Origin of the sequence: Streptomyces sp. NPDC088124, from assembly GCF_040685895.1 — a bacterium.
Classification (GTDB): Bacteria; Actinomycetota; Actinomycetes; order Streptomycetales; family Streptomycetaceae; genus Streptomyces.
Genome location: NZ_JBFBJB010000021.1, coordinates 1 through 54,900, shown reverse-complemented (window position 1 = coordinate 54,900; position 54,900 = coordinate 1). Strand labels below are relative to the sequence as shown.

The following is a 54,900-nucleotide window of genomic DNA, read 5'->3' as shown; positions in this document are numbered from 1 at the left end:
GCTCGACTACAGCAAGACCACGTGTGTCACCAACTACGTCAAGAACACCTTCGCGTACATCGGGGTGCGCGGTGACGGCGCCCCGCAGTGGAAGTCCGGCTCCGGCAACGTCTACGCGGACGAGGGCAACCACTGGGACGTCACGTACTACAACTGCGGCGGCTGCTGAGGCTCCGCAGGCTTCCGCTCACGGCGGTGCCCCGCTCCCTCCGCCCGTCACCGGGGGAGAGACGGGGCACCGCCGCGCCGGGGGAACGGCCGTGGTCAGGAGCCGACCGAGACCGTCCAGCGGCGCGGGTTGCCGTCGTGCGCCGCGCCCGAGACGTCCGGCTGGCCGTCGGCCTGGACATCGTCGTACGGGAACGCGTACCCGACCGGGTTGTTGTCGTGCACGATCCGGGCGAAGTGATTGGTCACCGGGTCCCGGTAGTAGTCCGCCGCCGTGAGGCCGTTCGGCGTCTGCGTGTGCGTGAGCAGGGTCGAGCGGTTGAAGGCGGCCGCGAGCCGGGCGAGCAGGCCCTTCTTGTCGTCCGAGTCCGCGGGGTTGTTCGCGAACGGGCCGCTGTTGCAGGTGAAGATGTCCATCGAGGTCGGCTTGGCGAAGGTGTGGCCGCCGTTGAAGGTGAGCGTCTCGCCGCTGACCCGGCCGGTGAAGACGCCCCGGCCGCCCTGGAGGTCGATCGTCAGGTCCGTGGAGCGGTACTTCTCCCAGACCTGGTCGGCGTAGCTCTCGAAGACACCGCCGAACCCCGCCTGGCCGGGCAGGTTCTGCGGCGAGATGACCCGCAGCACCTTCCCGTCGGGGTTGCGCAGGACCAGCTTGTCCCACGGATGCCCGTCCTTCGCCGCCTGCGCGGTGAGCCCGTCGGCGATCCGCTCCAGCGCGCCTTCGGGCAGCGGGGCGACCGTGTGGGTGGCGTCGCCCTCCAGGGAGATGCCGATGGGCAGTGCGGTCACCAGGTCGACATAGCTGATGTTGGAGAAGAGCTGGTCCTGGTTGAAGGTGAACTCGCAGAACGACCAGGTGCGGCCGTAGTTGGGGTCCGCCTCGGTCGCGAACGCCGGCTCCACCAGGGCGGGACCCGGGTTGAGGAAGAAGTCCAGCTTGTCGTCGCGGACGAAGTAGACGCGGGCGCCGAACATCTGGGGCAGCCGCAGCACGACGGGGGCGCCGCCCGCCGGGTTCAACGGGATCGCGCAGTCGACCGGGAGCGGGGTCCCCGGGGCGCCGGGCGACTCGGGACGGTAGACGCCGCCGTCGGCGCGCAGCAGCACCCAGCCGCCCGTGGCCTGGTCATGGCCGGTCACATAGGCGTTGACCGTGCCGGGCAGCGACTTGTTCTGGAGTGCGAGTTCGCAGGTCTCCGGGGCTGCCGAGGCCTGCGGGCTGAGAGCGCTTCCCCAGACGGGGTAGGTGAGCGCCGTCGCCGCGGCGGCCGTGCCGGTCAGGAACAGTCGGCGGGATATCACGGAAGTACTCCTGATACATGGGGGTGCACGAGGGCGCGGCGGGTGGGAGGAGGCGCCCAGCGTGGCCCCCCAGCCTCGCCGTGGGTGGGGAACGAGTCAAGAGCTGGGGCTGAGAGCGCTCTCACACGGCCGCGCCGAGCCGACCGTGTGTCACACGCGGTCACCCTGAAGGGAGTTGCCGCCCCCTTCGCGCCTTCGCTTCCGCCCCGCGGCCCCCGCTTCCGCCCCGCGGCCCCCGCTTCCGGCCCGCGCCGTCGCACCGTACGGCGCCCTCGCTCCCACTCCGCGGCCCCCGCTTCCGGCCCCGCGCCCTCGACCGTACGGCGCCACTCGCTCCCGCTTCCGGCCGCGTTCCCCGTTGAAAGCCCCCGCCGGCGGTGCTACACCAACGGGCAGCCGGTCCATACCACTTCCGCTCCGGAGGTCCCCCGTGCCGCAGCCGCCCGCCTGGACGCGCCGTACCGTGCTCACCGCCCTGGCCGCCACCGGCGCGGGCTCCCTCCCGCACGCCGCGGCCCACGCGGCCGGGCCCCCCGCCCCCGGCGCCGGTGCGTCCGCCGACCCGTTCGAGGAGCTGCGGCTGCGCTGGGTGGAGCTCTCCCTCGGCGCCGGCTACGACCCCGCCGCCGAACCGTATGCCTCCCGCCTCGCCGAGACCGGCGAGCTGGCCGCCGGGTTCCGGCGGACGATGGCCCCGGCCGCCGCCTCCCTCTGGCCCGACCGGCCGTACGACCCGCCCGCCGGCATCACCCAGAGCTACAGCAGGCTCTGGACCATGACCCGCGCGTACGCCCAGCCGGGCACCGGGCTCACCGGGGACCCCGGGCTCCTCGACGCCGTACGCCGGGGGCTCGACCACCTCGCCGCGACCGTGTACCACCCCGCGACCGACCCCTACGGCAACTGGTGGGAGTGGCGGATCGGCAGTCCCCGGCTGCTCATGGACATCACCGCCGTCCTGTACGACCGGCTCACCGACGCGCAGCGCGCCGTCGGCGCCGCCGCCGTCGACCACTTCATCCCCGACGCCCTGCTCGCCGACTACTCGGGTACCAGCACCGGCGCCAACCGCGTCGACCTCTGCCGCTCCGTCGCCCTGCGCGGCGTCCTCGGCCGGGCGCCCGACCGGATCGCGCTCGCCCGCGACGCGCTCTCGCCCGTCTTCCCGTACGTCACGGAGGGCGACGGGCTCTACGCCGACGGATCGTTCGTGCAGCACACCTGGGTCGCCTACTCCGGGACGTACGGCCAGGTCATGCTGGACGGTCTCGGCCGGCTCCTCACCCTCCTCGCCGGATCGCCCTGGGCCGTCACCGACCCGGCCCGGCAGATCGTCCTCGACAGCGTGGAGCGCGCGTACGCCCCGCTCATCTACGACGGGCTGATGATGGACAGCGTCAACGGGCGTGCCGTCAGCCGCGGTTACCTCAAGAGCGACGAGCGGCAGGTGATGCGGAGCGACCACTTCCATGGCCAGGGGGTGATCGCCGCGATCGCGCTCCTCGCGGGCGCGGCGGGCGCAGCCGAGCGCGAGCGCTGGACCGCGCTGCTCAAGGGGTGGATCGAACGGGACACCGTGTCGCCCGTCCTCACCGCCCGCCAGTTCGACGTGGCCGATCTCGCCCGGCTGCGCGCCGTCGCCGCGTCGGGCGTGCCCGCCGCTCCCGAACCGACCGGCCACACCCTCTTCGCCGCGATGGACCGGGCCGTGCACCGGCGCCCCGGGTGGGCCGCCAACATCGCCATGGCCTCCGACCGGATCGCCCATTACGAGTGCGGCAACGGCGAGAACCCGCGCGGCTGGCACACCGGCGCCGGGATGCTCCTGTGGTGGTGCGGGGACCAGGGCGACAACCGGTCCAGCGACGGGTCCAGCGACCGGTCCACCGACCAATACACAGACTGGTTCTGGCCCACGGCCGACCCGTACCGGCTGCCCGGTACGACCGTCTCCACCCGGCGGCTCCCGGACCGGGCGGGCGGCGAGTGGGGCGAGCCGAAACCCGCCGTACGGTGGGTCGGCGGCACGACCGACGGGACGTACGCCGCCGTCGGGCAGCACCTCAAGGGGCTCGGCTCCACGCTCGAAGCCCGCAAGTCCTGGTTCTGTCTCGCGGACACCGTGGTCTGCCTCGGCGCCGGTATCCGCGCCACGGACGGGGTGCCCGTCGAGACGATCGTGGACAACCGCAATCTGGGGGAGCGGGCCGGCGCCGCCTTCACGCTCGACCCCGGCGGGCCCCGGCCTCGTTGGGCCCATCTCGCCGGCCACGGCGGATGGGTCTTCCCCGGGGGCGCGCGGGTACGGACCCTCGCCGAGGCGCGCACCGGCGCGTGGAGCGACATCAACACCACCAGTTCACCTGAACGCCGTACCCGGCACTACCGGAGTCTCTGGCTCGACCACGGCACCGACCCGGTGGCCGCCTCGTACGCCTATCTGCTGCTGCCCGGCGCCTCCCGGCGCGCCGTCACCGCCCGCGCCGCCGACCGGCACTGGCTGGAGATCCTGGCCAACACCGACGCCGCCCAGGCCGTGGCGGTCCGCTCCCTGGGCTGCGTCGCCGCGAACTTCTGGCGTCCGGGAACGGCGGGACCGCTCACCGCGAGCGCCCCCGCGAGCGTCCTCGCCGTGGAGCGGGGCCGTACCGCCACCCTGCACATCGCCGAGCCGCCCCGTACGGGGGAACCGCTGGAGATCGTCTGGGACCGGTCGCACCGCCCCGTACGACGCGTCACGAGCCACGACCCGGCCGTCGAGGTCCTCGCCACGGGCCGTACGGTACGGCTGAGGGTCACCCCGGGAACGGCCTGCGCCACCCACGCCTGCACCATGGAGACGCACTGACCGGCGCACCGTCCGGGCGATCTCCGCCCAGAGGTTCTGTCTGGTGGATCCCTACAACCGGCGGGGGTGGCGCGCTGTCCGATGCCCCCGCAACGGGCCCGGTTTCTGTCCATGCCCACCAGGAATACCGCCGGGAGACTGTGTGGAGTCGACGGCGCGCATTCCTCGGAGGTGTTCGTAGGGTTGGGACATGACCGTAGTGGACGAGACGCCGAGCGAGCCCATCGACGCCCGGGGCCGTGTGGCGGAACTGCACGCGCTGCGCGAGGCGGCCCGCCGAGGCCCCAGCGACCGCGCGACCGAGGCCCAGCGCGCCAAGGGCAAGCTCACCGCCCGCGAGCGCATCGAGCTGCTGCTCGACGAGGGATCGTTCAAGGAGGTCGAGCAGCTCCGCAGGCACCGGGCGACCGGCTTCGGCCTGGAGGCGAAGAAGCCGTACACCGACGGTGTGATCACCGGCTGGGGCACGGTGGAGGGCCGTACGGTCTTCGTCTACGCCCACGACTTCCGGATCTTCGGCGGCGCCCTCGGTGAGGCCCACGCCACCAAGATCCACAAGATCATGGACATGGCCATCTCGGCCGGTGCCCCCCTGGTCTCGCTCAACGACGGCGCGGGCGCACGCATCCAGGAGGGCGTCTCCGCGCTCGCCGGGTACGGCGGCATCTTCCAGCGCAACACCCGCGCCTCCGGTGTCATCCCGCAGATCAGCGTGATGCTCGGCCCGTGCGCGGGCGGCGCGGCCTACAGCCCCGCGCTCACCGACTTCGTCTTCATGGTCCGCGAGACCTCGCAGATGTTCATCACGGGCCCCGACGTGGTCAAGGCCGTGACCGGCGAGGAGATCACCCAGAACGGCCTGGGCGGCGCGGACGTCCACGCCGAGACCTCGGGCGTCGCGCACTTCGCGTACGACGACGAGGAGACCTGCATCGCCGAGGTGCGCTACCTCCTGTCGATGCTCCCGCAGAACAACCGCGAGAACCCGCCCACGGTCGTCTCCGAGGACCCGGCGGACCGCCGCTCCGACATCCTGCTCGACCTCGTGCCCGCCGACGGCAACCGCCCGTACGACATGCACAAGGTCATCGAGGAACTCGTCGACGACGGCGACTACCTGGAGATCCACGAGCGGTGGGCCCGCAACATCGTCTGCGCGCTGGCCCGGCTCGACGGCCAGGTCATCGGCATCGTCGCCAACCAGCCGCAGTCCCTGGCCGGGGTCCTGGACATCGAGGCATCGGAGAAAGCTGCGCGCTTTGTCCAGATGTGCGATGCTTTTAACATCCCGATCGTTACGTTGCTGGACGTGCCCGGGTTCCTCCCGGGGGTCGACCAGGAACACGGCGGAATCATCCGGCACGGCGCCAAACTGCTCTACGCATACTGCAACGCGACCGTGCCGAGGATCTCCCTGATCCTGCGCAAGGCGTACGGAGGCGCGTACATCGTCATGGACTCCCAGTCCATCGGGGCGGACCTCACCTATGCCTGGCCCACCAACGAGATCGCGGTGATGGGCGCCGAAGGTGCCGCCAACGTCATCTTCCGCAGGCAGATCGCCGAGGCCGAGGACTCCGAGGCCATGCGCGCGCGCATGGTCAAGGAGTACAAGGCCGAGCTGATGCACCCCTACTACGCCGCGGAGCGCGGCCTCGTCGACGACGTCATCGACCCCGCGGAGACCCGTGAGGTCCTCGCGGGCGCGCTCGCGATGCTCCGTACCAAGCACGCGGACCTGCCGTCCCGCAAGCACGGCAACCCCCCGCAGTGACGCGGCGCCCCGCGCGCCCCGCCGTCCCTGCCGAGACCAACGGAGACACGACTCCATGAGCGATGCCACGAACGAGTCCCTGCTGCGCGTAGAGAAGGGCCACGCCGACCCCGAGGAGCTGGCCGCGATCACCGCGATCCTGCTGGCCCGCGCCGCCGCCACGCCCGAGACCCCGGTGCACCGCGGCCGTTCCACCGCCGGCTGGCGCCGTCTGGAGCGCACCCCCGGCTTCCGTGCCCCGCACAGCTGGCAGGGCTGACCCGCCCGCCGCTCGTGAGCGGACACGACGGAGCCCCCGCACTCGATATGAGAGTGCGGGGGCTCCGTCATGCGCCTCCACAGCGTCCGCAGGGGCACAGCGTCCGCAGCCGTCCGTACGGTCCACGGAAACGGCGGTGCCCGGCGCCGTGAGGGCGCCGGGCGTCCGTGGGTCCGTGCGTCCGTGACTAACGGAGTCGTGCCATGAGGGCGTGTTCGACGAGGGTGATGAGTCCGCTTTTGGCGTCGGCGCGGTGGCGGGCGTCGGTGGTGATGATGGGGGTGTCGGGGCCGATCTGGAGTGCTTCGCGTACTTCGTCGGGGGTGTAGGGCTGGTGTCCGTCGAAGCCGTTGAGGGCGATGACGAAGGGGAGTCCTGAGTTTTCGAAGTAGTCGACGGCGGGGAAGCAGTCGGCGAGGCGGCGGGTGTCGACGAGGACGACGGCGCCGATGGCGCCGCGGACGAGGTCGTCCCACATGAACCAGAAGCGGTCCTGTCCGGGGGTGCCGAAGAGGTAGAGGATGAGGTCTTGGTCGAGGGTGATGCGTCCGAAGTCCATGGCCACGGTGGTGGTGGTCTTGTCTCCGGTGTGGGTGAGGTCGTCGATGCCGGCGGAGGCGCTGGTCATGACGGCTTCGGTACGCAGCGGGTTGATCTCCGAGACGGCGCCCACGAACGTGGTCTTGCCCACGCCGAAGCCGCCCGCCACCACGATCTTCGCGCTGGTGGTCGATCGGGCCGCACCGCCGCTAGAGCTTGCGAAGTCCACTGAGCACCCTTTCGAGCAGTGTCACGTCTGGCTGGCCACCGGTGGCCTCGTCGCCACCGGGCTGATGGATGGCGACAAGGCCCGCCTCCGCCAGGTCGGCAACGAGGATCCGGGCCACGCCGAGGGGGATGGAGAGGAGCGCCGAGACTTCGGCGACCGATTTGATCTCGAAACACAGCTGGCAGATCCGCTGATGCTCGGGCAACTGCCCCTGCAACTGGGACGGATCAGCCGTCGTACTGACCAGCGCCTCGATGGCGAGCTGGTAACGCGGCCGGGTCCGGCCGCCGGTCATGGCGTACGGGCGCACCAACGGGTTGTGCGCGCCCATGGAAGGCTCGGCTTCCGGTGAACGCCTCGGCTGCACCGGCTGGATGCGCGGCTGCCGGGGCTCGTCGTACTCGTACGACTGCGGCGGGGGCGGGGGTTGGTACGACTGCCGCTGAGGTGCGCCGCGGCCGCCACCCTGCCCGCCGTGGCCCTGCCCGCCCTGGTCATGGCTCGGCTCGCCCTGACCGCCGCCCTGTCCGCTGGGCGTGGAGGGAAAGTTGAACCGGTTCTGGGCATGCTCACCCGGAGACCGGGGGCCACCGTCGTAGTGATGCCCACCTGGGGGTGTAGCCACGTTTCCTCCTCCGAGTGCCGGGGCGCCGGGCCCGATCCTGGCGGACCTGTGAGATCCGCGCCACCGCACCCTAATGGTGCGGCGGCGAACAGCGCACTGTCTGTCAGTTCAGCAGACTTCCCTGGAGCTCCGCACGCAGGTCCGGGGTCAGGACCGTACCCGCACGGTCGACCAGGAGGGCCATCTCGTACCCGACCAGGCCGATGTCGGCCTCGGGGTGGGCGAGTACGGCCAGCGAGGAGCCGTCGGAGATGGACATGAGGAAGAGGAAACCGCGCTCCATCTCGACGACGGTCTGGTTCACGGCCCCGCCCTCGAAGATCCGGGACGCCCCCGCGGTCAGCGAGGTCAGCCCGGAGGCCACGGCCGCGAGCTGATCGGCGCGGTCGCGCGGGAATCCTTCGGACATGGCGAGCAGGAGTCCGTCGGCGGAGACCACCACCGTGTGGGACACCCCGGGGGTGTTGTCCACAAAGTTGGTGATCAACCAGTTCAGATTCTGCGCCGCCTGGCTCATCGGGCTCACACTAACGCTCCTGGTTGTAGGTACTGCCCGGGCCACGGCCCGGTCCGTTCTTGTCCGCTCCGGCGTTGCGGCCCCGCTCGACGCCGCGTCGCAGGTTGCTCAGCCTGCCCCGGATGTCCTCCGGGGCGCGGGAGACCTGGGGGCCGTTGTGCGTGGTCTGCTCCGCCGCGCCCTCGACCAGGTTGGCCTTGGGCACGCGGCGCGGCAGACCGGACGAGGTGACACCGCCGGCCTTGGGCTCACGGAGCTTCTCCGCGCGCTGGAACCGCTCGTCGTTCCGCACGCGCCAGTCGTCGGAACCGGTCGGCCCCACCTGCCCGTTGGTCCGGTTGTCGCCAAGGCCGCTGCTCGGGGTGATCCCCTCGCCGCCTCCCTTGTCCTGCTCAAGGCTCTGCTGGCTCTGCTCGTCCTGGAAGTTGCCCGAGGTGGTGCTCCGGCCGTTCAGCGCCGTCGACGAGGTCTGTCCGGCCGGCTGTCCTTCGCCCTCACCGGCGGGCTGCCACGACGCCGACGGCTGCGGCTGCTGGGGCTGGCCGCTGCCACGGCGCGGCAGACCCGCGTCCGTCAGTGTGTGACTGGTGCTCGGGGAGGGACCCGGACGGTTCAAGCCTACGTTGTCCCGGGGGTTCTCGGGAGCGCCGAGGCCCGATTCCGGTTCGGCCGGCCGTTCGGCGTCGTACGTACCCGGATAGGCACTCTGATCGGCCCACTCGCCCTGGTGGGGCTGGGGGTTGAACAGATTCTCGTACGTGCCCTCGGCGCCCTGCGCGGCGGGGTACGGGGACTCCGTATACCCCTGCTGCCCCGGGGTCCCCTGCTGCGGGAGAAACGCGTCGGACTGCTGGTACGTGTCGGGCTGCTGGTACCCGTCGGACGGCTGGTACGTACCGGTCTGCTGGTACGTGTCGGACGCGCGGTACTCCTCGAACCCGCCCGTGGTGAACTCGGCCGTGGGGGCGGAGAAGTCCGCCCCGGGCGCGGGCTGCTGGGGCGCGTATCCCTGCTCGCGCCCCGGCTCGTACGGCGGATTCCCCTGCTCGTACCCGCCGGTGGACTCCTCGCGGAACTGACCGTCCACCTGGTCCTGGAAGAGCGGCTGGTCGCCCGCGGCGTTCTGCGGAGGCGCCCCGAGGGCCGCGCGCCGCTCGTCGCGCTTGAGCGAGCGGTTGACCGGGTCGAGCCGCGCCGACTGCTCCGCCGCCGCGGGCTGCTGCTCGTACCGCGAGTCGTCGAAGCCCAGCTCCGCCGCGGTCAGCATCGGAGCGGTCGGGAAGGCCTGCTCCTCCTCCTCGAGGTTCGGCTGGTCCGGCATGATCTGCGAGACGGTGAAGTCCTCGCCCTGGCCGGGGGCGCCGCCCCCGCCGCCGTGCGTGATCGCGTCCGGCAGCATGACCAGGGACGTCGTGCCCGCCTGCTCGCCCGAGGGGCGGAGCTGGACCCGTACGCCGTGCCGCTCGGCGAGCCGGCCGACCACGAACAGCCCCATGCGCTGGGAGACCGTGGCGTCCACCGTCGGCGGGTTGGCCAGCTTGTGGTTGATGTCGGCGAAGTCCTCGGCGGTGAGACCGATCCCCTTGTCGTGGATCTCGATCATCACCCGGCCGTCGGGCAGCCGGGTCGCCGTGACCCGGACCTTCGTCTGCGGCGAGGAGAACGTGGTGGCGTTCTCCAGCAGCTCGGCGAGCAGGTGCACGAGGTCGGTGACGGCCTGGCCGTGGATCTCCGTCTCGGGGACCCCGGTCAGCTCGATGCGCTCGTACGACTCCACCTCGGAGGAGGCGGCGCGCAGGACGTCCACCAGCGGCACCGGCTGGTTCCAGCGGCGGCCGGGCTCCTCGCCCGCGAGGACGAGCAGGTTCTCGCCGTTGCGGCGCATCCGCGTCGCCAGGTGGTCCAGCTTGAAGAGGTTCTCCAGCTGGTCCGGGTCCCCCTCGTTGTTCTCCAGGTCGGAGATGAGGGTCAACTGGCCCTCGATCAGCGACTGGTTACGGCGTGAGAGATTGGTGAAGATCGCGTTGACGTTGCCGCGGAGCATCGCCTGCTCGGCCGCGAGCCGCACCGCCTCGCGGTGGACCTGGTCGAAGGCGCGGGCGACCTCGCCTATCTCGTCGCGCGAGTCGATCGGGATGGGCTGCACCCGGGTGTCGACCCGGCCGGGCTCGGCCCGCGAGAGCTGGTCGACCAGCATCGGCAGCCGCTGCTCGGCGATCCCGAAGGCGGCCGTACGCAGCGACAGCATCGACCGGCTCATCTGCCGCGCCATCATCCCGGCCAGGATGAAGGCGGCCAGCAGGGCGATCAGCACGATCGCGCCGTTGATGATCGCGTTGTTCCTGGCGTTGTCGGCGATCGAGGACGCCTCCGCGACGGCCTTGTCGACCAGCTCCGTCTCGATCGTGTTGTACCCCTCGAACTTGGCGGTGGAGGCCGCCATCCAGGTCTCCGGGGTGACCCCGCGCTGGGCGAGCTGCTCGGGGGAGTCGCCGCTGGCGATCGCCGCCACCATGCCGTCGTAGACGGAGCCGTCCTTGGCGGGCGGCGCCGTGAACTCCTTGCCCGCGGCGGCGGCCTGCTGCTGTGCCGAGGCGATCTCCTTGGCCCCGGCGGCCGCCTGCGCGGTCATGACCTCCTGGAGCCTGACGGCGTCCGACTGCGTGCCGCCGGAGACGTACTCGCCGACGGCGACGTCCTCCAGATAGGCGTACGAGGAGAACGCGATCGTCTGGCCGGTCTTGACGTCGGCCTTCTGGCTCGGCCTGACCAGCAGGTGCGTCCCGATGGAGCGCTGGAGCGACTCGGCGCCCTTGGCCAGCCCGATGGCGTAGACGGTGCGGCCGTAACTGGTGATGTTCCCGGTGCCCAGGCCCAGTTCGTTGGAGAGCTGCATGAGCGTGTGCTCCAGCGGCACGTACGCCTCTTCGGTGGCCACGGGACCGCCGTTGCCGCCACTCTTGTCCGGGGTCTCCACCCCGGCGGTGTACGCGGTCTTCCGGATGTTCTCCAGCGTCGGCTCCGAGCTGCGGAAGAGGCCGATCCGGCGTTCGAGGCCCTCGTCCGCGGGCAGCTCCTGCACCGCGAGGTCGAACTTCTTCTTCGCCGCGTCCGTGGCCGCGTAGCTCTCGGTGACGACCTCGGCGTCCCGTTTGTTGGTGAGCAGGGACTGCGCGGTGAGATCGCGCTCGTTGAGCAGCGCGTGTCCGTACTCGGATGCGGCCCGCACGACAAGGGCCGTCTTCTGCGCGTCCTGCGCCTCCTGCCACGTGTCGATCGAGCCCTTGACCTGGAATCCCCCCATGACCAGGCCGACCATGACGGGGACCAGGAGGATCGCGTACAGCCGGGTGGTCACCCGCCAGTTGCGCGGGGAGAACGGGCTGGGGCTGCCGGCCGCGGCGGGCGGGCCGGTCGTGACGGCAGGCGCCGCTGCGCGCGGCGGCGGCGGGGTGAAGTTGCCCCGCGCCTTCTGCTCCGCGGAGCTCGTCGTGCTTCGCCTCACTCGACCAACAACCTCTCGGCGTCGGCACCTACGCTGTGCCGTGTTTCGTTCAGGGCCGTACTACTCGGGAGTTCTCGAATTCCAGCACGGGGGGCGCCCCCTTTCCAAACAGCGGGAATCAGCCATTCCTTGTGGTACATGCCTCACGTAAAACGGGCATAAAGAGCGAGCCCCGCCAAAAAGCGGGGCTGCCATGTGCGCAGGGGCACCGGGCGAGTGCGCCGGGTGGCCGGAGAGCGTGAAACCTCTGTCGAAATGTTATGAACACAGAGGCGGGCCGTGTCAAAGGACATGGCCCACCTCCGGGTATGTCTACGGCAAGTGCCGTAGCGCACCGTCTACTTCAGTCGTGCCATGAGGGCGTGTTCGACGAGGGTGATGAGTCCGCTTTTGGCGTCGGCGCGGTGGCGGGCGTCGGTGGTGATGATGGGGGTGTCGGGGCCGATCTGGAGTGCTTCGCGTACTTCGTCGGGGGTGTAGGGCTGGTGTCCGTCGAAGCCGTTGAGGGCGATGACGAAGGGGAGTCCTGAGTTTTCGAAGTAGTCGACGGCGGGGAAGCAGTCGGCGAGGCGGCGGGTGTCGACGAGGTCGACGGCGCCGATGGCGCCGCGGACGAGGTCGTCCCACATGAACCAGAAGCGGTCCTGTCCGGGGGTGCCGAAGAGGTAGAGGATGAGGTCTTGGTCGAGGGTGATGCGTCCGAAGTCCATGGCCACGGTGGTGGTGGTCTTGTCTCCGGTGTGGGTGAGGTCGTCGATGCCGGCGGAGGCGCTGGTCATGACGGCTTCGGTACGCAGCGGGTTGATCTCCGAGACGGCGCCCACGAACGTGGTCTTGCCCACGCCGAAGCCGCCCGCCACCACGATCTTCGCGCTGGTGGTCGATCGGGCCGCACCGCCGCTAGAGCTTGCGAAGTCCACTGAGCACCCTTTCGAGCAGTGTCACATCCGGCGTGCCGCCGGCCTCTCCGTTGCCCGGCTGGTGGATGGCCACCATGCCGGCCTCCGCCAGGTCGGCCACCAGGATGCGGGCGACACCGAGCGGCATCGTCAGCAGCGCCGACACCTCGGCCACCGACTTGACCTCGCGGCACAGGTGGCAGATCCGCTGGTGCTCGGGGAGCAGGGTGGCGAGATGCGCGGGGTCCGCGGTCGTACTGACCAGCGCCTCGATGGCGAGCTGGTACCGCGGCCGGGTCCGGCCGCCGGTCATGGCGTACGGACGTACCAGCGGCTGATCGCCCTCAGGACCGTACGAGGCGTCGACAGAGACGCCGTACGGATCGTGAGAGGCGGGTGGCGGGGTCATGAATCCTCCGGGCGTGACAGCAAGATGTCTACGTGCCGTCTGACTTGGCCGGTGGGGGGCCGGTTGGGCGGCCTGACGGTAAGTGGCTGGGGAGTTCCTGGAAAGGTCAGTGCAGCAGACTTCCCTGGAGCTCGGCGCGCAGGTCCGGTGTGAGGACCGTACCGGCGCGGTCGACCAGGAGGGCCATTTCATAACCCACCAGACCGATGTCGCACTCGGGGTGGGCGAGGACCGCCAGGGAGGAACCGTCGGAGACGGACATCAGGAAGAGGAAGCCGCGCTCCATCTCCACCACGGTCTGGTTGACCGGGCCGCCTTCGAAGATCCGGGACGCCCCCGCGGTGAGCGAGGTCAGCCCGGATGCCACGGCCGCGAGCTGATCGGCGCGGTCGCGGGGGAAGCCCTCGGACATGGCCAGCAGAAGTCCGTCTGCGGAGACCACCACGGTGTGGGACACCCCAGGGGTGTTGTCCACGAAATTGGTGATCAACCAGTTCAGATTCTGCGCAGCCTGACTCATCGGACTCAACTAACGCTCCTGCTGGTGAGAGGTGCCGAGGTTGAATCCGTTGCTCGCCGGGCCGGTGTTGCCCGCCTGACGACCTTGCTGGATGCCCCGACGGAGATTGGTCAGCCGGCCGCGCACGTCAGCGGGCGCACGGGAGACCTGCGGACCGGCCTGGGTGTTCTGTTCCTGCGCGGTACCGGGCACCAGGTTGGCACGCGGCACCCTGCGGGGCAGACCGGAGGTGGTGATGCCGCCGGACTGGGGCTTTTTGGCCCGCTCTGCCTGGCGTACCAGCTCGTCGTTGGGAGAGGTGCGCCAGGAGGAGGTGGCGCCCACGCCGCCCGCGGCTGAACCCCGCGAGTCCGAACTGCCGCTGGAGAAGTTGAAGCCGGCGCCGTTCGTCCCGGAGCCGTGTCCCGCTCCCAGTCCGCCGAGCCCGGGCCGCTGGTTCAGGCCCTGGCCCTGGCCCTGGTTCCGGGAGTCGGAGCCGCCGGTGCCCGGCCGGCCGGCGCCGAAGGCGTCGCTGCCGGACCCGCCGACGTCGTAACCGTTGGTGGTGTAGCCGCCGGTGCCGGTGGTGTACCCGCCGGAGCCGGAGCCGTTGGTGCCGTTCGTGCCCGCGCCGCCGGTGTCCGTCGTGCCGTTCAGGCCCGAGCCGCCCGCGGACTCGCGCCGCGGTACCGGCGGGGTCGGTGACTGCTGGGACGGCCCGCTCTCCTGGCGCTCCGGGTCCGTGGTGCGGGGCGACCTGCCGTCGTCCGCTCCGCCGCCCTGCTGTCCGCCGCCCTGGGTGGCGTGGAACCAGTTGGTCTCCAGGGTGTCGTACAGCGGCGTACGGCCGTCACCGGGGCCGGAGGCCGGGGGCAGCGCCTCCGGCTGCGGCTGCGGCGGAAGACTCGGCTGGCGGTAGCCGCCCTCGGAGCCGGGCGCCGGGGCCGGCGCGGGCGGACGCGGCGCGTTGAAGTCCTGCCGCTCGGAGCCGAAGTCCGACGACGGGCGGAAGCCGGAGCCGTCGGTCTGGCCGCCACGCTGCCCGCCGTACTCCGGGGAGTAGCCGGCCGGGGCGTTGAAGTCGGGACGGGGGAACTGGGTTGTGGACGCGGGGTCCTGGCCGGCGCCGAGCGGGCCGTTCTGGTCGGGCCGGGGCCCGTCGAAGTCCGGGCGCGGGAACTCGGAGGTGGCGCCGGGGTTCTGCCGCTCACCCGTCGGACGGGCGAACTGGCCGGTGGACTCGTGCTCCTCGTGGCCGCGCGGCGCGTCCAGCGGGGCACGCCCCGACTGCTGGTCGCTGCCCCAGCTGGTGACCGGAGGGCGCTGCGGGCGCTGCGGCTGCGGGTTGCCGCCGGGCAGCTCGGCGCGCGGTCCGCCGGGGGGCGGGAGCTGCCTGCTGCGGTCGGGTGCCCCGCCCTGCTGGAAGGCGTTCTGGGCACGCCCGCTGAAGCCGTTCTGGCCCTGGTTGCCCTGGTTGCCCTGGTTGCCGGGACCGCTCTGGCCGGCCTGGTTGCCCTGACCGCCCGGTCCGCTCTGGCCGAAGGCGCTGTGCGGACCGTCCTGGCGCTGCTGGCCCTGGCCGGGGCCGCCCTGCCCGCCGCCCTGCGAGGGACCCTGCGACGAGGGGCCGAAGGCGTTCTGCGCGAAGATGTTCGGCTGGCCCGAGCCCTGCCGCTGCGGATCCTGCGAGCCGCCCTGCGATCCGGCACCCGACCCGTCGCGGGAGGGCAGCGCGGCACGGGGCCCCGCACCGGAGCCGACCTGGCCGCGCGGTGCGCCCGAGCCGGGCAGACCACCGGGCGCGGGCGCGCCGCCGGGGCCCGAACCGAGCCCGGGACGGCCGCCGCCGGGAGCGCCGGGGAGCTGGCCGCCGCCCGCGGGCGCCTGGCCGAGCGGACCGCCCTGGCCGGGGGCACCGGGCCGGCCGGCCGGGTTCTTCTTGCCGCCGTGGGCGACATCGACGGGCAGCATGACCAGCGCGGTCGTACCGCCGGAGTCGGAGGGGCGGAGCTGGATCCTGATGCCGTGGCGCAGCGACAGCCGGCCGACCACGAACAGACCCATGCGGCGCGAGACCGAGACGTCCACGGTGGGCGGCGAGGCCAGCCGCTCGTTGATCGCCGCGAGATCCTCGGGGGAGAGGCCGATGCCGGTGTCGTGGATCTCCACCAGCACCCGGCCGTCGGGCAGCGCGTGACCCGTGACGCGGACCTTCGTCTGCGGCGAGGAGAACGACGTCGCGTTCTCCAGCAGCTCGGCGAGCAGGTGCACGAGGTCGTTGACGACGCGCCCGGCGACCTCGGTCGTCGGTACGGAGGCCAGCTCGATGCGCTCGTACTGCTCCACCTCGGAGGCGGCGGCACGGAGCACGTCGACCAGCGGTACGGGGCGGGTCCAGCGGCGGCCCGGCTCCTCGCCCGCGAGGACGAGGAGGTTCTCGCCGTTACGGCGCATACGGGTCGCGAGGTGGTCCAGCTTGAACAGCGAGGAGAGCTGGTCCGGGTCGGCCTCGCGGGACTCCAGTTCGGAGATGAGCGAGAGCTGACGCTGGATGAGGCCCTGGCTGCGGCGCGAGAGGTTGGTGAACATCGCGTTGACGTTGCCCCGGAGCAGGGCCTGCTCGGCGGCGAGCCGGACCGCCTCGCGGTGCACGTCGTCGAAGGCCGCGGCGACCTTTCCGATCTCGTCCCTGGAGTGCACACCCACCGACTCGACGGAGGTGTCGACGTCCTGCGGGTCGGAGTCGGAGAGCTGCTTGACCAGCTCGGGCAGCCGGTCCTGGGCGACCCGGGTGGCCGTGTCCTGGAGGCGGCGCAGCGAGCGGATCATGGACCGGGCGACCACGAAGGCGCCGACGAGCGAGACACCGAGGACGACGAGGATCAGCGCGGCGTTGAGGATCGCGTCACGCTGCGACGAGTCGCGCAGCTCGCGGGCCTTGCTCTCCATCTCACCGAGCAGCGTCGCCTCGATGGTCTTCATCGCGTTGATCCGGGTGGACGCCTGGTCGGTCCAGTCCAGGTACGAGCGGTTGGGCTGGCTCCCGAGGCCGTCGGTCGAGCCGAGCACGCGGTCCGCGTACTTCTCGGACGACTGGATCTCGGGGTTGCCCTGCCCGTTGAGCGGGGCCATCAGCTCTTCGGCGTCGCCGCCCATCGACTCGTACAGGAAGCTGAAGGAGGTGAGGGCGTTCTTCTCCTTCGTCGCCGCGGCCAGACCGTACAGCCGGTCGTTCTCGCCCAGCTTGCCCTTGGTCGACGGGTCGGCGGGCAGCGCGGCGGCGATGATCGCCCGCTGGATCGACGCGTACTCCTTGGCGGACGAGAACGCGGCGAGCGCGCGGGTCCGCTTGATCATTTCCGGGTTGTTGGTCGCCTGCGCCATGTCCTGCGAGAGGCTCAGCAGCGAGGTGATCAGTCCGTCGTACGCGTCGACGGTCAGGGAGTCCGAACCCGAGCCGACGTAGGCGTCCTTGCGGATGGTGTTGATCCGGTTGACCTGGGTGGCGATCTGGTTGACGTTCGAGCGGATGCTCTCCAGCGCCTGGTCGCCGTCGGTGTTGCCGATGTCGACCGTGGCGTCGAGGAACGCCTTCTTGGCCCGGTCGGTCTTGGCCCGGCGGTCCTGGACCTTGAAGTCCTTGGGGTTCGCGCCGTTGGTCAGCGGGCCGGCCGACTCGTCACGCTCCGCCTGGAGCGCCTGCGAGAGCGCGGTCGCCTCTTTGGTCATCTTGGTGAGCAGCTGCATGTGTTCGAGCTGCTGCATGTCGTTCAGCGACTCGTTGATACGCAGCCCGCCCAGCGTGGTGGCCGCGACCACCGGCAGGGTCAGCAGCGCCACGAGGCGGGTGCTGATGCGCCAGTTGCGCAGGGCTATTCGGTTCCCCGGGTCGTTCGGTGACTTGGCGTTCGGCACCGTCTGCGGAGGCGGCGGCGTAGGAGGCGCGCCGAGGCCGCTCTGTCCCGGACCGGGGCGACCGCCCCGGCCGCCGCTGTGGTCGCCCGACGGAGCCGGGCCCGGGTTCTGGGTGTGCTGGGGCGAGGAGCCGCGGTCGGAACCGCCGCGGTGCTCCTGCTCCGCCGCAGCGCTGCCATCCCTCTTGTAACGTCCCTGCACTAGCGTCGCAACCTCTGGACCAGGCGTTCCCCCGCTGAACGGCGGAACGGTGTCGGCGTCGTGGGGCGCGGAAACGCACCCCGATGATGGTCGTGAGTGACCGGCGCTGCTCCCCTTCCCCACCGCCACTCGGCGCTGCGTTGCGCCCCTGCGCGCCGGCACATCCAAACCCGCGGCGGTGGGGGGAATTCCAGCACAGAGCGGGATCTCCAACAAGGGCGGAGGGCAGGGCTGTGACGTGAATGACAGGGCGTGAGCACCGGGTCACCAGCCGTAGAAAGTGTTCACGGAGGAATCGGACTTTCACCCACGAGGCGCCTACGGGTGGGGGGTGTCCCAGTACGGATGATCAGCAGCGGAATGCAACGTTCAGTAGCGCAATGTCCGTTTCCTTGGTCGCCAACTGCCGCCCGGAATGGGGGAAATGCCTGGCAGGTCGTGAGCAAACTCACACCGTGATCGACGATCGATCGCCGCTTCCGTGGGGAATTGGATGTTTAGCCTGACGCTTTACAGGGATGGCACATCCGACAACCCGGCGCCCCCGGCGCCCGTAGCCCGACAAGGTCTGACGCCACATATGAATCCGCAGAAGACAACGCTGATGTTCCGCAACACCGCCAACCCCCGGCGTACCACGCTGGCGCATCTCAAGGATGCGGAGGAGCTGGCCCCCGCCGCGCAGCCGGAGCACCCCGTCGCCCTGCCGAACCGTACGGCCAACCCGCGGCGCACGATCCTGATGACCGCTCCGGCCGTCCCGGCCGACGGCGCCGTCGCCGCGGCGCCCGCCGTCCCGTAGCCCCTGCCGGCCCGTTCCGCCCCGCACGATCAGCCCCCTCGCCCGCCCGTGTGCCACGCCGCGCTCCGTCGGTTGCTCCGCCTCGCGCACGGTAATACGTGGCGCGGACGCCCGGCGTTCACGCGCGGTACCGCACGCGCCGTGCGCACGCCCGGTCACGGGAAACAGGGGGCTCCCCTCCTCTCGCGTTAGCCTGGGGCGTCAGTCTCCAGACCAGCCAGCAAGTGAAGGGCGACAGCTTCCGTGCGCATCGCCAGATTCTCCATCGACGGCAATGTCGCCTTCGGCGCGGTCGAGGGCGACGGCAGCGGCGACGCCGCCGGCCTCGTCCTCGACATCATCAAGGGCATTCCGTACACCGACTTCGAGCTCTCCGGCACCAAGGTCCCGCTGAGCAAGGTCCGGCTGCTCCCGCCCGTCCTGCCCAACAAGGTCGTGGCCTTCGGCCGCAACTACGCGGAGCACGCGGCGGAGCTCGGCAACGCCGTCCCCGACGTGCCGTTCGCCTTCTTCAAGCCCACCACCTCCGTGATCGGCTCGGGCGACGCCATCGAGTACCCGTCCTTCTCGAACGAGGTGCACCACGAGGCCGAACTGGCCGTCGTCATCGGGCGGATGTGCCGCGAGGTGCCGCGCGAACGCGTCAAGGACGTCATCTTCGGCTACACCTGCGCCAACGACGTCAGCGCGCGCGACACCCAGAAGAGCGAGAAGCAGTGGGCGCGCGCGAAGGGCTTCGACACCTCGTGCCCGCTCGGCCCCTGGGTGGAGACCGAGCTGGACCCCTCCGACCTCACGATCCAGTGCACCGTCAACGGGGAACAGCGCCAGCTCGGCCGTACGAGCGACATGATCAACTCCGTCGAGGACCTGATCGTCAACATCACCGAGGCCATGACGCTCCTCCCCGGTGACGTCGTCCTCACGGGCACCCCCGCGGGGGTCGGCCCCCTCAGCGTCGGCGACGAGGTCGCCGTCACCATCGAAGGCATCGGCACTCTCACCAACAAGGTGATCAAGCGTGGCTAGCGCACCCGTCCGTGTACGTTTCTGTCCCTCCCCGACCGGCAACCCCCACGTGGGCCTGGTCCGTACCGCCCTCTTCAACTGGGCGTTCGCCCGCCACACCGGCGGCACCCTGGTCCTGCGCATAGAGGACACCGACGCGGCGCGCGACTCCGAGGAGTCGTACGTCCAGCTCCTCGACTCGCTGCGCTGGCTCGGGCTCGACTGGGACGAGGGCCCCGAGAAGGGCGGCCCGCACGCCCCCTACCGCCAGTCGCAGCGGATGGACATCTACCGCGACACGGCGGCCAGGCTGCTGGAGGCGGGCCACGCCTACCACTGCTACTGCACCACGGAGGAGCTGGACGCCCGCCGGGAGGCGGCGCGTGCGGCGGGCCGGCCGTCGGGGTACGACGGCCACTGCCGCGACCTGACCGCCGAGCAGAAGGCGGCGTACGAGGCGGAGGGCCGCACCGCCATCGTCCGCTTCCGGATGCCCGACGGGCCGATCACCTTCACGGACCTGGTCCGCGGCGAGCTGACCTTCACCCCGGAGAACGTCCCGGACTACGGCATCGTCCGCGCCAACGGCGCGCCGCTCTACACGCTCGTCAACCCGGTCGACGACGCGCTGATGGAGATCACCCACGTCCTGCGCGGCGAGGACCTGCTCTCCTCCACGCCGCGCCAGATCGCGCTCTACAAGGCGCTGATGGAGCTGGGCATCGCCCAGGGGATCCCCAGCTTCGGCCACCTTCCGTACGTCATGGGGGAGGGCAACAAGAAGCTCTCCAAGCGCGACCCCCAGGCGTCCCTCAACCTGTACCGCGAGCGTGGCTTCCTCCCGGAGGGGCTGCTCAACTACCTCTCGCTGCTCGGCTGGTCGCTCTCGGCGGACCGCGACCTCTTCTCCATGGACGAGATGGTCGCCGCCTTCGACATCGCGGACGTCAACGCCAACCCGGCCCGCTTCGACCTGAAGAAGGCCGAGGCGATCAACGCGGACCACATCCGGCAGCTCGACGTGAAGGCGTTCGCGGACGCCTGCGCCCCGTGGCTGAAGGCCCCGTACGCCCCGTGGGCACCGGAGTCCTTCGACGCGTCGGCCTTCGCGGCGCTGGCCCCGCTGGCCCAGACCCGGGTCACGGTCCTCTCGGACATCACCGCCAACGTCGACTTCCTCTTCCTGGACGAGCCGGTCGAGGACGAGGCGTCGTGGGCGAAGGCCATGAAGCCGGGCGCGGACGCCCTGCTGACCACGGCCCGTGCGAAGCTCGCCGAGGCGGAGTGGGACGCGGAGTCCCTGAAGAACGCGGTCCTCGCCGCCGGCGAGGAGCACGGCCTGAAGCTCGGCAAGGCCCAGGCCCCGGTCCGCGTGGCGACCACGGGCCGCACGGTCGGCCTCCCGCTCTTCGAGTCCCTGGAACTCCTGGGCCGGGAGCGCACGCTGTCCCGGATCGACGCGGCGCTGGCGAAGCTGGCGGCGTAGCGGTTACGTGCACGAGGGCCCGGCGGCCCGCCCCTCGGAATCCGGGGCGGCGCGCGCCGGGCCCTTTGCGTGGCTGACCGGTGAACCGGCTCAGGCGTCGCTGTCGTCGATGAGGTAGTGGTTCTCGTCGAAGATCTCCAGGACGACGATGACCATGATGGCCCCGGCCACCATGTACTCCAGCACGACGCCAGGAGCGACGTATGCCTTGCGCAGGTGTTCATCCGGGCCGAGCTGCGCGGTCGCGGTCTTGTGGAACGGGTCGCGAGACAGCACGCGCAGTGCCTTGTCGAGCTGGGACCGGCGCTCGCCGGGAAGCGCGTCGTACGTCGTGCGAGCCTCGACGGTGAACTGGACTCGGTAATCGGTCATTGCGGCAACCAGATCTTTCGCTCGTCGGTCCTGGCTACGCTACGCCACGCGCCCTCAGCAGACCGCCTCGCCGCCAGTTGCCATTCCCGGCCAGACGAGACTCCCGAAGCTCCCCGGACGGCGCGAGATCCATGCGGCGGCACGCTCGGGCGAGGTCAGGGTCAGCCAGGCCCCACCGTCAACGCTGGTGACGTGCGTACCCCCGCCGTCCGCGTAGGCGAGCCCCCACGCGGCGACCCGGGCGTCCAGCTCCCCGTTCTCGCAGGCGAACTCCTCGACGACGGCGAAGAGGCGGGGAGCGGTGGCGTTGACGAGCGCGCGGATCTCCTGGTCGAACCCTGCTGGGCGATCGGGGTGGGGGAGGGGCGGGGATACGGTGTTCACGGGCAAATCTCCTGTCCGCTGAGGGAGTTGCTTGTGCTAGAACGATAGGTCAAAGGGTGTAGTTCTATACCTGAGGATGGTGGAGTTCTTCGGATTTCACCTGTGTGGGTGATGAAGGAAAGGTGTACTCATGCCGGTGACAGGGGCGCCTACGCTGCGCCAGCGACGCCTCGGCGCCGAGTTGCGCAAGCTGCGCGAACGCGCCGGTCTCAGTTCGACGGCGGGTGCCGCGATCATCGGCATCCAGCAGGCGCGGATGAGCATGATCGAGGCTGGCCGCCATGGCGTCAGCGTCGATCGTGTGCACGCGATGGCGCGCGGCTACTCCTGTGATGACGCGGACTTCATCGACGCGCTGGCGGCCATGACAGGGCGGCGGGAACGGAACTGGTGGGACGAGTACCGGGAGTTGCTTTCAGCGGCAGCCGTCGAGTTCGCGGAGTTCGAGCACGCTGCCGTTTCGATGCGTGTCGCGGTGGTGACGAGCATGCCCGGCCTGCTCCAGACCCCGGACTATGCCCGATCCACCTTCAAGAAGAGTTCTCCAACACTGCGTGCTCACGAGGTGGAGCACCGGGTGTCCTTCCGGATGAAGCGCCAGGCGGTTCTGTTCCGGGATCCACCGATGCCGTACACGGCGATCGTCCACGAGGCGGCGCTGAGGATGGGGTACGCGGGCCCCGAAGCCTCGCGCGAGCAACTGCACCAGTTGATCGAGATGAGCGAACTCGACAACGTGACGGTGCTCGCCATCCCCTTTGGCCAGGATGACTTCCCGAGAGCCGGGCAGCCCATCACCTATGCGGTAGGCCCGGTACCGCAACTGGATACGGTCGCACTGGACACCGACCACGGCAGCGAATACCTCTTCGCGGAGGCGCAACTCGCCCGGTACAGGGCTGTCCTGGACCGACTGGAAGACTGTGCGCTCCCATCCGGAAAGTCCCGAGACTTCATCCGCCGTATCGCGAAGAACATCTAGGTGAGGCCAGCCATGCCAACGTATCTGTGGCAGAAGTCGTCCTACAGCCCGGAAGGCGGCAACTGCGTCAACGTCGCCACCGCCCCCGACGGCACCCTCCGCATCCGCGAGAGCGATGACCCCGAGGTACTCCTGTCCCTCAGGCCAGGCCAACTGAGCGCGCTCCTGATAGCCGTCAAGAGTGGTCGTCTGCGGGTTCGGCCCGAGGGGTAACGGGGGTTGCCCGGTGGTGTATTGGGCCCCGTCCCCCTCCGCCCGGGCTTCGGGTCATGGAAGACTCCCCGGGTGCCTACCTGGATAACGCCGCGCCGCCTGGGCGCCACCGCCGCGCTGTACGCCGTGTTCGTCGGTGGCTGGTACTTCGGCCAGCCTCTGCCCAACGTCGGGTGCCGTGAGACGGCGGTGTTCTCGGGGGAGCCGGTGACGATCAGTGAGCCCGGTGACATCGCCGGCGCTCTTTCCCGGACGGCCAGGACCGTGGGGCAGGTGGCCACCGTCGAGGTCATCGACACCGCCGCGGTCGTGCCGTGCGACGGGACGCCCCGCCCCCGCCTGGTGGCCTGGGCGACCGGCGACTGGCGCTGAGGATCGTCGAGGAGGAGCGGCGGTTCAGCCGGTGAGGCGGCCCGGGACCACCAGGCCGGTCTCGTACGCGGCGATCACGGCCTGGACGCGGTCGCGGAGTCCGAGCTTGGTGAGGACGTTGCTGACATGCGTCTTCACGGTGTGCTCGCTCACCACCAGCGCCGCGGCGATCTCCGCGTTGGAGAGGCCGCCGCCGAGCAGCCGCATCGTCTCGCGCTCGCGGGCGGTAAGGACGTCCAGGCGTTCGGTCCGTGGCGGCGGTACGGCCGCGCCCGAGGTGAACGCGGCGATGAGGGTGCGGGTGACGGACGGGGCGAGCAGCGAGTCGCCCGCCGCGACCACGCGGACCGCGTGGACGAGGTCGTCCCTCCGTACGTCCTTGAGCAGGAAGCCGCTCGCGCCGGCGCACAGCGCGTCGAACAGATAGTCGTCCTGCCCCCAGGTGGTCAGCATGATCACCCGGCAATCCGTTTCGGCGCAGACGATCCGCGCCGCCTCGATGCCGTCCATCCCCGGCATCCGGATGTCGAGCAGGACCACATCGGGGCGGTGGGCGCGGGCGGCGCCGACGGCCTCGAAGCCGTCCCCGCTCTCCGCGACGACCTCGATGCCGGGCTGTGCCGCCAGGATCATGGCGAATCCGGCGCGTACCAGCTCCTGGTCGTCGGCCACCACCACGCGGATCGTCATGCCCGCACCCCCACTTCCGGCGCGGCCAGAGGCAGCCGCGCCCGCACTTCGAATCCCGGGAGGCGGTCCTCCCGGGGCCCGGCCGTCGCGGTTCCGCCGCAGGCGGCGGCCCGCTCGCGGAGGCCGGCCAGGCCGTTCCCGCCCGACGGAAGGTTCTTTCCCGCGCCGCGGCCGTCATCGACGACGCGTATCTCCAGCACGTCGTCACACCAGCGCAGCCGTACCTCGGCGCGGTCGGCGCCGGCGTGCTTGACGACGTTGGTCAGCGCCTCCTGCACGATGCGGTACGCCGCCGCGCCGCAGTCGGCGGGCACCGGACGCGGTTCGCCCTTGTCGGTGCGGGTCACCGTCAGGCCGGCGCCCGCGACCTGGCGGGTGAGCGCGGGCAGATCGTGGATCGTCGGCTGCGGGGCGCGGGGCTCGTCCTCGTCCTTGAGAACGGCCAGCATCCGGCGCAACTGGTCCAGCGCGTCACGGCCGGTGCCGGCGATCGCGCCGAACGCGGCCGAGGCGCGCGCGGGGTCCGTGTCCAGCGCGACCGGCCCGGCCTCGGCCTGGACGACCATCAGACTGATCGAATGGGCCAGCACATCGTGCATGTCCCTTGCTATCCGGGCGCGTTCGCGTTCGGCGGCGCGCTCCTCGTCCATCCGGCGTTCGCGTTCGAGACGGGCGGCACGTTCGGCCAGGGCGGCCGCCTCGGCACGGGCGCCGGCGGATGCCCGGCCCAGCGCGTACGCGGCGATGTACAGGACGATGCCGCGCGTCGCGGTGTTGGGCGAGCCGACCGTGGCGAGGCCGACCGCGCAGATCGCCAGGACCACCGGCATCCGCACCCGGAGCGGGGAGACGGACGCCACCCCGTACAGCGCGATGAGGGTTCCGTACCAGAGTGGCTGCGGGGCGAGCGGGGCGGCGAGATCGTAGAGGCCGGAGAAGGTGGCGCAGACCAACAGGACCGCCACGGGCGCGCGTCGCCGCAGCGCCAGGGGCAGCGATGCCCCGACTGTCACCGCGTATCCCCACCAGTGCCAGGGGCGTCCGCTGCCGCTCTGCAGGAACAGCAGGGGAGCCATCTGGGCCACCGTGGTGACGACGGCGAGCGTGACCTCCGACCACCGTGAACCCGCCAGGAGGTGGAGCGCGGAGGGTATGGGCAGCGCGCTCATGGGCTGGATTCTCGCACGGGGATGTCCGGGGTCCCTCAACTGTGCGCGACGGCGGGCGAGATGCCGCGGCGCGGGTGCGCGAGTCCGGCGTACAGCAACAAGCCCACGGCCGGCAGCGCGTCCAGCCCCAGGAGAGAGACCAGCACGGCGAGCACCACCGCGACCGCCCGCCACACGGGAACGGCCCGGAGCACCGCCAAGTGGCAGTGCAGGACGAGCAGGCCGAGGTAGAGCAGCACGGGTCCCGCGATGTAGACGATGACGTTCACCCCGGGGACGCTCTGGACATCGGCGAACATGCCCCGCATCGCCTCGTGGTCCGCGGCGAGCGCACCGACGACGAGGTCGACGGAGATCTGGGCCATGGAGCAGACGGCGCCGACGACGCCGGCGACGGCCGTGACCGTGGCGAACGGCCCGCGGCCCGCCAGGCGGCGCAGTTCCAGGAGTACCGGTACGAAGAGGATCAGCGCGGCGAGGAACGCGAGATGACCCGTGGTCCAGGCCGGACCGGGACCGCGCTCGCCGTCCAGACCGTCCAGGACGCGGGCGCCCGCGTAGACGATGACGAGGAGAGGGGCGGCCGTGAAGGCGACGGATTTGTCCATGCCGTGGATCCTCGCCGCGGCGGCGCCCCCGGACATCGCCGACGCGACCCATCTCCGCCCTCCCTCGGAGGAGGGAGAAGGCGGGCGTTCTCGTCGGCCGCTCCCCTTGACCACGCGGCCGGGGCTGTCCTGACCGTCGCCCCGTGCCCGCGCGCGGTACCGTCGCCGTATGCCGATCCGTGCCGTCCTCTGGGACATCGACGACACCCTCTTCGACCATGCCGGCGCCGACGGCGCCGGCATGCTGCGGCATCTCGCCGCCGAGGGGATGACCGACCCCGCTGAGACCGTCGACCAGGCTCTCGGGAGGTGGCGGGAGATCACCGACGCCCACTGGCTGCGGTTCGCCGCCGGGGAGACGGATTTCCCGGGGCAGCGGCGCGACCGGGTGCGCGCCTTCGTCGGTGCCGCGCTGGGTGATGCCGAGGCCGACGCGTGGTTCGACCGGTACATCACGCACTACGAGGCCGCCTGGAGCCTGTTCCCCGACAGTCTCGCCGTCCTCGACCTGCTCGCCGCCGACTACCGGCAGGCCGTGCTCTCGAACTCGTCGATCATCATTCAGGACCGGAAGCTTCGCGTCCTCGGCGTACGCGATCACTTCGAGGCCGTACTCTGCGCCGCCGAGCTGGGGGTCTCCAAGCCCGACGCCACCGCCTTCCACGCCGCCTGCGACGCCCTCGCGCTGGAGCCCGGCGAGGTGGCGTACGTCGGGAACGAGCCGGACATCGACGCCGGCGGGGCGACCGCCGCCGGGCTCGCCGGGGTCTGGCTGGACCGGGGCGGGATCGGCGGGCGTCCCGAGCTCGTACGGATCACCGATCTCGGCCAGCTACCCGCCGTACTGCGCGGGGATACTCGTTTTGGAGCGGTGTCCGCGATCGGGTAATGTTCTTCCTGCGCCGCCCGGGAAACCACAAGGTCCGACCGGGAAGCGCACGCCAGACAAGATCCCCCGCACGGGGGTTCAGCTTTGGTGGGCTATGGTGTAATTGGCAGCACGACGGTTTCTGGTTCCGTTAGTCTAGGTTCGAGTCCTGGTAGCCCAGCGCAGACTGTATCTGCAACGCCCCCGTTGTGTAGCGGCCTAGCACGCTGCCCTCTCACGGCAGTAGCGCCGGTTCGAATCCGGTCGGGGGTACTGATCCTTCTCGCCGACGTCTTCGGGTCGCACCCGGATGCGTTGATGCAGGATCGCTAGGGCCCCCGTTGTGTAGCGGCCTAGCACGCTGCCCTCTCACGGCAGTAGCGCCGGTTCGAATCCGGTCGGGGGTACTGATTCTCAAGAATCACCATGGGCTATGGTGTAATTGGCAACACGACGGTTTCTGGTTCCGTTGTTCTAGGTTCGAGTCCTGGTAGCCCAGCTTGGCTCAGGGCCATGCCCCCGTTGTGTAGCGGCCTAGCACGCTGCCCTCTCACGGCAGTAGCGCCGGTTCGAATCCGGTCGGGGGTACCAAAGCAGGACTGAGCCCGATGAAGACCCTCCCCTCGGGGAGGGTCTTTTCGTTATCCCCGGCCGTCAACCGCCGTCCCCGAAGCGCCGGTTGGACTCCTCCGCCTGCGCGAGCCGCCGCAGACTCAGCAACACCGGTTCGTACAGCACCGTCCCGGCCACCGCCGCCTCGACCTGCCGGGTCCCCGGCTCGTAGCGCTCGATCATGTCGAGGTCCACGGCGCCGAGTTGGCCGGCGGAACGCCCGTACGTGAGCAGGTCCTCCATGACGCACGGATACCCGCTCCGCTCCAGGGCCGCGAGGGCGCCGACCAGCATCCGGTACGCGGGGGAGTCGTCCCGCGCCGCGCAGCCGAAGGCCCAGCCGAGCCGCTCCAGCAGTTCGAGCGCCTGTCGTTCGGCCGCCTCGTCCGCCGCGTCCCGGGGTGCCTCCGCCGCGTCGCCGGAGGGCCCGGCGGGCGAGCCGTCCGGGAGGGACCAGACCGCGGCGCCGATCCGGCTGTGCCGGTCGCGCGACTCGTCCTCCACCGCCACCAGGACCTCCCGCGCCGTCGCCACCGGCATCCGGCCCACCTGGATCAACGCCCTGACCAGCCGCAGCCTGCGCAGGTGCTCCTCGTCGTAGGCGGCCTGCGTGGCGTTGATCCGGCGGCCGGGCCGGAGCAGCCCCTCGCGCAAGTAGTACTTGATCGTGGCGGTGGGGACCCCGCTCCGCTCGCTCAGCTCCGCCATGCGCATCCCGGTTGCACCTTCCATTGGACAGTGACACTATCCAATCATGGATAGTGCAGCTATCCAATCCGGCGGGAAGTCATTCAGCGGCGAGCGAGGAGATCGGCATGGGTGCGAAAGTGATCGAGGGACGGATGACCGCCGACGCGGGACAGGGGATGGTCGTGTTCCTGATCGGGATGCGGGTCAACAACTTCCGCTCGCCGCGCGACTGGTGGCCGGTGGCCCGGGCCATGCCGAGGATGCGGAAAGAGCTGCTGCGGGACCCCTCCAGCGGGCTCATCGCCTCCCGGTTCCTGGTGGGCGGCCCGCGTCTCGTGTACGCCGTCCAGTACTGGGAGTCCAAGGAGAAGCTGCTGGCGTACGCGGCGGCGCCGGACAAGGAGCACCGTCCGGCCTGGGCGGAGTTCAACCGCCGGGTGCGCGAGGGGCGGGGCGGTGTGGGGTTCTGGCACGAGACCTATGTGGTCCCCGCCGGCTCGTACGAGAGCATCTACGTCAACATGCCGGCGTTCGGCCTGGGCGTGGTGGCCGGGGTGGTCCCGGTGGGCAGACGCGGTGACCGCGCGGCCGACCGGCTCGCCTCGTAGCCCTGCGCCTCGTGGCCCTGCGATCCGTCCCTCGCCGGGACCGGATCGGGTCCTGGTCGGAAGTGTGGACCGGGCCGGAAAGGTGCTCGGACGGGCCGCTGCGGCGCTGGAGCGGCCCTGGGGAGTGGAGTGGCGAACGGGACGGTCGCCGTCCCGGTGGTGGGGGTGTCAGCTCGCGCGGCGCAGGGCCTCGCTCAGCCGCCCCGCCGCGTCTATCACGGCCTGGGCGTGCATCCGGCCCGGGTGACGCGTCAGGCGCTCGATCGGTCCGGATACCGAGACGGCCGCGACCACCCGGTTCGACGGGCCCCGTACCGGCGCCGAGACCGAGGCCACGCCCGGCTCCCGCTCGCCGATCGACTGGGCCCAGCCCCTGCGCCGTACGCCCGAGAGCGCCGTCGCCGTGAAGCGCGCCCCCTGGAGACCGCGGTGCAGCCGCTCCGGTTCCTCCCAGGCCATCAGGATCTGGGCCGACGAGCCCGCCTTCATGGTCAGGGTGGAGCCGACCGGGACGGTGTCCCGCAGCCCCGAGAGCCGCTCCGCCGCCGCCACACATATCCGCATGTCGCCCTGGCGGCGGTAGAGCTGCGCGCTCTCCCCGGTCAGGTCCCGCAGATGCGTGAGGACCGGTCCCGCCGTCGCCAGCAGGCGGTCCTCACCGGCCGCCGCGGCCAGCTCGGCCAGCCGGGGGCCGAGGATGAACCGGCCCTGCATGTCCCTCGCCACCAGCCGGTGGTGTTCCAGAGCCACGGCCAGCCGGTGTGCCGTGGGTCGTGCGAGCCCGGTCGCCGCGACCAGCCCGGCGAGGGTGGCCGGACCGGACTCCAGGGCGCTCAATACCAGAGCCGCCTTGTCGAGTACGCCGACGCCGCTAGAGTTGTCCATGAAACGATACTCGCGTCTCACTCTGTGAAACGCAAGTTCAATTTTCCGGGGAAGTTGCCAACCTGTACGTACGGGCCCGCGGAACCGGGCCCGCGGGGTACGGACCCGGACCAAGGGTTCCCCGCCGACGTCCGGTGCGTGGGGTACGGACGTGGGCCCACATATCTCTAGGAGTGCCGGCCACACGACGCCGGCCGGAGGGAAAGCGATGGGTAGGACACTCGCGGAGAAGGTCTGGGACGATCATGTCGTCCGGCGCGCGGAGGGCGAGCCCGACCTTCTCTTCATCGATCTGCACCTGCTGCACGAGGTGACCAGCCCCCAGGCGTTCGACGGCCTCCGCCAGAACGGCCGGCGGGTCCGGCGGCTCGACCTCACCATCGCGACCGAGGACCACAACACCCCGACCCTCGACATCGACAAGCCCATCGCGGACCCCGTCTCCCGCGTCCAGTTGGAGACCCTGCGCAAGAACTGCGCCGAGTTCGGCGTACGGCTGCACCCGCTGGGCGACGTCGAGCAGGGTGTCGTCCACGTCGTGGGCCCGCAGCTCGGCCTGACCCAGCCCGGCACCACCGTGGTCTGCGGCGACAGCCACACCTCCACCCACGGCGCCTTCGGCGCGCTCGCGTTCGGCATCGGCACCAGCCAGGTCGAGCACGTCCTCGCGACCCAGACGCTGCCGCTGGCCCGCCCCAAGACCATGGCCATCACGGTCGAGGGCGAACTGCCCGCCGACGTCACCGCCAAGGACCTGATCCTCGCGATCATCGCGAAGATCGGCACCGGCGGCGGCCAGGGCTACATCCTCGAATACCGCGGCTCCGCCATCGAGAAACTCTCGATGGAGTCCCGGATGACCATCTGCAACATGTCCATCGAGGCCGGCGCCAGGGCGGGCATGATCGCCCCGGACGCGACCACCTTCGACTACCTCAAGGGCCGTGACCACGCCCCCCAGGGCGCCGACTGGGACGCGGCCGTCGCGTACTGGGAGACGCTGCGCACCGACGACGACGCGGTCTTCGACGCCGAGGTCTTCATCAAGGCCGAGGAGCTGGCCCCGTTCGTCACCTGGGGCACCAACCCGGGCCAGGGCCTGCCGCTCTCCGCGCACGTCCCCGACCCGGCTTCGTACGAGGACGCCTCGGAGCGCCTCGCCGCCGAAAAGGCCCTGGAGTACATGGGGTTGACCGCCGGGCAGGCGCTGCGCGACATCAAGGTCGACACCGTCTTCGTAGGCTCCTGCACCAACGGTCGTATCGAGGACCTGCGCTCGGCCGCCACCCTCCTGGAGGGCCGCAAAGTCGCCGACGGCGTACGGATGCTGGTCGTCCCCGGCTCCGTACGGGTCGCCCTCCAGGCCGTCGCGGAGGGCCTGGACAAGGTGTTCACCGCCGCGGGTGCCGAATGGCGGCACGCGGGCTGCTCGATGTGTCTGGGCATGAACCCCGACCAACTCGCGCCCGGCGAGCGCTCCGCGTCCACGTCCAACCGTAACTTCGAGGGCAGGCAGGGCAAGGGCGGCCGTACGCATCTCGTCTCCCCCCAGGTCGCCGCCGCCACCGCCGTGCTGGGCCACCTGGCCTCGCCCGCCGATCTGTCCGACGCCGGTGCCGGCGACCGTACGCCCGCTGGAGCGCGATAACCATGGAAGCCTTCACCACCCACACCGGTCCCGCCGTCCCGCTGCGCCGCAGCAACGTCGACACCGACCAGATCATCCCCGCCCACTGGCTCAAGAAGGTCACCAGGGACGGGTTCGAGGACGGGCTGTTCGAGGCGTGGCGCAAGGACCCGTCCTTCGTCCTCAACCGCCCCGAGTACGCCGGGGCCTCGGTCCTGGTCGCCGGACCCGACTTCGGTACGGGGTCGTCACGGGAGCACGCCGTCTGGGCCCTGCAGAACTACGGCTTCAAAGCCGTCGTCTCCTCGCGGTTCGCGGACATCTTCCGGGGTAACTCGCTCAAGAACGGCCTGCTGACCGTCGTACTGGAGCAGTCCGTCGTGGACGCTCTCTGGGAGATCACCGAGAGCGACCCCACGGCGGAGGTCACGGTCGACCTGGAGCAGCGCCAGGTCCGCGCGACCGCCTCCGACGGGGCAGAGCTTGTGGCCGATTTCGAGCTTGACGAGAACGCCCGCTGGCGGTTGCTGAACGGGCTCGACGACATCAGCCTCACCCTTCAGAACGAGTCCGACATCGCCGCGTACGAGGCCGCCAGGCCGTCCTTCAAACCCCGCACAATCGCCGCCTGATCAGCGCGTTTCCCCTACTGCACCCCCTGCCTCCAGGTAGGGGGTGCAGTTGCTTGTTGAGCCCCTGTCGGGCGACAACTCGCCCTAGATGGCACAATCGGCGCATGGAACGCGACAACCAACTCAAGCTCTACGGGTTAGTCGCCGAACAACTCAAAGATGCGCACGCGAAGGTGCGTGCACTGCAGGTCCCGGAGGGTGTGCGGCTTGCTCTCTCCCGGAAGCTGCTGGTCATCACGGCCGCGGCGAAACACGATCTCCCGGACGCGGCACGGCGTCTGGACCGCTTGATGAAGGACCTGGACGAGGGTCGTTTTCCGGAAGGTCCCTGACCCTCCGCGGATCTCCGCCGGGCCGACTTCGTTGCGGCACTAGGGTGATTAGCCCGTTTCGTGTTTGATTTGCGGTATATATCTGCCTAACGTGCGAAAAAGCTTGAACACATTCGTTCTGGCAATGTCTCCGAAGGGGAAGACGTGAACAAGGCGCAGCTCGTAGAAGCGATTGCGGACAAGGTCGGCGGCCGTCAGCAGGCCGCGGACGCGGTCGACGCGGTACTCGACGCGATCGTCCGCGCGGTGGTCGCCGGTGACCGGGTCTCGGTCACCGGCTTCGGTTCGTTCGAGAAGGTCGACCGCCCGGCGCGTTACGCCCGTAACCCGCAGACGGGCGAGCGCGTACGGGTCAAGAAGACCTCGGTGCCGCGGTTCCGCGCGGGCCAGGGATTCAAGGACCTCGTCAGCGGCTCGAAGAAGCTCCCGAAGAACGACGTGGCCGTCAAGAAGGCCCCCAAGGGCAGCCTCTCGGGCGGGGTTTCCGCTCGTACGACGGTCAAGGCCGCGGCCAAGAAGGCCACCGCCAAGAAGGCGGTCACGGCGGCGAAGAAGACCGCGGTCAAGAGGGCCACGGCCGCCAAGACCACGGCGAAGAAGACCACCGCCGCGGCGAAGAAGACCACGGCGAAGAAGACCACCGCCACGGCGAAGAAGACCGCCAAGAAGGCCACTGGCACCGCCAAGAAGGCCACCGCGAAGAAGACCGCGCCGGCCAAGAAGGCGACCGCCAAGAAGGCCCCGGCGCGCAAGGCCACCGCGCGCACCACCACGGCGAAGAAGGCCGTCGCCAGGAAGAAGTAGGCAGGAAGCGGTTCAGGGCCGTACGCGCCGGGCCGGGCTCCCCTCGGGGAGCCCGGCCCGCGGCGTTTGCGCGGCGTACGGGGCGCTATGGAGCGTGAGGTGGTGCCAAGAGGCGCTACGGGGCGGGATTCCGCGCGACGCCTCCGTGTGACACCGCGGACGCGGGCGGCGCCGTGTGACGTGAGTGACGGGGCGACGCGGCCGGCGCGGAGGCTCAGAGCGTCTGGAGCGTCACCAGTGTGATGCGGAACGGCGCGCCCCCGGCCTCGCCCGTGCTCTCGGTCTCGATCCGTACGCGCTGTCCCACCCGGAGCAGCCGCAGCCCGCCCGCGTCGAAGGCCGCCGCGTCGAACTCCACCGGGGTGCCGTCGTCCAGCAGCACACTCCCGCAACGGGTCTCGGAATCGTATGTGTACGAGGTCGCCTGCATCACCGCAGCGTATCGCCAGGGCCGCCGGTCCTCAGCAGCCAGGACCGGGCGCCGGGATCGGCCCGGGCGCCTCGTGCCCCCGGTTCTGCGCGTACGTCCGGCGCTCTCCGTCTCCGTACTCCGGGTTCGCCCCGTACGCCGCGTCCCTCCCGCGCCGCTCGTACCGCAGGGCCGTGCGCGGGCCGAGGCCCAGCTCCGCCGCCCGCAGCAGATCCTCGCCGGTATCGACATCCCGCCGTACGGAATCCACCCCGGTCAGAAGTATTTCCACGGCCCCCGTCGACATGTGTTCCATTCGGGAGGGGCCGCCGAAAGCCGGATTCAATTCCACGCCGGGTCCCGCCGTCAGCAAAGTCGTACCGATTCCCGCGGCGTCCGTGAGAAAAGCGCGCGGAAAATCCTCCGCCGCGGCGAGGACGCGAGCCAGTTCCGCCGGGCGGAGCGCCGGCAGATCCGCGTTGAGCGCGGCCAGCGCCGCCCGTGGCCGTACCGCCCTGACCGCCCGCGCCCCGTGCGCGAGCGCCGCGTTGAGGCCGTCGGCCGGGGTGTCCGGGACGATGCGCGCGCCCAGCGCGGAGAGCTCCGCCGCCGCGGTGGGGTCGTCGGTGACCACCGCGACCTCACGGACGGCGGGGCAGGCCAGCGCCGCGGCCACGGTGTCCAGCGCGAACGCGAGGGCGAGACGCGGGCGCAGCGCGTCGCCCGTCGCCGCGGCGAGCCTGCTCTTCGCGATCCGGAGCGGCTTGAGCGGGACCACCAGGGACCACGCGGTCGCCGGGCCGGTGCGCGTGGCGAACTCTTCGTCCATCTCCGCCTCTCCGTCCATCTCCGCGTCCGTCCCCGGGGCGGTCCCCGCGCCCGGTTCCGGGTCCGTTCCCGAGAGGGCTCTCCCGCCCCGCACGGTGGCCCGCGTACAGCCCATGTGTACCCGCCCTCTATTGTGGCCCGGCACCGCGCGAGGCCACAGGCCCGGTCCCCCGACCGGGGCGTACGGTGTTCTCGACAGACCGGAGGAGCGGGGCCACACTTGACCCCCGGCAGCCGGGCAGGGGGCCCGGCGAGAAGAGGAAGGTGTTCGAGTGTCCCGCCGTAGAATCGGCTTCTGGTACCGCCTGGCGGCGGCCATCGCAAAACCGCCGCTGATCCTTCTTCTGAAGCGGGACTGGCGGGGTGCGGAGCACATTCCGGCCGACGGCGGATTCATCACCGCGGTGAACCACAATTCGCATATCGACCCGTTCGCCTACGCCCACTTCCAGTACAACACCGGCCGTCTTCCGCGCTTCCTCGCCAAGGACGGCCTTTTCACCAAGGGATTCATCGGCGCCGTCATGCGCGGCACGGGGCAGATCCCCGTCTACCGCGAGACCAGCGACGCGCTGAGCGCCTTTCGCGCCGCCATCGACGCCGTCGAGCGGGGCGAGTGCGTGGCGTTCTACCCCGAGGGCACCCTGACCCGCGACCCGGACATGTGGCCCATGACCGCCAAGACCGGGGTCGCCCGGGTCGCCCTCCAGACCAAGTGCCCGGTCATCCCCGTCGCGCAGTGGGGCGCCAATCTCCTCCTCCCGCCGTATTCCACGAAACCCGACCTGTTCCCGCGCAAGACCCACCGGATCCTCGTCGGCCCGCCCGTCGACCTGTCGCGCTTCTACGACCGGGAGATCGACCCCGAATTGCTGCGCGAGGCCACCGAGGTCATCATGGCGGCGATCACGGAACTGCTGGCCGAGGTACGTGGCGAGCCGGTACCCGCCGTCTCGTACGACTACCGCAAGGTCAGGGAAGAACAGCGGCGCAAAGCCGCGGAAGAGGGGTCGAAGTGACGCGGGTCGCCGTCTTCGGAGCTGGTTCTTGGGGTACGGCGTTCGCCATGGTCCTCGCCGACGCGGGATGCGAGGTGACGATCTGGGGCCGCCGGCCCGAGATCGCCGACACCATCAACACCACCCGCGCCAACCCCGCCTATCTGCCGGGTTTCGAACTCCCCGAGGGGGTACGGGCCACCACCGACCCGGCCGAGGCCGCGCGCGGCGCCGAGTTCACGGTGCTCACGGTGCCCTCGCAGACCCTGCGCGGCAACCTCGCGCGGTGGGCCCCCGTACTGCCCTCCGACACCGTCCTCGTCTCCCTGATGAAGGGCGTCGAACTCGGCACGGCCAAGCGGATGAGCGAGGTGATCGAGGAGGTCGCCAAGGCGCCGGCCGAGCGCGTCGCCGTCATCACCGGCCCCAACCTGGCCAAGGAGATCGCGGGCCGGATGCCCGCCGCGGCCGTCGTGGCCTGTGTGGACGAGACGGTCGCCCGGCGGCTCCAGGCCGCTTGCCACACCCCCTACTTCCGCCCGTACACCAACACCGACGTCGTCGGCTGTGAACTCGGCGGGGCCGTCAAGAACGTGATCGGTCTCGCCGTCGGCATCGCCGACGGGATGGGCCTCGGCGACAACTCCAAGGCCACCCTGATGACCCGGGGACTCGCCGAGACCACCCGGCTCGGCCTCGCCATGGGCGCCGACCCGCACACCTTCTCCGGACTCGCCGGAATGGGCGATCTCATCGCCACCTGTTCCTCGCCGCTCTCCCGCAACCACACCTTCGGCACCAACCTGGGCCGCGGCATGACCCTCCAGGAGACGATCGCGGTCACCGAACAGACCGCCGAAGGCGTCAAGTCCTGTGAGTCCGTGCTGGATCTGGCGCGGCGCCACGACGTCGACATGCCGCTCACCGAAACAGTCGTGGACATCGTGCACAACGGGAAGCCGCCGCTCGTCGCGCTCAAAGAGCTGATGGCGCGCAGCGCCAAGCCCGAGCGACGCTGACTCGGGCGGTACCAGCAGGTACGCTCATCGCGATATGAGCAGCGAGAACTCCTCCCACAGCCCCGAGCGCAGCCTTGGGCACAGCCCGGAGCCCCGCCCAGAGCAGCCGCTCCGCAAGCCTCGCGTGGCCGTCGTCTTCGGCGGCCGCAGTTCCGAGCACGCCATCTCGGTGGTCACGGCCGGCGCCGTACTGCGGTCCATCGACCGTACGAAGTACGACGTCCTCCCGATCGGGATCACCACCGACGGCCGCTGGGCGCTCACCGCCGACGACCCGGAGCGGATGGGCATCGCCGACCGCGCCCTGCCGAGCGTCGAGCAGATCGCCGAGTCCGCGGACGGCTCCGTCGTCCTCTCCGTCGACCCGGGCAGCCGCGAGGTCGTCTACACCGAACCGGGCTCCGTGCCCAAGGTGCTGGGCGACGTCGACGTGGTCTTCCCGGTGCTGCACGGCCCGTACGGGGAGGACGGCACCCTCCAGGGTCTGCTGGAGCTCTCCGGGATCCCGTACGTCGGCGCGGGTGTCCTCGCCTCGGCCGTCGGCCAGGACAAGGAGTACATGAAGCGGGTGTTCACCTCCTTCGGGCTGCCCGTCGGCCCGTACGTGGTGATCCGGCCCCGCGAGTGGGAACCGGTCCCCGACGTCGACGGAGAGGGCGCCGGCGACCAGGGCCGGGTGCCGGGCGCCGCCGCCCGGAAGAAGATCGTGGACTTCGCCGCCGAGCACGGCTGGCCGCTCTTCGTGAAGCCCGCACGGGGCGGCTCCTCCATGGGCATCACCAAGGTCGACGACCTCTCGGGGCTCGACGAGGCGATCGCCGAGGCCCGCCGCCACGACCCCAAGATCCTCGTGGAATCGCTGCTGCGCGGGCGCGAGATCGAGTGCGGCGTGCTGGAGTTCGAGGACGGTCCGCGCGCCAGCGTGCCGGCCGAGATCCCGCCGGTCACGGAGCACGACTTCTACGACTTCGAGGCCAAGTACATCGACTCGGCCGCAGGTCTGGTGCCCGCCCCCCTCACCCCGGAGGAGACCGCGGAGGTGCGGCGGCTCGCGGTGGCGGCGTTCGAGGCCACGTCCTGCGAGGGGCTGGTCCGCGCGGACTTCTTCCTCACCGAGGACGGCGAGTTCGTCATCAACGAGATCAACACGATGCCGGGCTTCACCCCCATCTCCATGTACCCGCGTATGTGGCAGGAGAGCGGCGTCGGTTACGCGGAGCTGGTGGACCGGCTCATCCAGGCGGCGCTGCGCCGCCCGACCGGCCTGCGCTGAGCGCGTCCGGCCCGGTGCCACACGGCACCGGGCCCGCACCGGAGCCCGCGCCGGACGCTCCTGGACCGGACGCTCCTAGAGGCTGGACGGGACCGTCTTCTCGACGGCGTCGGCCAGCCCCGCGAGCGGGGTGGAGTCATGGGAGAACCGCGAGTCCATCGTGACCTCCACATAGGTCTGGCGGTACGTCGTGGTGAACCGCGGCCCCGAGTCCCGCTCCTCCAGCATCCAGTTGACGCCGTCCGCGTCGATGCCCTGCGCCTGCGGATCGTTCATCTCCGCGGGCCGGGGCACTCCGCAGCGCAGTACGATCGCGCCGTCCCCCCACCCGGCGGTCAGTTCGGAGCCCGGCTCGGGATCACCGCGGCCGAGGTCCGCGAGCGTGTCGGGCAGCTCCTTGTGCAGGGCGCGGCAGAGGGTCGCCTCCTGCCGGGAGGGAGTGGGAACCGTGACCGACACCGCCGCGTCCGTGGAGGAACAGCCCGCCGCCGCCGACAGAAGAACGGCGACGGCGGGAAGGCGGGCGAACGCACGGCCGGATAGCCTGCGGCTGGGAAGCGGGCGACGGGAACGTATCACCGGCCAAGCGTAGACGGGGGCGGTCTAGAGATGTACGACCGGGCAGGTCAGGGTGCGGGTGATGCCTTCTACTTGCTGGACCTTGGCGACGACCATGCGGCCGAGCTCATCGACGGTGTCCGCCTGAGCCCGCACGATCACGTCGTAAGGACCGGTGACGTCCTCGGCCTGGATCACTCCCGGAATCTTTGCGATGGTCTCGGCGACGGTCGTCGCCTTGCCCACCTCGGTCTGAATAAGGATGTACGCCTGTACCACGGAACCTCCAGGGCGGCCACGAGGATCATGTGGGGGAAAGAGACGCCACGGTATCGCGTCGCCGCGGGCCGCGGGGAGACCTGGGGGCCCGGTGGCGCCCGCGGGGTGGCGCACGGAAATCCATGTTGACGTGTGCGGGTGCCATGCGCGCGCGACGTACGGGGCGGGGCGCGGCCCACGCGCCGTGCCCCGTGGGCGTGGTCCGGCGCACGGCCTTGTTGACGTGCCCGATGACGGGTGTGGACAGCAGTAGGGGACCGCGACCGCAGACGCGGCCCGGCGAAGAGTGAAGAGAAGCGAAGAGAAGGGGAGACTCGGTGAAGGGAACCGTGGGCGAGTTGGGGGAGTTCGGGCTCATCAGAGAGCTGACGTCCCGGCTCACCACCACCCCGGCGGTGCGGCTCGGGCCGGGCGACGACGCCGCGGTCGTGGCGGCCCCCGACCGCAGGGTCGTGGCGAGTACGGATCTGCTCCTCGAAGGGCGGCACTTCCGCCGCGACTGGTCGACGGCGTACGACGTGGGCCGCAAGGCCGCCGCGCAGAACCTCGCCGACATCGCGGCGATGGGCGCGGTGCCGACCGCGCTGCTGCTCGGTCTCGTGGTGCCGGCCGAACTGCCGGTCACCTGGCCCACCGAGCTGATGGACGGCATCCGGGACGAGTGCCAGGTCGCGGGGGCGGCCGTGGTCGGCGGCGACGTGGTGCGCGGCGACTCGATCACCATCGCGATCACCGCGCTGGGCGATCTGCGCAACCACGAGCCGGTGACCCGCTCCGGCGCCCGGCCCGGCGATGTCGTCGCCTACACCGGGTGGTTGGGCTGGTCGGCCGCGGGGCACGCGGTGCTCTCGCGCGGCTTCCGCTCGCCCCGCGCCTTCGTGGAGGCGCACCGCAGGCCGGAGCCGCCGTACCACGCGGGCCCGGCGGCGGCCGGACTCGGCGCCACCGCGATGACCGATGTCAGCGACGGGCTGGTCGCGGACCTCGGGCACATCGCGGAGGCGAGCCAGGTCCGTATCGACCTGCGCTCCGGTCTGATCGACATCCCCTCGCAGATGAACGACATCGGCCAGGCGGTCGGCGTCGATCCGCTCCAGTGGGTGCTGACCGGGGGAGAGGATCACGCGATCGTCGCGACGTTCCCCGCGGACGCGAAGCTTCCGGCGCGCTGGAAGGTGATCGGGGAGGTGCTCAATCCCTCCGCGCTGCCCCAGGTGACGGTCGACGGCGCCCCGTGGACCAGCAAGGGCGGCTGGGACCACTTCGGCGACATCGAGGACACGTAGATTCGTGGGCATGTCGAAAACCGTGTCCGCGCCGCCCCGTGTGCTCACCGTCGCCGGATCCGACTCCGGCGGCGGTGCGGGCGTCCAGGCGGATCTCAAGACGATGCTGGCCCTCGGCGCGCACGGCATGAGCGTGCTCACCGCCGTCACGGCGCAGAATTCCCGGGGCGTCCAGGGCGCCTGGGAACTGCCGGTGGAGGCGGTGCGGGCGCAGTACCGCAGCGTCGTCGACGACATCGGGGTGCAGGCCGTGAAGACCGGCATGCTCTCCTCCGCCGTCCTCGTCGACGCCGTGGCGGAACTGCTCGCGGAGACCGGTGTCCCCGTGGTCGTCGACCCGGTCGGGGTCTCCAAGCACGGTGATCCGCTGCTGGCCGCCTCGGCGCTGGACGGCGTACGGAAGCGGCTGCTGCCGACCGCGACGGTCGCCACCCCGAACCTGGACGAGGTGGCGCAGCTCACCGGCGTACGGGTGGCGGACGAGGCGGATCTGCGGCGCGCGGCCCACGCCGTCCTGGAGTTCGGGCCCCGCTGGGCCCTGATCAAGGGCGGGCATCTGCCGGGCGACGCGGTGGACCTGCTGACCGACGGTACCGAGGAGCACTGGCTGCGGGCGCCGCGCCACGACAACCGGCACACGCACGGCACCGGGTGCACCTACGCGTCGGCGATCGCCGCCGGCCTGGCCGGCGGGCAGGACGTGGTGGCGGCCGTCGGGGCGGCCAAGGAGTACGTGACGGGCGCGATCGCGCACGGCTTCGCGCTGGGCGCGGGGATCGGGCCGGTGGACCACGCCTGGCGGTTCCGGGCCTGAGGCGGCGTACCGACCTGGAGCGGCGGCGCCCCGCCCGGACATGGCAAAGAGCCGGTCCACCGAGGTGGACCGGCTCTTCAAGGCAACCGCAGGGGCTGCGCTACGACGCAGGCGTCAGCGCGAGACCTTGCCGGCCTTGATGCACGATGTGCAGACATTGAGGCGCTTCGGCGTCCGACCGACCACGGCACGCACGCGCTGGATGTTCGGGTTCCAGCGACGGGGCGTACGGCGGTGCGAGTGGGAAATGCTGTTGCCGAAGCCCGGCCCCTTGCCACAGACGTCGCAGTTGGCAGCCACGGGTCACTCCAAAGACTTCAGATGCTCGTACAGAGAAATCCGGCGTGGCTGGATCAACGAAACGAATCAGAACGAATCGATGGCGTCGACGTCGCTTTACCGGGGGATTGGCCCGACTCTCACCGGGCAACCGCAGCAGCATACAACGACTGCCTCGGTAGCCGGAAACTATACCCTTCTCGCAACACCCCAGCCGACGGAGGAGGACCCCGCAGGTGCCGCAGACCCTCGACGCCGCAGCGGTGCGGAGCTGGTGCGCGCTGGCGCTGGAGGCCCTCGGCCGGGAGCGCGAGGAGATCGACGCGATCAATGTCTTTCCGGTCGCGGACGGTGACACCGGCACCAACCTCTATCTGACCGTGGAGTCCGCCGCGCAGGCGGTCGAGGCGGTGTTCGCCGCGCACGAGACGAGCGCCTCGGTGCCCGCTCCGGCCGACGCCGTACGAGCCATGGCGCACGGCGCGCTGATCGGCGCCCGGGGTAATTCCGGGACGATCCTGGCGCAGCTGCTGCGCGGGATGGCCGAGGTGCTGGCGGACGGGGAGCCGCGCGGAGCGGCGCCCGGCGAGGCACGGGGCGAGGGGAAGGGCGCGGGGGACCCGGGGGACGGCGGACGCCGGCTGGTCCTGGCGCTGCGCCGCGCCGACGAGCTGGCGCGCGAGGCCGTCGCGCACCCCGTGGAGGGCACGATCCTGAGCGTGGCGAGCGCCGCCGCGGACGCGGCGGGGACGGCGGCGCGCGCGGACGGTGCGCACGGCGCGGGGACGGCCGAGGCCGTACGGGCCGCGTACGCGGGCGCTCGCACCGCGCTCGACGCCACCACGGGCCAGCTCGACGTGCTCGGCCGCGCGGGCGTCGTCGACGCGGGCGGCCGGGGGCTCCTCACGGTGCTGGGCGCCCTGGTGCGCTGCCTCACGGGCGACGCGCCCGCGCCCTTCCCGGCGGGGCACCGCCGCCGGGAGAACCCCGCCGGGGCGGACTCCGCCGCCGAGGCGTGCGACGCGGAAGGCGGGCCCGCCTTCGAGGTGATCTATCTGCTGGAGGCGGACGACGCCGCCGTGGCCCGGCTGCGGGCCCGGCTCGACGGGCTCGGGAACTCCCTGGTGATCGTCGGCGGCGACGGGCTGTGGAACGTGCACGTCCATGTCGACGACGCCGGCGCCGCCGTGGAGGCGGGCGTCGAGGCGGGCCGTCCGTACCGCATCCGCATCACCCACTTCGTCGCCGCCGCGGAGGAGTCGCGCGTCCAGCGCGCCGTCGTCGCGGTCGTCCCCGGCGAGGGCCTCGCCGGGCTCTGCGCCGAGGCCGGCGCGACGACCGTCCTCGCGCGCCCCGGGGAGCCGCCCGCCAGCGGAGAACTCGTCGAGGCGATCCGGCGCGCGCACGCCCGCGAGGTGGTCCTCATGCCGAACGACGAGGCGCTGCGGCACACCGCGGCCGCCGCCGCGGAGCAGGCCCGTACCGAAGGCGTACGCGTGGCCCTCATCCCGACCAGGGCCGCCGTCCAGGGCATCGCCGCGCTCGCCGTGCACCAGCCCGACCGCCGCTTCGACGAGGACGTCGTCGCGATGACCAGCGCCGCCGGCGCCACCCGCTACGCCGAACTGGCCGTCGCGGAGCGCCAGTCCTGGACCATGGCGGGCATCTGCCAGGCCGGGGACGTCCTCGGCCTGATCGACGGGGACGTCGCGGTCATCGGCTCCGATCTCGCCGCCACGGCCGAGACGGTGCTCTCCCGGATGCTCTCGGCGGGCGGTGAACTCGTGACCCTCGTCCTCGGGGAGGACGTACCCGAGACGCTCGCCGCCCGTCTGGAGAGCTACGTACGCGAGGGGCACCTCGCCGTCGACACGGTGGTCTACCGGGGCGGCCGGCAGTCCGCGCCGCTCCTCGTCGGCGTGGAGTGACCCGTCATGGAGTGACCCGGCGGGGAGTGACCCGGCGGGCAGCGGCTCGGCGCGGAGCGCCGCCGGGGCCGGTCCCGGCGGCACGGCCGCGACCTGCGGAAACCCGGGGGTGCGCGACGGTTGTCAGTGATGTGGTGTGCAATGGATCGCGTGTCCGCGCTGGATGAACCACTCAAGAAGTCGCTCGGCCCCGCCACCGCGAAGGTGATGGCCGAACACCTCGGCCTGCACACGGTCGGTGACCTGCTCCACCACTACCCACGGCGGTACGAGGAGCGCGGCCAGCTCACCACGCTCGCCGAACTCCCGCTGGACGAGGACGTGACGGTGGTCGCCCAGGTCGCGGACTCCCGGATCCTCACGTTCAACCACGGCCGCGGTCAGCGCCTGGAGATCACCCTCACCGACGGCAGCGGCCGGCTCCAGCTCGTCTTCTTCGGCCGCGGACTCCACAAGCCGCACAAGGAACTCCCGCCCGGCAGCCGCGGCATGTTCGCCGGCAAGGTCTCCGTCTTCAACCGCAAGCTCCAGCTCGCGCACCCGACGTACGTCCCGCTCGGGCCGACGGCGGACTCCGGCGCCGTGGACGAGGACGACGCCGCGAGCGCCGTGAACGCCTTCGCGGGCAAGCTGATCCCGATCTACCCGGCCTGCAAGGGGCTGGAGTCCTGGAAGATCACCAAAGCGGTGGACGCCGTCCTGCCGCGCGCCGTGGAGGCCGCCGACCCGCTGCCGCCCGCGCTGCGCGAGGGACGCGGCTTCGTCCCGCTGCCGGAGGCGCTGCTCAAGGTCCACCGGCCCGAGACGAAGGCGGACATCGAGGACGCCCGGGCCCGGCTGAAGTGGGACGAGGCGTTCGTCCTCCAGGTCGCGCTGGCCCGGCGGCGGTACGCGGACACCCAGCTCCCCGCCGTGGCCCGCGAGCCGGTGGCGGGCGGACTGCTCGACACCTTCGACGCCGGACTGCCGTTCACGCTCACGGAGGGCCAGCGGAAGGTCACCGCCGAGATCTTCGCCGATCTCGCCACCGAACACCCCATGCACCGGCTGCTCCAGGGCGAGGTCGGCTCCGGCAAGACGCTCGTCGCGCTGCGCGCGATGCTCACGGTCGTGGACGCGGGCGGCCAGGCCGCGCTGCTGGCGCCCACCGAGGTCCTCGCGCAGCAGCACCACCGGTCCATCACGGAGATGATGGGCGAGCTGGCCCAGGGCGGGATGCTGGGCGGCGCGGAGAACGCCACGAAGGTGGTGCTGCTCACCGGCTCCATGGGCACCGCCGGGCGCCGTCAGGCACTGCTCGACCTGGTCACGGGCGAGGCCGGGATGGTGATCGGCACGCACGCGCTGATCGAGGACAAGGTGCGCTTCCACGACCTGGGGCTGGTCGTCGTGGACGAGCAGCACCGCTTCGGCGTGGAGCAGCGCGACGCGCTGCGCTCCAAGGGCAAGCAGCCGCCGCATCTGCTGGTCATGACGGCCACCCCCATTCCCCGGACGGTCGCCATGACCGTCTTCGGTGACCTGGAGACCTCCGTTCTGGACCAGCTCCCGGCGGGGCGCTCGCCGATCGCCAGCCATGTCGTCCCCGCGCAGGACAAGCCGCACTTCCTCGCCCGTGCCTGGGAGCGGGTGCGCGAGGAGGTCGGCAAGGGGCACCAGGCGTACGTGGTCTGCCCCCGCATCGGCGACGACGAGGACGAGAAGAACGGGAAGGGCGGCAAGAACGGCAAGGGCGGCAAGAAGGCGTCCGCGGCCAAGGGGAAGGCCGCGGAGGACGCCGAGAAGCGACCCCCGCTCGCGGTCCTGGAGGTCGCGGAGCAGCTGGTGGCGGGGGTGCTGGCCGGGCTCCGCGTCGAGGTCCTGCACGGCCGTATGCAGCCGGACGACAAGGACGCCGTGATGCGCCGCTTCGCCGCGGGCGAGGTGGACGTCCTCGTCGCGACGACGGTCATCGAGGTCGGGGTGAACGTCCCCAACGCCACGGCGATGGTGATCATGGACGCCGACCGGTTCGGCGTCTCCCAGCTCCACCAGTTGCGCGGCCGGGTCGGCCGCGGCGCGGCCCCCGGTCTCTGCCTCCTGGTCACCGACATGCCGGAGGCGAGCCCCGCCAGGGCCCGGCTCGGCGCGGTCGCCGCCACGCTCGACGGCTTCGAACTGTCCCGGATCGACCTCGAACAGCGGCGTGAGGGCGATGTGCTGGGCCAGGCCCAGTCCGGTGTGCGGTCCTCGCTGCGGATGCTCGCCGTCATCGAGGACGAGGAGATCATCGCCGCCGCCCGCGAGGAGGCCGTGGCGGTGGTCGCCGCCGACCCGGAGCTGGCGTCCAGCCCCGAGCTGCGGACGGCGCTGGACGCGCTGCTGGACACGGAGCGCGAGCAGTTCCTCGACAAGGGCTGACCGACGCCGGCCGACCGGTCCGCGGGCACCGGCCGGACCCGGCCGGTGCGTACGCGATCGCGTACGCAATATCGTGGAGTCCGAGCGTCCGCCGCCGACAGCTCCGTCCACCCCAGCCCTCCCACGAACCGAGGACCCGACACCCATGACCCGCGTGATCGCCGGTGCCGCCGGCGGACGCCGGCTCGCCGTCCCGCCCGGCACCGGCACCCGCCCCACCTCCGACCGGGCGCGTGAGGGCCTCTTCTCCACCTGGCAGTCGCTCCTCGGCACCCTGGAGGGTGTCCGGATCGCCGATCTGTACGCCGGGTCCGGCGCCGTCGGCCTCGAAGCGCTCTCGCGCGGCGCCGCGCACGCCCTGCTCGTCGAGGCCGACGGCCGCGCCGCCCGCACCGTCCGCGAGAACGTCGCGGCGCTCGGACTGCCCGGGGCCGAGGTCCGTACCGGCAAGGCGGAGCAGATCGTCACGGGACCGGCCCCGGGGGACCCGTACGACCTGGTGTTCCTCGACCCGCCGTACGCCGTCACCGACGACGATCTTCGGGAGATCCTGCTCACACTGCGGACCGGGGGCTGGCTCCGCGACGACGCGGTCGCCACCGTGGAACGCAGCACCAGAGGCGGGGAATTCGGCTGGCCGGCAGGTTTCGTACCGCTGCGGTCCCGTCGTTACGGCGAGGGAACGCTTTGGTACGGTCGCGCCGCTTCTCGTTACGAAGACGCACCATGACCGGACCGGAGAGCGAGGGAGTTCAGTTGCGCCGCGCCGTCTGTCCGGGGTCCTTCGACCCCATCACCAATGGACATCTCGACATCATCGCCCGCGCCTCCAAGCTGTACGACGTCGTACACGTCGCGGTGATGATCAACCAGTCCAAGAAAGGGCTGTTCACGATCGAGGAACGGATCGAACTGATCCGGGAGGTCACCGCCGAGTTCGGCAATGTCGAGGTGGAGTCCTTCCACGGCCTTCTCGTGGACTTCTGCAAAGAGCGCGACATCCCGGCCATCGTCAAGGGACTGCGGGCCGTCAGCGACTTCGACTACGAGTTGCAGATGGCCCAGATGAACAACGGGCTCTCGGGCGTCGAGACCCTGTTCGTCCCCACCAACCCCACCTACAGCTTCCTCTCCTCCTCCCTGGTGAAGGAGGTGGCCACCTGGGGCGGCGACGTCTCCCACCTGCTGCCTCCCGCCGTCCACACCGCGATCATGGAGCGCCTCGGCAGGAAGTGACGGACCTGACCGCCCGTCACCCGGTGTCGGACGGACGCGGACTGGCCGTACAGTCGTTGCGTCCGTCTCCAAACCGGCCGAAAGAGTGGCGAGCACACGGTGGACGTGCAGAAGAAGCTCGACGAGATCGTCGACACGGTGGGCAACGCCCGCTCGATGCCCATGTCGGCGTCGTGCGTGGTCAACCGGGCGGAGCTGCTCGCGCTGCTCGAAGAGGTGCGGGACGCGCTGCCCGACTCGCTGGCCCAGGCGCAGGAGCTGATCGGCGGGCAGGAACAGCTCGCCGAACAGGCCCGCCAGGAGGCGGAGCGCATCATCGAGGGCGCACACGCCCAGCGCTCCACCCTGATCTCGGACACCGCGGTCGCCCGCCGCTCCCAGGAGGAGGCCGACCGTATCCTCGCCGAGGCCCGCAGGGAGGCCGAGGAGATCCGCGCCGAGGCGGACGACTACGTCGACTCCAAGCTCGCCAACTTCGAGGTCGTCCTCACCAAGACCATCGGCTCCGTCGACCGGGGCAGGGAGAAGCTCCTCGGCCGCTCCCCGGGCTCCGGCGAGGCGGGGTACGCGGGGGGCGATGACGACGACGCCCCGGAGTACAGCGCCGACCCCAGCACCCTGATCCGCCGGGCCGACGAGTACGTCGACGCCAAGATCGGCGCCTTCGAGGCCGTACTGACCAAGACCCTCGAAGCCGTCGGCCGGGGCCGGCAGAAGCTGCACGGCCGTACGGAGTCCGACGAGCTGGGCGCGCACATGGCCGCCCAGGACGCGGCGGGCCCCCAGGCGCACCTCAGCGATGCCGACTACCTGGCCGATCTCGCCGGCACCCCGAGGGAGGCACGCCAGGCGCCCGTGACGGCCCCGCAGCAGCCCACGGGTCCCACAGAGCCCGCTATGCCCGCCATGCCCCCTGTGCCCACGCAGCAGCCCTTCACGGACCCCGCCTACGCGCGGCAGCCCGCCGCCGCGGGCTACCAGGACGGCGGCAGCGGCTACGGCACGTCCGGCGGCTACCAGGACCCCGCGTACCCGGCGGCGGAGCCCGGCTACGGGGCGGGCTACCAGCAGGACACGTACGGCTACCAGCAGGACCCGTACCCGTACCAGCAGCAGGGGTACGGCCAGGACCAGGGCCAGGGGCAGCTCCAGGGCGCGCAGCAGGCCCAGGGATACGACCCGAACTACGGCTGGCAGCAACAGCAACAGACGGACGCGCGCCCCGCGCTCCCGGCCCTGCCCGCCGCCCCCGCCGACCAGCAGGGCTCCCTCGACGAGACCAGCTTCTTCGACACGAGCATGATCGACATCGAGCAGCTCCGCCGTTACGAACAGGGCCGCTGACCCGGCCGGCCCTCCGGGACCGGCGGCAGCCCGATTGGGTCTAGGGCGGCCGGTCCAGTACCCTGGTTCTTCGGCCGTGTGCATGTCCGCGGCTCAGGCTGCGCGCTTCGCTTCCGCGACGGTGGCGGCCCTCTCTTCACGATCCGAAAGCGGGAACGGCCCTGAACGCGCGCCTCGACCACCACAACCCCCTCGTGTTCGACACACACGAGCTGGGGCGGCGTCCTGGTGCGCTTCGGAAGCTGACCCGCTCGGTGCCCGCCCCGAAGGACTTCGGTATCGACGGGGTCATCGGAGCGCCCGAGGGCGCCCCGGTGGAGCTGGACCTCCGCATGGAGTCGGTCATGGAAGGGGTGCTCGTCACGGGCACCGCCCGTGTCACGGCCGAAGGGGAGTGCGTAAGGTGTCTGGAGCCGCTCGGCCAGGAAGTGGCGGCGGATTTCCAGGAGCTGTTCTCGTACCACGACACCGACGACCGGGGCCGCGTCCGCGCGGAGCCGGCCGACGATGCCGAGGACGACGAGGACACGCTCTTCATCGAGGACGGCCTGTTCGACCTCGAACCCGTGCTGCGTGATGCGGTGGTGCTCGCACTGCCGATGCAGCCGGTGTGCCGGGAGACCTGTGCCGGTCTGTGTTCCACATGTGGGATCAGGCTGGACGACAACCCGGACCACCACCACGACGCCGTCGACATCCGTTGGGCGGCATTGCAGGGACTCGCCGAGACCGTCAAGGACGGCGAGAAGGACAACATGGGCGGCGCCGAAGCGGGCGTCGACGAGAAGCAGGAGAAGTAGCCGTGGCTGTTCCGAAGCGGAAGATGTCGCGCAGCAACACGCGCCACCGCCGGTCGCAGTGGAAGGCTGCGGTCCCCAACCTGGTTTCGTGCGAGCGTTGCCAGGAGCCGAAGCTCCAGCACATCGCGTGCCCGAGCTGCGGCACCTACAACAAGCGCCAGGTCCTCGAGGTCTGAGCGGCTGGTGAGAGGCTCGATGTCTGAACTGTCCCCTGCCAAGAAGCAGACAGACACTGTCAGTACGGCCTCGTCCCACACGCTTCTGGAAGGGCGGCTCGGGTATCAGCTCGAGACCGCCCTTCTGGTGCGTGCGCTGACCCACCGCTCGTTCGCGTACGAGAACGGCGGTCTGCCCACCAACGAGCGGCTCGAATTCCTCGGGGACTCGGTGCTCGGTCTGGTGGTCACGGACACGCTGTACCGCATCCACCCCGACCTGCCCGAAGGCCAGCTGGCCAAGTTGCGGGCCGCGGTGGTCAACTCGCGTGCGCTGGCGGAAGTGGGCCGCGGCCTCCAACTCGGCTCCTTCATCCGGCTCGGCCGGGGCGAAGAGGGCACGGGCGGCCGGGACAAGGCGTCCATTCTCGCCGACACCCTTGAAGCGGTGATCGGCGCCGTCTATCTCGACCAGGGCCTCGACGCGGCGTCCGAGCTGGTGCACCGGCTCTTCGACCCGCTGATCGAGAAGTCCTCGAATCTCGGGGCGGGCCTGGACTGGAAGACCAGTCTCCAGGAGCTGACCGCGGCGGAGGCCCTCGGCGTGCCCGAGTACCTCGTCACGGAGTCGGGACCCGACCACGAGAAGACCTTCACTGCTGCCGCCCGCGTCGGTGGTGTCTCGTACGGCACCGGCACCGGCCGCAGCAAGAAGGAAGCGGAGCAGCAGGCGGCGGAGTCCGCCTGGCGCTCGATCCGGGCCTCGGCCGACGCACGGGAAGCGGCGGCGAAGTCCGGCGCGGGCGAACCGGCTGCCGGGGGCGCGCCCCTCGGTGACGGTGACGGCGCGAAGGCCGTCGATGCCGCCCCGGCGGCGGACGCGGCTCAGGCGGCGGACGTGGCCCCGGCCTCGGACGCGGCCCCGGCGGATCCGGTTTCGGATCCCGTATCGGCCGATCCCGTATCGGCGGATGCGGCCGCGGACCCGGCTTCGGCGGAGGCGCCGACCTCCTGACCGTACGCCTGTCCGTACGTACGCTCCTTCATGGTGCGCCCCTCGCGTCGTCCGCGACCCGAGGGGCGTCTCCCGTTCACCGCCCCGTCCCCCTTCGTCGCCTTCGCGTTCCGTCGTTCCGAGGAGTCCCCGTGCCCGAGCTGCCCGAGGTCGAAGTCGTCCGGCGCGGACTCGAACGCTGGATCAGCGGCCGCACCGTCGCCGAGACCGAGGTGCTCCATCCGCGCGCGGTACGGCGCCACCTCGCGGGCGGTACGGACTTCGCGGGGCGCCTCAAGGGGCACACCATCGGTGTCGCGCGGCGCCGCGGCAAGTACCTGTGGCTGCCGCTCGCCGACAGCGACGCCTCGATCCTCGGCCATCTCGGGATGAGCGGTCAGCTCCTCGTCCAGCCCGAGACCGCGCCCGACGAGAAGCACCTGCGGATCCGCGTCCGCTTCGCCGACGAACTCGGCACCGAGCTGCGCTTCGTCGACCAGCGCACCTTCGGCGGCCTCTCGCTCCACGACAACACCCCCGAGGGTCTCCCGGACGCCATCGCGCACATCGCCCGCGACCCCCTGGACCCCGCCTTCGACGAGGACGCCTTCCTCGCCGCGCTCAAGCTGCGCCGTACGACCGTCAAGCGCGCCCTGCTCGACCAGTCACTCATCAGCGGCGTCGGCAACATCTACGCGGACGAGGCGCTCTGGCGCGCCCGGCTCCACTACGAACGCCCCACCGCGACGCTGCCCCGGCCGCGCGCCGCCGAACTGCTCGGCCACGCGCGCGACGTGATGAACGCGGCGCTGTCCGTCGGCGGAACGAGCTTCGACAGCCTGTACGTCAATGTGAACGGCGAGTCCGGCTACTTCGACCGGTCGCTCGACGCGTACGGACGCGAGGGCGAGCCGTGCGGCCGCTGCGGGACCCCGATCCGCCGGCGCCCCTGGATGAACCGGTCCAGCTACTTCTGCCCGCGCTGTCAGCGACCGCCGCGCGCCGTGTCGTAACGCTCCCGCGCCGCGAGCACCTCGGGCATCCGCCCCTCCACCAGGTGGATGAGGTCGAACAGCCGCTCGGCGACGTCCCGTCCCAGCGGTGTCAGTTCGTAGTCCACTCGCGGCGGATTGACCGGCTGCGCGTCGCGGCGTACGAGGCCGTCCCGCTCCAGGGCGTGCAGGGTCTGGGAGAGCATTTTCTCGCTCACTCCGTCGACGCGCCGCCGCAGTTCGTTGAAGCGGCAGCCACTTCGGTGGAGCGCGCCGAGGACGAGACCGCCCCAGCGGCCCGTCACATGCTCCAGCGCCCCGCGCGAGGGGCACTGCCGGGCGAACACGTCGAAGACATGCCCGCCGAGCGCGGCGTCAGCGGAGAAAGTGTCCATAACCGCACCCTACTACCGGTAAGCGCCACCCAGTGGGCGGCGCTTACTCCTGGTGCGTGTCTGCTGCTGTGTGTCTCCTGCTGTTGTGTACGCATCCCTGAAGTTGCCGCAGGAGCGGGACCGACGGGTCAGGGCGTCAGGAAGGTCTCAGAAGCCGAAGTTCTGCGTCCACCACGGGCCGCCGGAGCCGGTGTGCACCCCGACGCCGAGCCGGGTGTAGTCGCAGTTCAGTATGTTGGCGCGGTGGCCCTCGCTGTTCATCCAGGAGTCCATCACCGCCTGGGCCGTGGCCTGCCCCCGGGCTATGTTCTCGCCTCCGAGGCTCTTCACACCCGCCTGTTCCGCGCGGTCCCAGGGGGAGTCGCCGTCGGGGTCCGTGTGGTCGAAGAAGCCGCGCGCCGCCATGTCCTCGCTGAACGTCTGGGCCAGCGCGTTCAGGCTCGTGTCGGACTTCAGGGCGGCGCAGCCGGCCTTGGCCCGCTCCTGGTTGACCAGTGAGAGCACGGCCGACGCGGCGGACGAGGGCGCCGCCTGGGGCTGCTCGGCCGCGCGGTCCGTGGTCTGCGTCGGCGCCGGGGCCGGAGCCTCGTCCTCCTTGGCGGGTGAACCGGCGGAGCCCGCCGACCCGCCGGACTCCGTCTCCTTCGACGGGGCCTCGGTCTTCGGCTTCGGCGGCGCCGGGGCGGTCGTCGCCTTGGTCGGGGAGGAGGGGGCCGCGGGGGAGGGCGAGGCCGACTTCTTCTCCGGTCCCGTCGTCCGCTCCGCGCTGCGGCTGGGCTCCGCGGTCGTGTCACGCGTCGGATCCGCGGACGTGCCGCCCTGCTGCTGGAGCTCGGGCGCGCCCTCGCTGCGGATCTGCTCACCGGTGGTGCCGCCGCCGCTCACCGAGAACTGCCCGCCGCCGGGCAGCAGTCCGGAGGCGACCGCGACGGCGCCGACCGCCATCGCCGCGGAGGCGCCGAGCAGTCCCGTACGGACGGGCTTGGTGACCCGGCCCTTGCGGCGTGGCGTGGCGCCGGGGTCGGCCGCGGGGCCCTCAGGGGATTCGACAGGTGCGCCGGGGGCGGCGGAGCGTCGGTGGCGTCCCATCTGTGGTGCCTTCCTCAGTTTCGACGGCAACGTTACTCACTCGTATGAGTGAGGCTCATTGCGACCGGACTGTACGGCATGGCCCGTGGGGGCGCCGGGCCCGCGGACCAATTGGCCGATTACTTTTGCGCGTATGAAAGAAGATGTACGACTCACGGCTTGGGTACGCGGCCGAGTACAAGGAGTTGGCTTCCGCTGGTTCACCAGGGCGAACGCACTGGAGATCGGCGGCCTCACCGGATTCGCCCTCAATCTGGACGACGGCAGGGTGCAGATCGTCGCGGAGGGGCCGCGTGACAATTGCCACCGCCTGCTGGAGTGGCTGCGCTCCGCCGACACACCCGGGAGAGTGGACGGAGTCACTGAGATCTGGGACACCCCGCGGGGTGGTTACGAGGGTTTCGCGATCCGGTGACGCGATGGCCCCGCCGGGCGGTCCACATGGCCGGGACATGCCACCGGCATGTGTGACTCTCCGCGATGACCAGCGATGACCTGGCGGTTGCCAGGAACGGCCGGCTGTGCGAGGCTGCCCGGTCAGTGACGATCCGGGCGCGCCCCGGGCTCCGGAGAGAGCGCCCGCCGCGCAGGCCACGGGCCCGCGCCGCCGGGCCGCCCGTCGGTACGGGCTGTGATCGTGTTGACCGTCAAACTTTTTGGTGAGACTCTGGAATCCCCGCGCACCTTAGCTGTTTGGCAGTAAGAACCGCAGTGACGAACAAGCACTGCCAGGCACCGCGGGTGCGATTTCCCTCACGACCCACACCGCATTCGGTCGGTCACTCAGTGTGGAGGACCATTCATCATGGCAAAGGCGCTTCTCGGTTATGTCGGCGGTTCCGACCCGCGACTCCTCGCCGAGATGCGACGGCTTCAGCAGCGCGTCCAGGACCTCGAATCCGAGCTCGTACGGATCCAGTCCGAGAACGACGTGCTGAATGCGGCTGTCGCACAGCACCCCGGAGAGTCGCTGCTCAACGGCATGGACATTGACGTACCCCAGGCGGAGCCGGCGCTCACCTGACGGCAGCCCCCGTCGGGGCCGGGTGAGAAAGACTCTCGCAAGATATGCAAGGGACGCTTCGGCGTCCCTTCTTTCTTTCCATCTTCCCCTGTACGAAGCTTTGTTGGCGTTGCCACGCCTTTCTTAACGTCTGATGTGCCCTGCGCGTTCCACGGTGAAACCGCCGACGGACGATCCGGGGCGGGTAGAGTCCGGCGGCGTGCACCTCAAGGCCATGACCCTGCGCGGGTTCAAATCCTTCGCCTCCGCCACGACGCTGCGCTTCGAGCCCGGGATCACCTGCGTCGTGGGCCCGAACGGCTCCGGGAAATCCAATGTGGTGGACGCGCTCTCCTGGGTCATGGGGGAGCAGGGGGCGAAGTCGCTGCGCGGCGGGAAAATGGAGGACGTGATCTTCGCCGGCACGACCGGGCGCCCCGCGCTCGGCCGCGCGGAGGTCTCTCTCACGATCGACAACTCCGACGGCGCGCTCCCGATCGAGTACGCCGAGGTCACCGTTACGCGGATCATGTTCCGCAACGGCGGCAGCGAATACCAGCTCAATGGCGACACCTGCCGGTTGCTCGATATTCAGGAACTGCTCTCCGACTCCGGTATCGGCCGCGAGATGCACGTGATCGTCGGACAGGGGCAGCTCGACTCCGTGCTCCACGCCGATCCGATGGGCCGCCGCGCATTCATCGAAGAAGCCGCCGGAGTGCTCAAGCACCGCAAGCGGAAAGAGAAGGCGCTGCGGAAGCTGGAGGCGATGAAGGCGAATCTCGCCCGCGTCCAGGACCTGACGGACGAGCTGCGCCGTCAGCTCAAGCCGCTCGGCCGGCAGGCCGCGGTCGCCCGGCGCGCCGCCGTCATCCAGGCCGACCTGCGCGACGCCCGGCTGCGGCTGCTCGCGGACGATCTGGTGCGGCTGCGCGAGGCACTGCGCGCGGAGATCGCCGACGAGGCCGAGCTGAAGAGCCGCAAGGAGGACGCGGAGCGCAGACTGAAGGCCGCGCTGAGCCGTGAGGCGGAGCTGGAGGAGGAGGTACGGCGGCTCGCGCCGCGCCTGCGGAAAGCCCAGCAGACGTGGTACGAGCTGTCGCAGCTCGCCGAGCGGGTGCGCGGCACCGTCTCGCTGGCCGAGGCGCGGGTCACCAGCGCCACCAGCGCCCCCGAGGAGGAGCGGCGCGGACGTGACCCCGAGGACATGGAGCGTGAGGCCGCCCGGATCCGCGAGCAGGAGGCCGAGCTGACCGCCGCGCTGGAGGCGGCCGAGCACGCGCGCGAGGACACCGTCGCCCACCGCGCCGAACTGGAACGGGAACTCGCCGCGGAGGAACGCCGCCTGCGGGACGCCGCCCGCGCCCTCGCGGACCGCCGCGAGGGCCTGGCCCGGCTGCACGGCCAGGTCACCGCGGCGCGCGGCCGGGCCGCCTCGGCCCAGGCGGAGATCGGCCGCCTCGCCGCGGCCCGGGACGAGGCACGGGAGCGCGCCGCCCTGGCACAGGAGGAGTACGAGCAGCTCAAGGCCGAGGTCGACGGCCTCGACGCGGAGGACGACGCGCTCGCGGAGCGGTACGAGGACGCCCGGCGCGCGCTCTTTGACGCGGAGACGGAGCAGAGCGCGGCCCGCGACGCCGCGACCACGGCGGAGCGTGAGCGCGCGGCTCTGAGCGCCCGCCATGACGCCCTCGCCCTGGGACTGCGCCGCAAGGACGGCACCGGGGCGCTGCTGGGTGCCCGCGACCGGGTGACCGGCCTGCTGGGGCCCGCCGCGGAGCTGCTCACCGTCGCACCGGGGCAGGAGATCCCGGTCGCCGCGGCGCTGGGCGCGGCGGCCGACGCGATCGCGGTCAGCGGCCCCGCCGCGGCGGCGGATGCCCTGCGGCTGCTGCCCACGCACAGGAGCACGAGCCGGCCGCTGAAGTTCGTACGCCCGTTCCGGCCGGCGTCAACGGGGCGACCGCCATCGGCGCTCGTTCGCGTC

Annotated in this window: 56 protein-coding genes and 5 tRNA genes (1 of these 61 only partly in view); 38 read left to right on the top strand and 23 right to left on the bottom strand. The window is 71.1% G+C overall.

Annotated elements, in window-relative coordinates; translation table 11 throughout:
* Nucleotides 1-169, top strand: the 3' portion of a protein-coding gene (locus tag AB0P17_RS18985) for a hypothetical protein (RefSeq protein ID WP_365812338.1). The gene continues 341 nt to the left of window position 1, outside the view; only the last 169 of its 510 coding nucleotides appear in the window; its start codon lies beyond the left edge, outside the window; its stop codon occupies nt 167-169.
* A gap of 95 nt (nt 170-264) precedes the next feature.
* On the opposite strand, the gene AB0P17_RS18980 is transcribed toward AB0P17_RS18985, so the two are convergent.
* Nucleotides 265-1,470, bottom strand: coding sequence for a glycoside hydrolase family 64 protein (locus AB0P17_RS18980; protein WP_365812336.1), 1,206 nt, complete (start codon nt 1,468-1,470; stop codon nt 265-267).
* A 430-nt stretch (nt 1,471-1,900) separates the two neighbouring features.
* Here AB0P17_RS18980 and AB0P17_RS18975 point away from each other — a divergent pair, with 430 nt between their 5' ends.
* The 3 genes from AB0P17_RS18975 to AB0P17_RS18965 all read left to right on the top strand — a co-directional run bounded on the left by AB0P17_RS18975 (nt 1,901) and on the right by AB0P17_RS18965 (nt 6,351).
* Entirely contained in the window at nt 1,901-4,318 is a 2,418-nt protein-coding gene (locus tag AB0P17_RS18975) for a polysaccharide lyase 8 family protein (RefSeq protein WP_365812334.1), read from the top strand.
* A gap of 190 nt (nt 4,319-4,508) precedes the next feature.
* Nucleotides 4,509-6,092, top strand: coding sequence for an acyl-CoA carboxylase subunit beta (locus AB0P17_RS18970; protein WP_365812332.1), 1,584 nt, complete (start codon nt 4,509-4,511; stop codon nt 6,090-6,092).
* A gap of 55 nt (nt 6,093-6,147) precedes the next feature.
* The gene (locus tag AB0P17_RS18965; RefSeq protein WP_365812330.1) at nt 6,148-6,351 is read left to right on the top strand and encodes an acyl-CoA carboxylase subunit epsilon; all 204 of its coding nucleotides are present in this window, start codon (nt 6,148-6,150) and stop codon (nt 6,349-6,351) included.
* Nucleotides 6,352-6,538: 187 nt separating this feature from the next.
* Here the strand turns inward: AB0P17_RS18965 and AB0P17_RS18960 are convergent, their stop codons facing one another.
* The 8 genes from AB0P17_RS18960 to AB0P17_RS18925 form a co-directional block, all read right to left on the bottom strand.
* Entirely contained in the window at nt 6,539-7,120 is a 582-nt protein-coding gene (locus AB0P17_RS18960) for an ATP/GTP-binding protein (protein WP_031229389.1), read from the bottom strand.
* Nucleotides 7,101-7,745: a DUF742 domain-containing protein gene (locus AB0P17_RS18955; protein ID WP_365812328.1), complete on the bottom strand. Its 645-nt coding sequence runs from the start codon at nt 7,743-7,745 to the stop codon at nt 7,101-7,103. Before AB0P17_RS18955 ends, AB0P17_RS18960 begins: the two co-directional genes overlap by 20 nt.
* Nucleotides 7,746-7,848: 103 nt before the next feature.
* Nucleotides 7,849-8,262 carry a roadblock/LC7 domain-containing protein gene (locus AB0P17_RS18950; RefSeq protein ID WP_010984131.1) on the bottom strand — a complete coding sequence of 138 codons (414 nt, stop codon included), beginning with the start codon at nt 8,260-8,262 and terminating at the stop codon, nt 7,849-7,851.
* A gap of 10 nt (nt 8,263-8,272) precedes the next feature.
* A complete protein-coding gene (locus AB0P17_RS18945) occupies nt 8,273-11,767 on the bottom strand; it encodes a nitrate- and nitrite sensing domain-containing protein (protein ID WP_365812326.1) in 3,495 nt (1,164 codons plus the stop codon).
* Between the two features lie 338 nt (nt 11,768-12,105).
* Entirely contained in the window at nt 12,106-12,687 is a 582-nt protein-coding gene (locus AB0P17_RS18940; protein ID WP_365812323.1) for an ATP/GTP-binding protein, read from the bottom strand.
* Nucleotides 12,668-13,075, bottom strand: a complete 408-nt coding sequence (locus AB0P17_RS18935; RefSeq protein ID WP_319683976.1) for a DUF742 domain-containing protein — start codon at nt 13,073-13,075, stop codon at nt 12,668-12,670. The genes AB0P17_RS18940 and AB0P17_RS18935 overlap by 20 nt, the downstream gene beginning before the upstream one ends.
* A gap of 106 nt (nt 13,076-13,181) precedes the next feature.
* Entirely contained in the window at nt 13,182-13,595 is a 414-nt protein-coding gene (locus tag AB0P17_RS18930; protein WP_030351794.1) for a roadblock/LC7 domain-containing protein, read from the bottom strand.
* 9 nt (nt 13,596-13,604) lie between these two features.
* On the bottom strand, nt 13,605-17,690 hold the full coding sequence (locus AB0P17_RS18925) for a nitrate- and nitrite sensing domain-containing protein (protein WP_365812320.1): 4,086 nt from the start codon (nt 17,688-17,690) through the stop codon (nt 13,605-13,607).
* A 580-nt stretch (nt 17,691-18,270) separates the two neighbouring features.
* Here AB0P17_RS18925 and AB0P17_RS18920 point away from each other — a divergent pair.
* The 3 genes from AB0P17_RS18920 to gltX all read left to right on the top strand — a co-directional run bounded on the left by AB0P17_RS18920 (nt 18,271) and on the right by gltX (nt 20,986).
* Nucleotides 18,271-18,492: a hypothetical protein gene (locus tag AB0P17_RS18920; RefSeq protein WP_365812318.1), complete on the top strand. Its 222-nt coding sequence runs from the start codon at nt 18,271-18,273 to the stop codon at nt 18,490-18,492.
* Nucleotides 18,493-18,735: 243 nt separating this feature from the next.
* Nucleotides 18,736-19,521 carry a fumarylacetoacetate hydrolase family protein gene (locus AB0P17_RS18915; protein WP_365812316.1) on the top strand — a complete coding sequence of 262 codons (786 nt, stop codon included), beginning with the start codon at nt 18,736-18,738 and terminating at the stop codon, nt 19,519-19,521.
* Complete coding sequence (gene gltX, locus AB0P17_RS18910; RefSeq protein ID WP_365812314.1) at nt 19,514-20,986, top strand: glutamate--tRNA ligase; 1,473 nt, start codon at nt 19,514-19,516, stop codon at nt 20,984-20,986. Before AB0P17_RS18915 ends, gltX begins: the two co-directional genes overlap by 8 nt.
* 90 nt (nt 20,987-21,076) lie before the next feature.
* Here gltX and AB0P17_RS18905 read toward each other — a convergent pair whose 3' ends face one another.
* Nucleotides 21,077-21,358 (bottom strand): hypothetical protein, encoded by a 282-nt coding sequence (locus AB0P17_RS18905; protein WP_365812311.1) that lies wholly within the window; start codon nt 21,356-21,358, stop codon nt 21,077-21,079.
* A gap of 54 nt (nt 21,359-21,412) precedes the next feature.
* Complete coding sequence (locus tag AB0P17_RS18900; protein WP_365812308.1) at nt 21,413-21,742, bottom strand: hypothetical protein; 330 nt, start codon at nt 21,740-21,742, stop codon at nt 21,413-21,415.
* A 130-nt stretch (nt 21,743-21,872) separates the two neighbouring features.
* Between AB0P17_RS18900 and AB0P17_RS18895 the strand changes: the two genes are divergently transcribed.
* The 3 genes from AB0P17_RS18895 to AB0P17_RS18885 all read left to right on the top strand — a co-directional run bounded on the left by AB0P17_RS18895 (nt 21,873) and on the right by AB0P17_RS18885 (nt 23,309).
* Nucleotides 21,873-22,724: a helix-turn-helix transcriptional regulator gene (locus tag AB0P17_RS18895; RefSeq protein WP_365812306.1), complete on the top strand. Its 852-nt coding sequence runs from the start codon at nt 21,873-21,875 to the stop codon at nt 22,722-22,724.
* A gap of 12 nt (nt 22,725-22,736) precedes the next feature.
* The gene (locus AB0P17_RS18890; protein ID WP_365812305.1) at nt 22,737-22,937 is read left to right on the top strand and encodes a DUF397 domain-containing protein; all 201 of its coding nucleotides are present in this window, start codon (nt 22,737-22,739) and stop codon (nt 22,935-22,937) included.
* Between the two features lie 72 nt (nt 22,938-23,009).
* The gene (locus tag AB0P17_RS18885) at nt 23,010-23,309 is read left to right on the top strand and encodes a hypothetical protein (RefSeq protein ID WP_365812303.1); all 300 of its coding nucleotides are present in this window, start codon (nt 23,010-23,012) and stop codon (nt 23,307-23,309) included.
* A 24-nt stretch (nt 23,310-23,333) separates the two neighbouring features.
* Here the strand turns inward: AB0P17_RS18885 and AB0P17_RS18880 are convergent, their stop codons facing one another.
* From AB0P17_RS18880 to AB0P17_RS18870, 3 genes are read right to left on the bottom strand one after another with little or no spacing between them, the layout of a single operon-like run.
* Nucleotides 23,334-23,999, bottom strand: a complete 666-nt coding sequence (locus tag AB0P17_RS18880; RefSeq protein ID WP_365812301.1) for a response regulator transcription factor — start codon at nt 23,997-23,999, stop codon at nt 23,334-23,336.
* Nucleotides 23,996-25,168 (bottom strand): histidine kinase, encoded by a 1,173-nt coding sequence (locus tag AB0P17_RS18875; RefSeq protein WP_365812299.1) that lies wholly within the window; start codon nt 25,166-25,168, stop codon nt 23,996-23,998. Before AB0P17_RS18875 ends, AB0P17_RS18880 begins: the two co-directional genes overlap by 4 nt.
* A gap of 35 nt (nt 25,169-25,203) precedes the next feature.
* Nucleotides 25,204-25,776: a hypothetical protein gene (locus tag AB0P17_RS18870; RefSeq protein ID WP_365812298.1), complete on the bottom strand. Its 573-nt coding sequence runs from the start codon at nt 25,774-25,776 to the stop codon at nt 25,204-25,206.
* A gap of 169 nt (nt 25,777-25,945) precedes the next feature.
* On the opposite strand from AB0P17_RS18870, the gene AB0P17_RS18865 reads away from it, so the two are divergent.
* The 6 genes from AB0P17_RS18865 (at nt 25,946) to AB0P17_RS18840 (ending at nt 27,235) form a co-directional block, all read left to right on the top strand.
* Nucleotides 25,946-26,665, top strand: coding sequence for an HAD family hydrolase (locus AB0P17_RS18865; RefSeq protein ID WP_365812297.1), 720 nt, complete (start codon nt 25,946-25,948; stop codon nt 26,663-26,665).
* Between the two features lie 88 nt (nt 26,666-26,753).
* Nucleotides 26,754-26,825: transfer RNA gene (locus AB0P17_RS18860), tRNA-Gln, on the top strand.
* 19 nt (nt 26,826-26,844) lie between these two features.
* Nucleotides 26,845-26,917 (top strand) — tRNA-Glu (locus tag AB0P17_RS18855).
* Between the two features lie 61 nt (nt 26,918-26,978).
* A tRNA-Glu gene (locus AB0P17_RS18850) sits at nt 26,979-27,051 on the top strand.
* Between the two features lie 20 nt (nt 27,052-27,071).
* Nucleotides 27,072-27,143: transfer RNA gene (locus tag AB0P17_RS18845), tRNA-Gln, on the top strand.
* 16 nt (nt 27,144-27,159) lie between these two features.
* A tRNA-Glu gene (locus AB0P17_RS18840) sits at nt 27,160-27,235 on the top strand.
* Between the two features lie 63 nt (nt 27,236-27,298).
* Here the strand turns inward: AB0P17_RS18840 and AB0P17_RS18835 are convergent.
* Nucleotides 27,299-27,970: a MerR family transcriptional regulator gene (locus AB0P17_RS18835; RefSeq protein WP_365812295.1), complete on the bottom strand. Its 672-nt coding sequence runs from the start codon at nt 27,968-27,970 to the stop codon at nt 27,299-27,301.
* A 101-nt stretch (nt 27,971-28,071) separates the two neighbouring features.
* Here AB0P17_RS18835 and AB0P17_RS18830 point away from each other — a divergent pair, with 101 nt between their 5' ends.
* Nucleotides 28,072-28,554 carry a DUF4188 domain-containing protein gene (locus tag AB0P17_RS18830; RefSeq protein WP_365812293.1) on the top strand — a complete coding sequence of 161 codons (483 nt, stop codon included), beginning with the start codon at nt 28,072-28,074 and terminating at the stop codon, nt 28,552-28,554.
* Between the two features lie 168 nt (nt 28,555-28,722).
* Here AB0P17_RS18830 and ndgR read toward each other — a convergent pair whose 3' ends face one another.
* A complete protein-coding gene (gene ndgR, locus AB0P17_RS18825) occupies nt 28,723-29,439 on the bottom strand; it encodes an IclR family transcriptional regulator NdgR (RefSeq protein WP_329823068.1) in 717 nt (238 codons plus the stop codon).
* A 208-nt stretch (nt 29,440-29,647) separates the two neighbouring features.
* Between ndgR and leuC the strand changes: the two genes are divergently transcribed.
* From leuC to AB0P17_RS18805, 4 genes are all read left to right on the top strand, one after another.
* Complete coding sequence (leuC, locus tag AB0P17_RS18820; RefSeq protein ID WP_365812291.1) at nt 29,648-31,087, top strand: 3-isopropylmalate dehydratase large subunit; 1,440 nt, start codon at nt 29,648-29,650, stop codon at nt 31,085-31,087.
* Nucleotides 31,088-31,089: 2 nt separating this feature from the next.
* Nucleotides 31,090-31,698 carry a 3-isopropylmalate dehydratase small subunit gene (gene leuD / locus AB0P17_RS18815; RefSeq protein ID WP_365812289.1) on the top strand — a complete coding sequence of 203 codons (609 nt, stop codon included), beginning with the start codon at nt 31,090-31,092 and terminating at the stop codon, nt 31,696-31,698.
* Nucleotides 31,699-31,802: 104 nt separating this feature from the next.
* Nucleotides 31,803-32,030 carry a hypothetical protein gene (locus AB0P17_RS18810; RefSeq protein ID WP_365812287.1) on the top strand — a complete coding sequence of 76 codons (228 nt, stop codon included), beginning with the start codon at nt 31,803-31,805 and terminating at the stop codon, nt 32,028-32,030.
* Nucleotides 32,031-32,174: 144 nt separating this feature from the next.
* Nucleotides 32,175-32,834 (top strand): HU family DNA-binding protein, encoded by a 660-nt coding sequence (locus AB0P17_RS18805; RefSeq protein ID WP_365812285.1) that lies wholly within the window; start codon nt 32,175-32,177, stop codon nt 32,832-32,834.
* Between the two features lie 214 nt (nt 32,835-33,048).
* Here the strand turns inward: AB0P17_RS18805 and AB0P17_RS18800 are convergent, their stop codons facing one another.
* Both AB0P17_RS18800 and cofC read right to left on the bottom strand, forming a co-directional pair.
* Nucleotides 33,049-33,264: a hypothetical protein gene (locus tag AB0P17_RS18800; RefSeq protein ID WP_365812284.1), complete on the bottom strand. Its 216-nt coding sequence runs from the start codon at nt 33,262-33,264 to the stop codon at nt 33,049-33,051.
* Between the two features lie 31 nt (nt 33,265-33,295).
* The gene (gene cofC, locus AB0P17_RS18795) at nt 33,296-34,072 is read right to left on the bottom strand and encodes a 2-phospho-L-lactate guanylyltransferase (RefSeq protein ID WP_365812281.1); all 777 of its coding nucleotides are present in this window, start codon (nt 34,070-34,072) and stop codon (nt 33,296-33,298) included.
* A 271-nt stretch (nt 34,073-34,343) separates the two neighbouring features.
* Between cofC and AB0P17_RS18790 the strand changes: the two genes are divergently transcribed.
* Genes AB0P17_RS18790 through AB0P17_RS18780 form a run of 3 tightly spaced genes read left to right on the top strand, consistent with a single transcriptional unit; the run spans nt 34,344 to nt 37,361 of the window.
* Entirely contained in the window at nt 34,344-35,090 is a 747-nt protein-coding gene (locus tag AB0P17_RS18790) for a lysophospholipid acyltransferase family protein (RefSeq protein ID WP_365812280.1), read from the top strand.
* Nucleotides 35,087-36,088 carry an NAD(P)H-dependent glycerol-3-phosphate dehydrogenase gene (locus AB0P17_RS18785; protein ID WP_365812279.1) on the top strand — a complete coding sequence of 334 codons (1,002 nt, stop codon included), beginning with the start codon at nt 35,087-35,089 and terminating at the stop codon, nt 36,086-36,088. Before AB0P17_RS18790 ends, AB0P17_RS18785 begins: the two co-directional genes overlap by 4 nt.
* 34 nt (nt 36,089-36,122) lie before the next feature.
* The gene (locus AB0P17_RS18780) at nt 36,123-37,361 is read left to right on the top strand and encodes a D-alanine--D-alanine ligase family protein (RefSeq protein WP_365812277.1); all 1,239 of its coding nucleotides are present in this window, start codon (nt 36,123-36,125) and stop codon (nt 37,359-37,361) included.
* 75 nt (nt 37,362-37,436) lie between these two features.
* Here AB0P17_RS18780 and AB0P17_RS18775 read toward each other — a convergent pair whose 3' ends face one another.
* Together AB0P17_RS18775 and AB0P17_RS18770 are read right to left on the bottom strand one after the other, a co-directional pair.
* On the bottom strand, nt 37,437-37,937 hold the full coding sequence (locus AB0P17_RS18775; RefSeq protein WP_365812485.1) for a DUF3515 domain-containing protein: 501 nt from the start codon (nt 37,935-37,937) through the stop codon (nt 37,437-37,439).
* A gap of 27 nt (nt 37,938-37,964) precedes the next feature.
* Nucleotides 37,965-38,198, bottom strand: coding sequence for an Lrp/AsnC ligand binding domain-containing protein (locus tag AB0P17_RS18770; protein ID WP_329823058.1), 234 nt, complete (start codon nt 38,196-38,198; stop codon nt 37,965-37,967).
* Between the two features lie 317 nt (nt 38,199-38,515).
* On the opposite strand from AB0P17_RS18770, the gene AB0P17_RS18765 reads away from it, so the two are divergent.
* Both AB0P17_RS18765 and thiD read left to right on the top strand, forming a co-directional pair.
* Entirely contained in the window at nt 38,516-39,484 is a 969-nt protein-coding gene (locus AB0P17_RS18765) for a thiamine-phosphate kinase (protein WP_365812275.1), read from the top strand.
* A gap of 10 nt (nt 39,485-39,494) precedes the next feature.
* Nucleotides 39,495-40,298 carry a bifunctional hydroxymethylpyrimidine kinase/phosphomethylpyrimidine kinase gene (gene thiD / locus AB0P17_RS18760; RefSeq protein WP_365812274.1) on the top strand — a complete coding sequence of 268 codons (804 nt, stop codon included), beginning with the start codon at nt 39,495-39,497 and terminating at the stop codon, nt 40,296-40,298.
* Between the two features lie 114 nt (nt 40,299-40,412).
* Here the strand turns inward: thiD and rpmB are convergent, their stop codons facing one another.
* Nucleotides 40,413-40,598, bottom strand: a complete 186-nt coding sequence (gene rpmB / locus AB0P17_RS18755; RefSeq protein WP_028426177.1) for a 50S ribosomal protein L28 — start codon at nt 40,596-40,598, stop codon at nt 40,413-40,415.
* Between the two features lie 215 nt (nt 40,599-40,813).
* On the opposite strand from rpmB, the gene AB0P17_RS18750 reads away from it, so the two are divergent.
* The 9 genes from AB0P17_RS18750 (at nt 40,814) to mutM (ending at nt 50,447) form a co-directional block, all read left to right on the top strand.
* Complete coding sequence (locus tag AB0P17_RS18750) at nt 40,814-42,505, top strand: DAK2 domain-containing protein (protein WP_365812272.1); 1,692 nt, start codon at nt 40,814-40,816, stop codon at nt 42,503-42,505.
* 141 nt (nt 42,506-42,646) lie between these two features.
* A complete protein-coding gene (gene recG / locus AB0P17_RS18745; protein WP_365812270.1) occupies nt 42,647-44,905 on the top strand; it encodes an ATP-dependent DNA helicase RecG in 2,259 nt (752 codons plus the stop codon).
* Nucleotides 44,906-45,050: 145 nt separating this feature from the next.
* Nucleotides 45,051-45,635 carry a 16S rRNA (guanine(966)-N(2))-methyltransferase RsmD gene (gene rsmD / locus AB0P17_RS18740; RefSeq protein ID WP_365812268.1) on the top strand — a complete coding sequence of 195 codons (585 nt, stop codon included), beginning with the start codon at nt 45,051-45,053 and terminating at the stop codon, nt 45,633-45,635.
* Between the two features lie 26 nt (nt 45,636-45,661).
* The gene (gene coaD / locus AB0P17_RS18735; protein WP_365812483.1) at nt 45,662-46,141 is read left to right on the top strand and encodes a pantetheine-phosphate adenylyltransferase; all 480 of its coding nucleotides are present in this window, start codon (nt 45,662-45,664) and stop codon (nt 46,139-46,141) included.
* A gap of 99 nt (nt 46,142-46,240) precedes the next feature.
* The gene (locus AB0P17_RS18730) at nt 46,241-47,485 is read left to right on the top strand and encodes an ATP synthase F0 subunit B (RefSeq protein ID WP_365812267.1); all 1,245 of its coding nucleotides are present in this window, start codon (nt 46,241-46,243) and stop codon (nt 47,483-47,485) included.
* Nucleotides 47,486-47,646: 161 nt separating this feature from the next.
* Nucleotides 47,647-48,285: a DUF177 domain-containing protein gene (locus tag AB0P17_RS18725; protein WP_365812481.1), complete on the top strand. Its 639-nt coding sequence runs from the start codon at nt 47,647-47,649 to the stop codon at nt 48,283-48,285.
* Nucleotides 48,286-48,287: 2 nt separating this feature from the next.
* Nucleotides 48,288-48,461, top strand: a complete 174-nt coding sequence (rpmF, locus tag AB0P17_RS18720; protein WP_053675094.1) for a 50S ribosomal protein L32 — start codon at nt 48,288-48,290, stop codon at nt 48,459-48,461.
* 19 nt (nt 48,462-48,480) lie between these two features.
* A complete protein-coding gene (rnc, locus tag AB0P17_RS18715) occupies nt 48,481-49,455 on the top strand; it encodes a ribonuclease III (RefSeq protein WP_365812265.1) in 975 nt (324 codons plus the stop codon).
* A gap of 131 nt (nt 49,456-49,586) precedes the next feature.
* Nucleotides 49,587-50,447 carry a bifunctional DNA-formamidopyrimidine glycosylase/DNA-(apurinic or apyrimidinic site) lyase gene (gene mutM / locus AB0P17_RS18710; RefSeq protein WP_365812264.1) on the top strand — a complete coding sequence of 287 codons (861 nt, stop codon included), beginning with the start codon at nt 49,587-49,589 and terminating at the stop codon, nt 50,445-50,447.
* Here mutM and AB0P17_RS18705 read toward each other — a convergent pair.
* Both AB0P17_RS18705 and AB0P17_RS18700 read right to left on the bottom strand, forming a co-directional pair.
* Nucleotides 50,420-50,821: a helix-turn-helix domain-containing protein gene (locus tag AB0P17_RS18705; RefSeq protein ID WP_365812262.1), complete on the bottom strand. Its 402-nt coding sequence runs from the start codon at nt 50,819-50,821 to the stop codon at nt 50,420-50,422. The two genes, mutM and AB0P17_RS18705, sit on opposite strands and share 28 nt — an antisense overlap.
* A gap of 147 nt (nt 50,822-50,968) precedes the next feature.
* Nucleotides 50,969-51,910, bottom strand: coding sequence for a CAP domain-containing protein (locus tag AB0P17_RS18700; protein WP_365812260.1), 942 nt, complete (start codon nt 51,908-51,910; stop codon nt 50,969-50,971).
* A gap of 133 nt (nt 51,911-52,043) precedes the next feature.
* On the opposite strand from AB0P17_RS18700, the gene AB0P17_RS18695 reads away from it, so the two are divergent.
* The 3 genes from AB0P17_RS18695 to AB0P17_RS18685 form a co-directional block, all read left to right on the top strand.
* Complete coding sequence (locus AB0P17_RS18695) at nt 52,044-52,325, top strand: acylphosphatase (protein WP_365812258.1); 282 nt, start codon at nt 52,044-52,046, stop codon at nt 52,323-52,325.
* Nucleotides 52,326-52,715: 390 nt separating this feature from the next.
* Nucleotides 52,716-52,934, top strand: a complete 219-nt coding sequence (locus AB0P17_RS18690) for a hypothetical protein (RefSeq protein ID WP_365812256.1) — start codon at nt 52,716-52,718, stop codon at nt 52,932-52,934.
* A gap of 199 nt (nt 52,935-53,133) precedes the next feature.
* A partial coding sequence (locus tag AB0P17_RS18685) for an AAA family ATPase (RefSeq protein ID WP_365812254.1) occupies nt 53,134-54,900 on the top strand: 1,767 nt, incomplete at its 3' end.

Excerpts from the sequence above, each read along its gene's own strand:
- AB0P17_RS18875 (WP_365812299.1), bottom strand. The coding sequence starts at position 25,168 with ATGAGCGCGCTGCCCATACCCTCCGCGCTCCACCTCCTGGCGGGTTCA.
- AB0P17_RS18835 (WP_365812295.1), bottom strand. The coding sequence starts at position 27,970 with ATGCGCATGGCGGAGCTGAGCGAGCGGAGCGGGGTCCCCACCGCCACG.
- AB0P17_RS18705 (WP_365812262.1), bottom strand. The coding sequence starts at position 50,821 with ATGGACACTTTCTCCGCTGACGCCGCGCTCGGCGGGCATGTCTTCGAC.
- AB0P17_RS18865 (WP_365812297.1), top strand. The coding sequence starts at position 25,946 with ATGCCGATCCGTGCCGTCCTCTGGGACATCGACGACACCCTCTTCGAC.
- ndgR (WP_329823068.1), bottom strand. The coding sequence starts at position 29,439 with ATGGACAACTCTAGCGGCGTCGGCGTACTCGACAAGGCGGCTCTGGTA.
- AB0P17_RS18890 (WP_365812305.1), top strand. The coding sequence starts at position 22,737 with ATGCCAACGTATCTGTGGCAGAAGTCGTCCTACAGCCCGGAAGGCGGC.
- leuC (WP_365812291.1), top strand. The coding sequence starts at position 29,648 with ATGGGTAGGACACTCGCGGAGAAGGTCTGGGACGATCATGTCGTCCGG.
- AB0P17_RS18800 (WP_365812284.1), bottom strand. The coding sequence starts at position 33,264 with ATGCAGGCGACCTCGTACACATACGATTCCGAGACCCGTTGCGGGAGT.
- rnc (WP_365812265.1), top strand. The coding sequence starts at position 48,481 with ATGTCTGAACTGTCCCCTGCCAAGAAGCAGACAGACACTGTCAGTACG.
- AB0P17_RS18965 (WP_365812330.1), top strand. The coding sequence starts at position 6,148 with ATGAGCGATGCCACGAACGAGTCCCTGCTGCGCGTAGAGAAGGGCCAC.
- AB0P17_RS18690 (WP_365812256.1), top strand. The coding sequence starts at position 52,716 with ATGGCAAAGGCGCTTCTCGGTTATGTCGGCGGTTCCGACCCGCGACTC.
- thiD (WP_365812274.1), top strand. The coding sequence starts at position 39,495 with ATGTCGAAAACCGTGTCCGCGCCGCCCCGTGTGCTCACCGTCGCCGGA.
- AB0P17_RS18970 (WP_365812332.1), top strand. The coding sequence starts at position 4,509 with ATGACCGTAGTGGACGAGACGCCGAGCGAGCCCATCGACGCCCGGGGC.
- AB0P17_RS18810 (WP_365812287.1), top strand. The coding sequence starts at position 31,803 with ATGGAACGCGACAACCAACTCAAGCTCTACGGGTTAGTCGCCGAACAA.
- leuD (WP_365812289.1), top strand. The coding sequence starts at position 31,090 with ATGGAAGCCTTCACCACCCACACCGGTCCCGCCGTCCCGCTGCGCCGC.
- AB0P17_RS18880 (WP_365812301.1), bottom strand. The coding sequence starts at position 23,999 with ATGACGATCCGCGTGGTGGTGGCCGACGACCAGGAGCTGGTACGCGCC.
- rsmD (WP_365812268.1), top strand. The coding sequence starts at position 45,051 with ATGACCCGCGTGATCGCCGGTGCCGCCGGCGGACGCCGGCTCGCCGTC.
- AB0P17_RS18830 (WP_365812293.1), top strand. The coding sequence starts at position 28,072 with ATGGGTGCGAAAGTGATCGAGGGACGGATGACCGCCGACGCGGGACAG.
- AB0P17_RS18920 (WP_365812318.1), top strand. The coding sequence starts at position 18,271 with ATGAATCCGCAGAAGACAACGCTGATGTTCCGCAACACCGCCAACCCC.
- AB0P17_RS18930 (WP_030351794.1), bottom strand. The coding sequence starts at position 13,595 with ATGAGTCAGGCTGCGCAGAATCTGAACTGGTTGATCACCAATTTCGTG.
- AB0P17_RS18700 (WP_365812260.1), bottom strand. The coding sequence starts at position 51,910 with ATGGGACGCCACCGACGCTCCGCCGCCCCCGGCGCACCTGTCGAATCC.
- AB0P17_RS18780 (WP_365812277.1), top strand. The coding sequence starts at position 36,123 with ATGAGCAGCGAGAACTCCTCCCACAGCCCCGAGCGCAGCCTTGGGCAC.
- cofC (WP_365812281.1), bottom strand. The coding sequence starts at position 34,072 with ATGGACGAAGAGTTCGCCACGCGCACCGGCCCGGCGACCGCGTGGTCC.
- AB0P17_RS18895 (WP_365812306.1), top strand. The coding sequence starts at position 21,873 with ATGCCGGTGACAGGGGCGCCTACGCTGCGCCAGCGACGCCTCGGCGCC.
- recG (WP_365812270.1), top strand. The coding sequence starts at position 42,647 with ATGGATCGCGTGTCCGCGCTGGATGAACCACTCAAGAAGTCGCTCGGC.
- AB0P17_RS18935 (WP_319683976.1), bottom strand. The coding sequence starts at position 13,075 with ATGACCCCGCCACCCGCCTCTCACGATCCGTACGGCGTCTCTGTCGAC.
- AB0P17_RS18905 (WP_365812311.1), bottom strand. The coding sequence starts at position 21,358 with ATGACCGATTACCGAGTCCAGTTCACCGTCGAGGCTCGCACGACGTAC.
- AB0P17_RS18870 (WP_365812298.1), bottom strand. The coding sequence starts at position 25,776 with ATGGACAAATCCGTCGCCTTCACGGCCGCCCCTCTCCTCGTCATCGTC.
- AB0P17_RS18695 (WP_365812258.1), top strand. The coding sequence starts at position 52,044 with ATGAAAGAAGATGTACGACTCACGGCTTGGGTACGCGGCCGAGTACAA.
- AB0P17_RS18950 (WP_010984131.1), bottom strand. The coding sequence starts at position 8,262 with ATGAGCCAGGCGGCGCAGAATCTGAACTGGTTGATCACCAACTTTGTG.